Source organism: Pantoea sp. GM_Pan_3 (assembly GCF_026541045.1).
Taxonomy (GTDB): domain Bacteria; phylum Pseudomonadota; class Gammaproteobacteria; order Enterobacterales; family Enterobacteriaceae; genus Pantoea; species Pantoea anthophila.
This window is the reverse complement of sequence record NZ_JALNVA010000001.1, coordinates 679,647-737,317: the sequence shown is the minus strand read 5'-3', so window position 1 is coordinate 737,317 and position 57,671 is coordinate 679,647. Positions and strand designations below refer to the sequence as shown.

53 protein-coding genes and 2 tRNA genes (2 of these 55 cut by a window edge) are annotated in these 57,671 nt (G+C 55.1%); 23 read left to right on the top strand and 32 right to left on the bottom strand.

Features of this window, described 5'->3' with window-relative positions; all coding sequences use genetic code 11:
* The 7 genes from oppF to OXR04_RS03485 form a co-directional block, all read right to left on the bottom strand.
* Nucleotides 1-496 carry the start of a murein tripeptide/oligopeptide ABC transporter ATP binding protein OppF gene (gene oppF / locus OXR04_RS03515; protein ID WP_009089913.1) on the bottom strand. The gene continues 506 nt to the left of window position 1, outside the view, so the window shows 496 of its 1,002 coding nt (coding positions 1-496); its start codon is at nt 494-496; its stop codon lies off the left edge, out of view.
* Entirely contained in the window at nt 493-1,506 is a 1,014-nt protein-coding gene (locus tag OXR04_RS03510) for an ABC transporter ATP-binding protein (protein WP_009089912.1), read from the bottom strand. The genes oppF and OXR04_RS03510 overlap by 4 nt, the downstream gene beginning before the upstream one ends.
* 11 nt (nt 1,507-1,517) lie before the next feature.
* On the bottom strand, nt 1,518-2,426 hold the full coding sequence (gene oppC / locus OXR04_RS03505; RefSeq protein WP_046101922.1) for an oligopeptide ABC transporter permease OppC: 909 nt from the start codon (nt 2,424-2,426) through the stop codon (nt 1,518-1,520).
* 14 nt (nt 2,427-2,440) lie between these two features.
* A complete protein-coding gene (gene oppB, locus OXR04_RS03500; protein WP_009089910.1) occupies nt 2,441-3,361 on the bottom strand; it encodes an oligopeptide ABC transporter permease OppB in 921 nt (306 codons plus the stop codon).
* A 93-nt stretch (nt 3,362-3,454) separates the two neighbouring features.
* Nucleotides 3,455-5,095, bottom strand: a complete 1,641-nt coding sequence (oppA, locus tag OXR04_RS03495; RefSeq protein WP_154928224.1) for an oligopeptide ABC transporter substrate-binding protein OppA — start codon at nt 5,093-5,095, stop codon at nt 3,455-3,457.
* A 151-nt stretch (nt 5,096-5,246) separates the two neighbouring features.
* Nucleotides 5,247-6,869, bottom strand: a complete 1,623-nt coding sequence (locus OXR04_RS03490; protein WP_267369273.1) for an ABC transporter substrate-binding protein — start codon at nt 6,867-6,869, stop codon at nt 5,247-5,249.
* Between the two features lie 582 nt (nt 6,870-7,451).
* A complete protein-coding gene (locus tag OXR04_RS03485) occupies nt 7,452-8,099 on the bottom strand; it encodes a YchE family NAAT transporter (RefSeq protein WP_009089907.1) in 648 nt (215 codons plus the stop codon).
* A gap of 459 nt (nt 8,100-8,558) precedes the next feature.
* Here OXR04_RS03485 and adhE point away from each other — a divergent pair, with 459 nt between their 5' ends.
* Nucleotides 8,559-11,246, top strand: a complete 2,688-nt coding sequence (gene adhE / locus OXR04_RS03480; RefSeq protein WP_009089906.1) for a bifunctional acetaldehyde-CoA/alcohol dehydrogenase — start codon at nt 8,559-8,561, stop codon at nt 11,244-11,246.
* 67 nt (nt 11,247-11,313) lie between these two features.
* Here the strand turns inward: adhE and tdk are convergent, their stop codons facing one another.
* Complete coding sequence (gene tdk, locus OXR04_RS03475) at nt 11,314-11,934, bottom strand: thymidine kinase (protein WP_009089905.1); 621 nt, start codon at nt 11,932-11,934, stop codon at nt 11,314-11,316.
* Nucleotides 11,935-12,343: 409 nt separating this feature from the next.
* On the opposite strand from tdk, the gene hns reads away from it, so the two are divergent.
* Nucleotides 12,344-12,751, top strand: a complete 408-nt coding sequence (gene hns, locus OXR04_RS03470) for a histone-like nucleoid-structuring protein H-NS (RefSeq protein WP_058958169.1) — start codon at nt 12,344-12,346, stop codon at nt 12,749-12,751.
* A gap of 75 nt (nt 12,752-12,826) precedes the next feature.
* Here the strand turns inward: hns and OXR04_RS03465 are convergent, their stop codons facing one another.
* The 5 genes from OXR04_RS03465 to rssA form a co-directional block, all read right to left on the bottom strand.
* Complete coding sequence (locus OXR04_RS03465; protein WP_009089903.1) at nt 12,827-13,834, bottom strand: NAD-dependent epimerase; 1,008 nt, start codon at nt 13,832-13,834, stop codon at nt 12,827-12,829.
* Between the two features lie 14 nt (nt 13,835-13,848).
* Nucleotides 13,849-15,189 carry a UDP-glucose/GDP-mannose dehydrogenase family protein gene (locus OXR04_RS03460; protein ID WP_046101926.1) on the bottom strand — a complete coding sequence of 447 codons (1,341 nt, stop codon included), beginning with the start codon at nt 15,187-15,189 and terminating at the stop codon, nt 13,849-13,851.
* A gap of 22 nt (nt 15,190-15,211) precedes the next feature.
* Complete coding sequence (galU, locus tag OXR04_RS03455; RefSeq protein ID WP_009089901.1) at nt 15,212-16,120, bottom strand: UTP--glucose-1-phosphate uridylyltransferase GalU; 909 nt, start codon at nt 16,118-16,120, stop codon at nt 15,212-15,214.
* 193 nt (nt 16,121-16,313) lie between these two features.
* Complete coding sequence (gene rssB / locus OXR04_RS03450) at nt 16,314-17,330, bottom strand: two-component system response regulator RssB (RefSeq protein ID WP_009089900.1); 1,017 nt, start codon at nt 17,328-17,330, stop codon at nt 16,314-16,316.
* Nucleotides 17,331-17,428: 98 nt separating this feature from the next.
* Complete coding sequence (gene rssA, locus OXR04_RS03445; RefSeq protein WP_009089899.1) at nt 17,429-18,334, bottom strand: patatin-like phospholipase RssA; 906 nt, start codon at nt 18,332-18,334, stop codon at nt 17,429-17,431.
* Between the two features lie 96 nt (nt 18,335-18,430).
* Between rssA and OXR04_RS03440 the strand changes: the two genes are divergently transcribed.
* From OXR04_RS03440 to OXR04_RS03425, 4 genes are all read left to right on the top strand, one after another.
* On the top strand, nt 18,431-18,886 hold the full coding sequence (locus OXR04_RS03440) for a YchJ family protein (protein WP_072052716.1): 456 nt from the start codon (nt 18,431-18,433) through the stop codon (nt 18,884-18,886).
* A 56-nt stretch (nt 18,887-18,942) separates the two neighbouring features.
* Entirely contained in the window at nt 18,943-19,791 is an 849-nt protein-coding gene (gene purU / locus OXR04_RS03435) for a formyltetrahydrofolate deformylase (RefSeq protein WP_009089897.1), read from the top strand.
* Between the two features lie 144 nt (nt 19,792-19,935).
* Nucleotides 19,936-20,020 (top strand) — tRNA-Tyr (locus OXR04_RS03430).
* Between the two features lie 37 nt (nt 20,021-20,057).
* A tRNA-Tyr gene (locus OXR04_RS03425) sits at nt 20,058-20,142 on the top strand.
* Nucleotides 20,143-20,177: 35 nt separating this feature from the next.
* On the opposite strand, the gene OXR04_RS03420 is transcribed toward OXR04_RS03425, so the two are convergent.
* On the bottom strand, nt 20,178-20,411 hold the full coding sequence (locus OXR04_RS03420) for a hypothetical protein (protein WP_267369272.1): 234 nt from the start codon (nt 20,409-20,411) through the stop codon (nt 20,178-20,180).
* 32 nt (nt 20,412-20,443) lie between these two features.
* Here OXR04_RS03420 and xthA point away from each other — a divergent pair, with 32 nt between their 5' ends.
* The gene (gene xthA, locus OXR04_RS03415; RefSeq protein WP_265139208.1) at nt 20,444-21,250 is read left to right on the top strand and encodes an exodeoxyribonuclease III; all 807 of its coding nucleotides are present in this window, start codon (nt 20,444-20,446) and stop codon (nt 21,248-21,250) included.
* 33 nt (nt 21,251-21,283) lie between these two features.
* On the opposite strand, the gene OXR04_RS03410 is transcribed toward xthA, so the two are convergent.
* From OXR04_RS03410 to OXR04_RS03400, 3 genes are all read right to left on the bottom strand, one after another.
* Nucleotides 21,284-21,592, bottom strand: a complete 309-nt coding sequence (locus OXR04_RS03410; protein WP_267369271.1) for a YnjH family protein — start codon at nt 21,590-21,592, stop codon at nt 21,284-21,286.
* A complete protein-coding gene (locus tag OXR04_RS03405) occupies nt 21,589-23,505 on the bottom strand; it encodes a DNA topoisomerase III (protein WP_009089894.1) in 1,917 nt (638 codons plus the stop codon). Before OXR04_RS03405 ends, OXR04_RS03410 begins: the two co-directional genes overlap by 4 nt.
* Before the next feature lie 189 nt (nt 23,506-23,694).
* The gene (locus tag OXR04_RS03400; protein WP_009089893.1) at nt 23,695-24,246 is read right to left on the bottom strand and encodes an NAD(P)H nitroreductase; all 552 of its coding nucleotides are present in this window, start codon (nt 24,244-24,246) and stop codon (nt 23,695-23,697) included.
* A 173-nt stretch (nt 24,247-24,419) separates the two neighbouring features.
* Here OXR04_RS03400 and sppA point away from each other — a divergent pair, with 173 nt between their 5' ends.
* The 3 genes from sppA (at nt 24,420) to pncA (ending at nt 28,007) form a co-directional block, all read left to right on the top strand.
* On the top strand, nt 24,420-26,282 hold the full coding sequence (gene sppA / locus OXR04_RS03395; RefSeq protein WP_009089892.1) for a signal peptide peptidase SppA: 1,863 nt from the start codon (nt 24,420-24,422) through the stop codon (nt 26,280-26,282).
* Between the two features lie 85 nt (nt 26,283-26,367).
* The gene (gene ansA / locus OXR04_RS03390; protein ID WP_009089890.1) at nt 26,368-27,381 is read left to right on the top strand and encodes an asparaginase; all 1,014 of its coding nucleotides are present in this window, start codon (nt 26,368-26,370) and stop codon (nt 27,379-27,381) included.
* Between the two features lie 17 nt (nt 27,382-27,398).
* A complete protein-coding gene (pncA, locus tag OXR04_RS03385) occupies nt 27,399-28,007 on the top strand; it encodes a bifunctional nicotinamidase/pyrazinamidase (protein ID WP_046101931.1) in 609 nt (202 codons plus the stop codon).
* Nucleotides 28,008-28,036: 29 nt separating this feature from the next.
* On the opposite strand, the gene OXR04_RS03380 is transcribed toward pncA, so the two are convergent.
* Nucleotides 28,037-28,318 carry a DUF1315 family protein gene (locus OXR04_RS03380; protein ID WP_267369270.1) on the bottom strand — a complete coding sequence of 94 codons (282 nt, stop codon included), beginning with the start codon at nt 28,316-28,318 and terminating at the stop codon, nt 28,037-28,039.
* A 5-nt stretch (nt 28,319-28,323) separates the two neighbouring features.
* On the bottom strand, nt 28,324-28,734 hold the full coding sequence (gene msrB, locus OXR04_RS03375) for a peptide-methionine (R)-S-oxide reductase MsrB (RefSeq protein WP_046101932.1): 411 nt from the start codon (nt 28,732-28,734) through the stop codon (nt 28,324-28,326).
* 341 nt (nt 28,735-29,075) lie between these two features.
* Here msrB and gapA point away from each other — a divergent pair, with 341 nt between their 5' ends.
* Entirely contained in the window at nt 29,076-30,074 is a 999-nt protein-coding gene (gene gapA, locus OXR04_RS03370) for a glyceraldehyde-3-phosphate dehydrogenase (RefSeq protein ID WP_046101933.1), read from the top strand.
* A 74-nt stretch (nt 30,075-30,148) separates the two neighbouring features.
* Nucleotides 30,149-31,048, top strand: a complete 900-nt coding sequence (locus OXR04_RS03365; RefSeq protein WP_046101934.1) for a D-hexose-6-phosphate mutarotase — start codon at nt 30,149-30,151, stop codon at nt 31,046-31,048.
* On the opposite strand, the gene OXR04_RS03360 is transcribed toward OXR04_RS03365, so the two are convergent.
* Both OXR04_RS03360 and OXR04_RS03355 read right to left on the bottom strand, forming a co-directional pair.
* Complete coding sequence (locus OXR04_RS03360) at nt 31,045-31,896, bottom strand: aldo/keto reductase (RefSeq protein ID WP_267369269.1); 852 nt, start codon at nt 31,894-31,896, stop codon at nt 31,045-31,047. The genes OXR04_RS03365 and OXR04_RS03360 overlap by 4 nt on opposite strands.
* Before the next feature lie 72 nt (nt 31,897-31,968).
* Nucleotides 31,969-32,718, bottom strand: a complete 750-nt coding sequence (locus OXR04_RS03355) for a MipA/OmpV family protein (protein WP_009089879.1) — start codon at nt 32,716-32,718, stop codon at nt 31,969-31,971.
* Nucleotides 32,719-33,138: 420 nt separating this feature from the next.
* Between OXR04_RS03355 and yeaG the strand changes: the two genes are divergently transcribed.
* From yeaG to OXR04_RS03325, 6 genes are all read left to right on the top strand, one after another.
* Complete coding sequence (gene yeaG, locus OXR04_RS03350; protein WP_009089877.1) at nt 33,139-35,073, top strand: protein kinase YeaG; 1,935 nt, start codon at nt 33,139-33,141, stop codon at nt 35,071-35,073.
* 88 nt (nt 35,074-35,161) lie between these two features.
* Complete coding sequence (locus OXR04_RS03345; RefSeq protein WP_111207572.1) at nt 35,162-36,439, top strand: YeaH/YhbH family protein; 1,278 nt, start codon at nt 35,162-35,164, stop codon at nt 36,437-36,439.
* A gap of 278 nt (nt 36,440-36,717) precedes the next feature.
* On the top strand, nt 36,718-38,445 hold the full coding sequence (locus OXR04_RS03340) for a potassium/proton antiporter (RefSeq protein ID WP_009089874.1): 1,728 nt from the start codon (nt 36,718-36,720) through the stop codon (nt 38,443-38,445).
* 78 nt (nt 38,446-38,523) lie between these two features.
* Nucleotides 38,524-38,757, top strand: a complete 234-nt coding sequence (locus OXR04_RS03335) for a DUF1480 family protein (RefSeq protein ID WP_009089872.1) — start codon at nt 38,524-38,526, stop codon at nt 38,755-38,757.
* 376 nt (nt 38,758-39,133) lie between these two features.
* Nucleotides 39,134-40,600 carry an undecaprenyl-phosphate galactose phosphotransferase WbaP gene (gene wbaP / locus OXR04_RS03330; RefSeq protein WP_033736229.1) on the top strand — a complete coding sequence of 489 codons (1,467 nt, stop codon included), beginning with the start codon at nt 39,134-39,136 and terminating at the stop codon, nt 40,598-40,600.
* 127 nt (nt 40,601-40,727) lie between these two features.
* A complete protein-coding gene (locus tag OXR04_RS03325; protein WP_267369268.1) occupies nt 40,728-41,921 on the top strand; it encodes a multidrug effflux MFS transporter in 1,194 nt (397 codons plus the stop codon).
* Here OXR04_RS03325 and dadX read toward each other — a convergent pair.
* Entirely contained in the window at nt 41,914-42,984 is a 1,071-nt protein-coding gene (gene dadX / locus OXR04_RS03320) for a catabolic alanine racemase DadX (protein ID WP_267369267.1), read from the bottom strand. The two genes, OXR04_RS03325 and dadX, sit on opposite strands and share 8 nt — an antisense overlap.
* Before the next feature lie 19 nt (nt 42,985-43,003).
* Nucleotides 43,004-44,305, bottom strand: a complete 1,302-nt coding sequence (locus OXR04_RS03315; protein ID WP_009089864.1) for a D-amino acid dehydrogenase — start codon at nt 44,303-44,305, stop codon at nt 43,004-43,006.
* Between the two features lie 504 nt (nt 44,306-44,809).
* Here OXR04_RS03315 and OXR04_RS03310 point away from each other — a divergent pair.
* Nucleotides 44,810-46,345 carry a SpoVR family protein gene (locus tag OXR04_RS03310; protein ID WP_009089862.1) on the top strand — a complete coding sequence of 512 codons (1,536 nt, stop codon included), beginning with the start codon at nt 44,810-44,812 and terminating at the stop codon, nt 46,343-46,345.
* A gap of 35 nt (nt 46,346-46,380) precedes the next feature.
* Here OXR04_RS03310 and fadR read toward each other — a convergent pair whose 3' ends face one another.
* Nucleotides 46,381-47,100, bottom strand: a complete 720-nt coding sequence (gene fadR, locus OXR04_RS03305; RefSeq protein WP_009089861.1) for a fatty acid metabolism transcriptional regulator FadR — start codon at nt 47,098-47,100, stop codon at nt 46,381-46,383.
* A 330-nt stretch (nt 47,101-47,430) separates the two neighbouring features.
* Between fadR and dsbB the strand changes: the two genes are divergently transcribed.
* On the top strand, nt 47,431-47,961 hold the full coding sequence (dsbB, locus tag OXR04_RS03300) for a disulfide bond formation protein DsbB (RefSeq protein WP_267369266.1): 531 nt from the start codon (nt 47,431-47,433) through the stop codon (nt 47,959-47,961).
* Nucleotides 47,962-48,018: 57 nt separating this feature from the next.
* On the opposite strand, the gene OXR04_RS03295 is transcribed toward dsbB, so the two are convergent.
* The 3 genes from OXR04_RS03295 to OXR04_RS03285 form a co-directional block, all read right to left on the bottom strand.
* On the bottom strand, nt 48,019-48,465 hold the full coding sequence (locus OXR04_RS03295; protein ID WP_009089856.1) for a YcgN family cysteine cluster protein: 447 nt from the start codon (nt 48,463-48,465) through the stop codon (nt 48,019-48,021).
* A gap of 64 nt (nt 48,466-48,529) precedes the next feature.
* Nucleotides 48,530-49,189 carry a fumarylacetoacetate hydrolase family protein gene (locus OXR04_RS03290; protein ID WP_058957294.1) on the bottom strand — a complete coding sequence of 220 codons (660 nt, stop codon included), beginning with the start codon at nt 49,187-49,189 and terminating at the stop codon, nt 48,530-48,532.
* Nucleotides 49,190-49,505: 316 nt separating this feature from the next.
* Nucleotides 49,506-49,781 (bottom strand): YcgL domain-containing protein, encoded by a 276-nt coding sequence (locus OXR04_RS03285; RefSeq protein WP_009089851.1) that lies wholly within the window; start codon nt 49,779-49,781, stop codon nt 49,506-49,508.
* 155 nt (nt 49,782-49,936) lie between these two features.
* Between OXR04_RS03285 and minC the strand changes: the two genes are divergently transcribed.
* Genes minC through minE form a run of 3 tightly spaced genes read left to right on the top strand, consistent with a single transcriptional unit; the run spans nt 49,937 to nt 51,769 of the window.
* Complete coding sequence (minC, locus tag OXR04_RS03280; RefSeq protein ID WP_046101941.1) at nt 49,937-50,650, top strand: septum site-determining protein MinC; 714 nt, start codon at nt 49,937-49,939, stop codon at nt 50,648-50,650.
* Nucleotides 50,651-50,683: 33 nt separating this feature from the next.
* Complete coding sequence (gene minD, locus OXR04_RS03275) at nt 50,684-51,496, top strand: septum site-determining protein MinD (protein ID WP_046101942.1); 813 nt, start codon at nt 50,684-50,686, stop codon at nt 51,494-51,496.
* Nucleotides 51,497-51,499: 3 nt separating this feature from the next.
* Nucleotides 51,500-51,769: a cell division topological specificity factor MinE gene (minE, locus tag OXR04_RS03270; protein WP_009089844.1), complete on the top strand. Its 270-nt coding sequence runs from the start codon at nt 51,500-51,502 to the stop codon at nt 51,767-51,769.
* A 53-nt stretch (nt 51,770-51,822) separates the two neighbouring features.
* On the opposite strand, the gene rnd is transcribed toward minE, so the two are convergent.
* The 5 genes from rnd to OXR04_RS03245 form a co-directional block, all read right to left on the bottom strand.
* On the bottom strand, nt 51,823-52,944 hold the full coding sequence (rnd, locus tag OXR04_RS03265) for a ribonuclease D (protein WP_267369265.1): 1,122 nt from the start codon (nt 52,942-52,944) through the stop codon (nt 51,823-51,825).
* Between the two features lie 98 nt (nt 52,945-53,042).
* The gene (gene fadD / locus OXR04_RS03260; protein WP_140028620.1) at nt 53,043-54,719 is read right to left on the bottom strand and encodes a long-chain-fatty-acid--CoA ligase FadD; all 1,677 of its coding nucleotides are present in this window, start codon (nt 54,717-54,719) and stop codon (nt 53,043-53,045) included.
* A gap of 205 nt (nt 54,720-54,924) precedes the next feature.
* Complete coding sequence (locus OXR04_RS03255) at nt 54,925-55,521, bottom strand: Slp family lipoprotein (RefSeq protein WP_033736224.1); 597 nt, start codon at nt 55,519-55,521, stop codon at nt 54,925-54,927.
* Between the two features lie 60 nt (nt 55,522-55,581).
* On the bottom strand, nt 55,582-56,280 hold the full coding sequence (gene tsaB / locus OXR04_RS03250) for a tRNA (adenosine(37)-N6)-threonylcarbamoyltransferase complex dimerization subunit type 1 TsaB (protein ID WP_140028621.1): 699 nt from the start codon (nt 56,278-56,280) through the stop codon (nt 55,582-55,584).
* A 44-nt stretch (nt 56,281-56,324) separates the two neighbouring features.
* Nucleotides 56,325-57,671: the 3' portion of an ATP-dependent DNA helicase gene (locus OXR04_RS03245; RefSeq protein WP_267369264.1), read on the bottom strand. Its footprint extends 570 nt past the window's final position; the window shows 1,347 of its 1,917 coding nt (coding positions 571-1,917); its start codon lies off the right edge, out of view; it ends in the stop codon at nt 56,325-56,327.

Genomic DNA, 57,671 nt, shown 5'->3' with positions numbered 1-57,671 from the left:
CCGAAAACTCATGCGGATAGCGGTTAATCAGGTTCGGCAGCAGGCCCACCTTCATCATCATATTTTTGACGCGGTCTTTCACTTCCTGACGCGCCATCTTCGGATGATAGGTGCGCAGCGGCTCGGCGATGATATCGCCGATAGTCATACGCGGATTCAGAGAGGCCAGCGGGTCCTGGAAGATCATCTGAATGTCGCTGCGCGCCTTGCGCCACTCCTCTTCGCTCTGACCGAGCAGATCGCGGCCTAACCAGGCGACACGCCCTTCTGTGGCTTTGACCAGCCCGATAATGGCGCGTGCCAGCGTCGATTTGCCGCAGCCGGACTCGCCCACCACGCCCAGGGTCTCCCCTTCATAGAGACGCAGGCTGACCCCGTCCACCGCTTTCAGGGTCTTTGAAGGCTGCCAGAACCACTGCTTGCCATCTTTAATGTCGAAATGCACCTTCAGGTCGGCGATTTCCAGTAACACTTTCTTTTCAGCTACGGTGCTCATACTAACTCCTCCACCGGCTTAAAGCAGGCACGCAGACGGCCATCGCCAAACGGCTCCAGCGGCGGCGACTGGGTGCAGATATCCATCGCGTGCGGGCAGCGCGGCTGGAACGGACAGCCCTGCGGCAGACGCAGCAGATTGGGTGGATTCCCCGGAATGGTCGTGAGGCTCTCGCCCTCGGCATCCAGGCGTGGTACGGCATTGAGCAGGCCGATCGAATAAGGATGGGCGGGCTGGTAAAAGACATCGCGGGCGCGGCCATACTCCATGGTGCGTCCGGCGTACATCACCAGCACTTTGTCGCAGATCCCCGCCACCACGCCGAGATCGTGGGTGATCATGATGATGGCGGTGTTGAACTCGCGCTTCAGATCATTGAGCAGCGTCATGATCTGCGCCTGCACCGTCACATCCAGCGCCGTGGTCGGTTCATCGGCAATCAGCAGCTTTGGACGACAGAGCAGCGCCATGGCGATCATCACGCGCTGGCGCATCCCACCGGAGAACTCATGCGGATACATTTTCATTCGCTTGCGCGCTTCCGGCATCTTCACCGCATCCAGCATTCTCACCGACTCTTCGAAAGCCTGTGCGCTGCTCATCCCCTTGTGCAGTTTCAGCACTTCCATCAGCTGCTCGCCGACCCGCATATAGGGATTGAGCGAGGTCATCGGGTCCTGGAAGATCATCGCGATCTGCTCAGCGCGCAGCCGGTTAAGCTGGCTTTCCGGCAGATTCAGGATCTCTTTGCCGTTGAACAGCGCAGAACCGCCAATGCGCCCGTTTTTCGCCAGCAGCCCCATCAGGGCAAAGGCGGTCTGTGACTTGCCCGAGCCAGACTCACCGACAATGCCCAGCGTCTCACCTGCGCGCAGCGAGAAGTTCAGATTGTTCACCGCGGTGACATCACCATCGTGCGTGCCAAAGGTGACGCGTAAATCTTTGACCGTAAGTAGCTGTTCGCTTCCCGCGCGGGCCGCCATCGCTGGCTGAAATTCATGAATAGTCATCGGGAAACTCCTTAACGATCTTTCGGGTCGAGGGCATCACGCAGGCCATCGCCGATAAAGTTGAAACAGAACAGCGTGACCACCAGGAAGCCCGCCGGGAACAGCAACAGCCACGGCGACACTTCCATGGAGTTGGCTCCATCGCTCAGCAGTGCGCCCCAGCTGCTCAGAGGTTCCTGCGTGCCCAGACCCAGGAAGCTCAGGAAGGATTCAAACAGGATCATACTGGGCACCAGCAGTGAGGCATAAACCACCACCACCCCCAGCACGTTGGGCACGATATGGCGCACCACAATTTTCCAGGTCGATACCCCACCTACATGAGCGGCTTCGATAAACTCTTTGCGCTTCAGGCTCAGCGTCTGGCCGCGCACAATACGCGCCATATCCAGCCACGAAACCATGCCGATGGCGGCAAAGATCAGCAGGATGTTACGACCAAAGAAGGTCACCAGCAGGATCACGAAGAACATGAACGGGAAGGAGTTGAGGATTTCCAGAACACGCATCATGGCCGAGTCGGTTTTGCCGCCCAGGTAACCGGCAATGGAGCCATACAGGGTACCGACCACCACGGCGATCAGGGCAGAAGCGACGCCGACCATCAGGGAGATCCGGCCGCCAATGGCCACACGCACCAGCAGGTCACGCCCCGACGAGTCGGTGCCGAACCAGTGGCCGGAGGTGGTATCCGGCGGTGAAGACATCATCGCCCAGTCGGTATCGTCGTAGGTGAACTGCGCCACCATCGGCGCGATAATCACAAACAGTGTAATGACCAGCAGCACCAGCAGGCTGATCAGGGCTGCCCGGTTATGGATAAAACGACGACGCGCGTCCTGCCAGAGACTGCGCCCTTCTACTTCCAGCTTCTCACTGAACGCATCAAGAGCTTCGCTGTTTTTCTTACTTAACATCATGGCGAACTCCGCAATCAGTAACGAATTTTGGGATCGATAACGGCATAGAGCACGTCAACAATCGCGTTAAACAGGATAGTCAGCAGACCGACCAGAATCGTCAGGCTCATCACCAGCGAGTAGTCGCGGTTCAGTGCACCATTTACAAACAGCTGACCGATGCCCGGCAGACCGTAGATCGATTCGATCACCATCGAACCGGTGATGATGCCGACAAAGGCGGGTCCCATATAGGAGATGACCGGCAGCAGAGCCGGTTTCAGCGCATGACGCAGCACAATGCGGCGCAGCGGTAAGCCTTTAGCGCGAGCCGTGCGGATAAAGTTGGAGTGCATCACTTCAATCATCGATCCACGGGTGATACGGGCAATGCTCGCAATGTAAGCCAGTGAGAGTGCCACCATCGGCAGCAGCATGTAGTTCCACTGCCCGCCATTCCAGCCCCCGCCCGGCAGCCATTTCAGGCTGATCGCGAACAGCAGGACCAGCAGCGGCGCGACCACAAAGCTGGGTATCACCACGCCGGTCATTGCCACCCCCATTACCGCGAAGTCCCACAGTGTGTTCTGTTTCAGCGCGGCGATGACCCCGGCCGTGACGCCGAGCACGATCGCCAGCAGGAACGCGGCCAGACCCAGTTTTGCCGAGACCGGGAACGCGTGCGCGACCAGATAGTTAACCGAATAATCTTTGTATTTAAAGGATGGGCCGAAATCGCCGTGGGCCAGCTGGACCAGGTAATCGACATATTGCTTACCGATAGGATCGTTGAGGTGATATTTCGCCTCAATGTTGGCCATCACTTCCGGTGCCAGGGTGCGCTCGCCGGTAAAGGGGCTGCCGGGTGCCAGTCGCATCATAAAGAAGGAGATGGTAATCAGGACGAACAGCGTCGGAATCGCTTCAAGCAAGCGACGCAGGATGAATTTTAACATTGCCGTACCTACCAGGCTGTTGCTTCACAACATATAAAAAATAGTAAAAAGGCGGCGCGAGAAGCGCCGCCACTGCTGATAGCCTGAACGCTATTAGTGTTTAATGATGTAGAAGTCTTTAGACAGCGTTTTATCCAGCGGATCTTTACCGGTGTAACCACCAACGTAAGGTTTCACCAGACGCGTATTCACGTAGTAGTAAACCGGTACGATGGTGCTGTCTTTATCCAGGATCTGCTCGGCCTGCTGATAGTCCGCTGCACGGCCTTTGGCATCCGGCGCTTTGATCGCGTCACGCACCACTTTGTCAAACGCATCGCTCTTATAGTGCGAGGTGTTACTGCTGCTGTTAGAGAGCATGATGTTCAGGAAGGACGTCGGTTCATTGTAGTCCGCACACCAGGCCGCACGCGCCACATCGAAGTTACCCTGATGACGGGTGTCCAGGAAGGTTTTCCACTCCTGGTTTTCCAGCTTGATATTCACACCGATATTTTTCTTCCAGATCGACGAGGCTGCAATCGCGAGCTTCTTATGCAGATCGGAGGTGTTGTAGAGCAGGTTGAAAGTCAGCGGTTTATCCGCCGTGTAGCCCGCTTCAGCCAGCAGTTTTTTCGCTTCGGCGTTACGTTTATCCTGTGACCACTTGAACCAGTCTGGCGGCAGGATTTCCATACCGTCGGTGGCTGGCGGTGTGAAGCTGTAGGCCGGCTTCTGACCCTGGGCCAGCACTTTATTCACCATGATGTCACGGTCCAGACCCAGCTTCAGGGCGGCACGAACGCGCGGATCGGTAAATGGCGCTTTCTGGTTATTGATTTCGTAGTAGTAGGTGCAGAGATAAGGATCGACATGCAGCTCTTTGCCGTTTTCGCGCTGCAGCTTTTTGAACAGCTCGATCGGCAGGTTGTTATAGGTCATGTCGCTGCCGTTCTCGGAGAAGTAACGGTTGACGTCACTGACTTCAGAGCTGATTGGCAGGTAGGTAACCTTGTTCAGCACGGTGTGCTCGTTGTCCCAGTAGTTCGGGTTACGCACCAGCGTGATGCGTTCGTTGATAACGTGTGCGTCGAGCTTAAAGGCACCGTTGCCGACCCAGTTTTGCGGCTGAGTCCACTGTTCGCCGAACTTCTCAATCGCCGGTTTATAAACCGGTGACATCACGGAGTTGATCAGCAGCTTATCAAAATAGGGAACCGGCTCACTCAGGGTCACTTCCAGCGTGTGGTCATCAATCGCTTTCACGCCCAGATCGGTAACGGGCTTTTTACCTGCGATGATGTCATCAACGTTCAGGATATGACCATACTGAGGATAGCTGGCGTAGGGTGAAGCCGTTTTCGGGTCAACCAGACGCTGCCAGCTGTAGACGAAGTCCTGTGCGGTTACCGGCTCGCCGTTAGACCATTTGGCATTTTTACGCAGGTGGAAAGTCCACACCTTGAAATCTTTATTTTCGTAGCTTTCCGCCACGGCCGGAATCGGTTTGCCGTTGCTGTCATTGACCAGCAGACCCTCATAGAGATCGCGCGCCACGTTATCTTCCGGCACGCCCTCGATTTTGTGCGGGTCGAGCGACTGCACTTCATCGCCATTGCCGCGAACGAGTTCCTGTTTGGCTGCCAGCTCAACGCCTGCAGGCACGGTCGCCGCGAAAGCCGCATTCCCTGCCAGGGCACTTATTGCGGCGAAGACGCCCGCTGCTATCAGGCTTTTTTTCGTGATGTTGTTCATTATTACACTCCAGTTTTATTATCGTCACCGCAGCGCTGTTCTGCCGCGGCGTCCCCCGTTTCCGGGCTCCCTTAACCCGGGAGAGTGACCCCAAAAAATTGGTCTGTTTGCTGATGCGCTTCCCGTCTGTCTCACCAGGATGGCGAGCAGATCAGTGTTTTTTAATAAAATAGTACTTCAGGTCTGTCATATCCTGCGGGTCTTTGCCCGTGAAACCGCCAACCCAGGGCTTCACCAGGCGCACACTGACGCGGTAGTAAACTGGCACAATGGGTGAGTCTTTGTCGAGTTGTGTTTCAGCCTGCTGATAGAGCTCCGCGCGCTGCGCCTCACTGCCCGCCGTCAGGCTCTTCGCCATCAGCTCGTCAAAGGCCGCACTGCTGTAAAAGGCGGTATTGATCGAGGCATTGCTGATCAGCATGTTGAGAAAGGTTGAAGGCTCATTGTAATCGGCGCACCAGGTGGCTCGCACCACGTCATACTGGGCCTGATGGCGGGTCTCCAGCATCGTCTTCCACTCCTGATTCTGCAGGGTGACTTTTGCGCCGAGATTTTTCTGCCACATTGAAGCGGCCGCAATCGCCTGCCGTTTATTCTGATCGGAAGTGTTATAGAGCAGCGTAAAGGTCAGCGGATTGGCGGCGTTGAATCCCGCCTCTGCCAGCAGCTTTTTCGCCGCCTCATTGCGTTGCGCCTGCGTCCAGGTAAACCAGGCTGGCGGTGTCAGCTTAATACCAGCGGTAAAGGGCGGCGTCAGGCTGTAAGCCGGAATCTGTCCCTGCCCCATAATTTTTCTGGCAATCACCTCACGGTCGAGGGTCATCTTTAGGGCGGCGCGCACCCGTGGATCGGTGAACGGCGCCTTTTTGTTATTGATTTCATAATAAAACGTGCAGAGCAGCGGACTGATCTTCACCTCATCGCCGAGATCCCTGCGCAGCTTGCCAAACATCTCCGGCGGCAGGGCGCTGTTGGTGATGTCCGTTCCGCCACTGCGGTAGCGGTTGATATCGCTGTTTTCAGAGGCGATGGGCAGGAAGGTCCCCTGCTCAATCACCGTATGGGCATTGTCCCAGTAGTGAGGATTGCGCTTCAGAACAATTTTTTCATTCACTACCCAGTCGCTTAAGGTATAAGCACCGTTACCGATATAGTGACCCGGCCGGGTCCAGGCATCGCCCCACTCTTTGATAGCAGGTGCATAAACCGGCTTCAGCGCCGTGTGCGCCAGCATGGCTACCAGATAAGGCACCGGTTCAGTCAGCGTAATCTGCAGCCGGTGGTCATCCAGCGCTTTCACGCCCAGCTGATCGGGTGACGCTTTACCAGCCAGAATCGCATCGATCCCGGCAACATGGGCGGCCTGCAGATAGCTGGAGTAAGGGGATGCGGTGGCAGGGTCCACCAGCCGACGCCAGCTGTAGACAAAATCTGCGGCGGTCACCGGCTCACCATTACTCCACTTAGCATCATCCCGCAGGTTAAAGATCCAGACGGTGGGCTGCGGATTCTCCCAGCTCAGGGCAACGCCGGGGACGACCTGACCGAAATTATCGGTGTTAACCAGACCGTCCAGCAGGTTGTGAATAATATTGGATTCCGGCACACCTTCGGTTTTATGGGGATCCAGCGAAGAGACTTCACTGCCATTATTAATCACAATCTGTTGCTGCGCGGCCAGCGTCGTTCCGGGGGGAACCGTGGCGGCATAAGCCGGCGGAAACGCTATTAACAGTGCGGCGAGAGTCAGCCGCTGTTGCTGCACATTCATCATCCCAGTCATCCGAAACGCCAACCTTTTTTAAGTATCCCGACAGGCTTAAGCAAAAAGCGTTCTCACTTTGCACTTTCGGAGAAAAAAATTCACGCTGGGCCAGAAATTATCAGAAGCCATCAGAGGGCGCCAAAGTAAAATAGCTAAAATGTTAACTAATTCTCTTTTATCATGAGTTGTCACGCAGCGGAAGTGTTAATTTTCGACCTGAAAATATCATATCGATATGAAAAATAGGCGTTTTAGTCGGAAACCCTGTGCAGACGTGCTTTGCATCATGAATACGCACGGTTTTTGGCACTTATCTTCCAAAGTCGGTATCTGGCGTGAGAAACATCCAGCCTTATTGCTCTCAGGCGGGTGTTTATGAGGGAGGGAAGAATCAAGACAGAAGAATATGGTGTGAAAATCGTGACATTATTTCGCTGACAGAAGTCTGTGAACCGGCCAGCAGTAATGAAATTTATAATCGGCTGAATCTTTTAAGCGTGACGAATAATTGCATTGTAATGGTGCAATAAAACCGTCGATTGCACCATTACGGATCAGGTTTACGCTTCGCTGCCTGAAATAAGTGAGGTGTTAATTGAGCAGTCCGGGAAATATAGACTTCAGGCCGGTAACAACAAACTCAATACCCAGGGCCATCAGTAACAGTCCCATGATACGGGTAATCACGTTAATACCAGTCTGTCCCAGTATCCGCACCATCAAAGGCGCGGCCCGAAACAGCAGCCAGCAACATAAGGCAAAAATGGCAATCGCCAGCGTAAAGCCCAGCAGGTTAAGCCAGCTGTGATAGCGGGTGCTCCAGACAATCGTCGAACTGATGGCACCCGGACCGGCCATCAGGGGAAGCGCCAGAGGCACTACGCCAACGCTTTCGCGAATGGCCGTTTCTGACTTCTCCTGTTTGTTCTGCTTATCCTCGCCCAGCTTGCCACTAATCATCGACATCGCAATGGTCACGACGAGAATCCCGCCCGCAATGCGGAACGAGTCAATCGAGATGCCAAACACCCGCAGAATCGCATCGCCGAGGAACAGCGAGGTCCAGAGGATAATGGCCACCGCCAGATTGGCGGTTAAATTCGTTTTATTGCGTTCAGCTGCCGCCTGATAGCGGGTCATACTGATGAACACCGGAATAATGCCGACCGGATTAACCAGCGCGAACAGCCCGACAAAGAATTTTATATAGCCTGAAAGATCTAACAGTGCAGGGTTCACGACATGGCTCCGTAACGCAGGGGGGAAATCGCGCCTAATGTAAGTGAAAAGCGGTACAGACGCCAGATGAATACGCCGCTATTTATGCCACTTAAGGCGGAACCCATAGCGGATTCCCCCAGCGTTCTGAATGAGACTGGATTTTGTCGCTATGGCCAGCCGGCTTACATGGTGCAAACAGATTCGAAACAAGGTGGCGCAAAAAGCCCGGCTGAAAGGTGTCAGCTTGGGGTTAAATTGATCTGCATCAAAATTACCCTACCCCAAACCAGGTAATCTTTTCGTAACGGAAGTATTAGCAGTCTCAATGAAAATCTGACGGACTGCCTGACAAGACTCTTTTATTAAACAGTTGAAAATCCATGCATTTCGGGCCGATAGGACGCGTTATGACAGCGTGACTATACTCAGGGCGCAGGATTGTTTACTAAAAAAGTTTAACTTCCTCAGGAGAACACCATGGCCGTTACGAATGTCGCTGAACTCAATGCACTGGTTGAACGTGTAAAAAAAGCCCAGCGTGAATATGCCAATTTTTCTCAACAGCAGGTCGACGCCATTTTCCGTGCCGCCGCCCTCGCCGCCGCAGACGCTCGTATTCCTCTCGCCAGAATGGCCGTTGCCGAATCCGGCATGGGCATTGTCGAAGACAAAGTCATTAAAAACCATTTTGCGTCAGAATATATCTACAACGCCTATAAAGATGAAAAGACCTGCGGTGTGTTAGCCACCGATGACACCTTCGGCACCATCACTATCGCCGAACCTATTGGTCTGATTTGCGGTATTGTGCCGACGACTAACCCCACCTCTACCGCCATCTTTAAAGCGTTAATCAGCCTGAAAACCCGCAACGGTATTATCTTCTCGCCACACCCCCGTGCCAAAGATGCCACCAACAAAGCGGCGGACATCGTGCTGCAGGCTGCCATTGCAGCCGGTGCGCCAAAAGATATTATCGGCTGGATCGATGCCCCCTCTGTTGAGCTGTCAAACCAGCTGATGCACCACCCTGACATTAATCTGATCCTCGCAACTGGCGGTCCAGGCATGGTGAAAGCGGCCTACAGCTCCGGTAAACCCGCCATCGGCGTCGGTGCCGGTAATACGCCAGTGGTGATTGATGAAACCGCCGACCTGAAGCGGGCCGTCGCCTCGATTCTGATGTCCAAAACCTTTGATAACGGGGTGATCTGCGCCTCGGAACAGTCGGTCATCGTGGTTGATGCAGTTTACGACGCAGTGCGTGAGCGTTTTGCCAGCCACGGCGGTTACCTGCTGCAGGGAGCGGAGCTGAGCGCGGTGCAGAATATCATTCTGAAAAACGGCGGTCTGAACGCCGCCATCGTCGGCCAGCCCGCGTTCAAAATTGCGGAGATGGCAGGCATCAGCGTGCCACCCAGCACCAAAATCCTGATTGGCGAAGTAAAACTGGTGGACGAATCTGAACCCTTTGCCCATGAAAAACTTTCGCCAACCCTGGCAATGTACCGGGCGAAAGATTTCAACGACGCGGTAGATAAAGCAGAAAAACTGGTCGCCATGGGCGGTATCGGCCACACCTCGTGCCTCTATACCGACCAGGATAACCAGACCGAACGTGTGCACTACTTTGGCGACAGGATGAAAACCGCGCGTATTTTGATCAATACGCCCGCTTCTCAGGGCGGTATCGGGGACCTCTACAACTTCAAACTGGCCCCCTCTCTGACGCTGGGTTGTGGTTCCTGGGGCGGCAACTCGATTTCAGAGAACGTCGGTCCGAAACACCTTATCAACACCAAAACTGTCGCCAAGCGAGCTGAGAATATGTTGTGGCATAAACTTCCTAAATCTATCTACTTCCGTCGCGGTTCCCTGCCCATTGCGCTGGAAGAGGTGGCAACGGACGGCGCGAAACGGGCCTTTATCGTGACTGACCGCTTCCTGTTCAATAACGGTTATGCCGATCAGGTCACCCGCGTTCTGAAATCACACGGTATTGAAACGGAAGTCTTCTTTGAAGTGGAAGCCGATCCGACGCTGAGCATTGTGCGTAAAGGTGCCGAGCAGATGAACAGCTTTAAACCGGACGTGATCATCGCGCTGGGTGGCGGCTCCCCGATGGACGCAGCGAAAATCATGTGGGTGATGTATGAACATCCGGAAACCCACTTTGAAGAGCTGGCACTGCGCTTCATGGATATCCGTAAACGTATCTACAAGTTCCCGAAAATGGGCGTCAAGGCGCGCATGGTGGCCATCACCACCACATCCGGCACCGGTTCAGAAGTGACACCGTTTGCCGTCGTCACCGATGATGCGACAGGCCAGAAATATCCTCTCGCTGACTATGCGCTGACCCCGGATATGGCGATTGTCGATGCTAACCTGGTGATGGAAATGCCCCGCTCACTCTGCGCCTTCGGCGGCCTGGATGCGGTTACCCATGCGCTGGAAGCCTATGTGTCTGTGCTGGCGAATGAATACTCAGACGGCCAGGCACTGCAGGCACTGAAACTGCTGAAAGAGAACCTGCCCGCCAGCTACGCGGAAGGTGCCAGAAATCCGGTGGCGCGCGAACGTGTTCACAATGCGGCCACTATCGCCGGTATCGCCTTTGCTAACGCCTTCCTTGGGGTCTGTCACTCCATGGCGCATAAGCTGGGTTCAGAGTTTCATATTCCGCACGGTCTGGCTAACGCCCTGTTAATCTCGAACGTCATCCGCTACAACGCAAATGACAACCCGACCAAGCAGACCGCGTTCAGCCAGTATGACCGCCCACAGGCGCGCCGTCGCTACGCGGAAGTTGCTGACCACCTGGGCCTGAGCGCCCCTGGCGACCGCACCGCGCAGAAAATTGAGAAGCTGCTGGCCTGGCTGGATGAGATCAAAACTGAGCTCGGCATTCCGACCTCTATCCGCGAAGCCGGCGTGCAGGAAGCGGACTTCCTGGCCAAAGTCGACAAGCTGGCCGATGATGCGTTTGATGACCAGTGTACCGGCGCAAACCCACGCTATCCGCTGATTGCCGAGCTGAAACAGATTATGCTCGACACCTACTACGGCCGTGAGTTTGTCGAACCTTTCTCAAGCGTTGCCGAAGCGGTCGCTGAACAGCCGGTAAAAGAAGTTAAAGCGGAGAAGAAAGCGAAGAAAGTCTGATAGTACCGTTCTGATAACCTGATGAAAAAACCCGCCGCGGCGGGTTTTTTACTGGCTGAAAAACGTGTCAGATGACGGGCGTATGTGCGCCGTGAATCGCCTGCAGCGAGCCCTGCTCTATGGCCTGTTTATAGTGCTTACGGCAGACCGAGATGTAGCGTTCATTCCCCCCGATGACTACCTGCTCACCTTCACTGAAGGGCTTCCCTTCGCTGTCCAGTCGCAGCACCATGCTGGCCTTGCGGCCACAGTGACAGATGGTTTTGAGTTCGACCAGCTTATCGGCCCACGCCAGCAGATACTGACTGCCAACAAAGAGTTCGCCGCGAAAATCGGTACGCAGGCCATAGCAGAGCACTGGAATATCAAGATCGTCGACCACATCAGAGAGCGCTTTGACCTGCTCACGGGTGAGAAACTGGCTCTCATCGACCAGCACGCAGTGAATAGGCTGTGCGGCATGTTCCGCCGCAATGTCGCTGAACAGCGCGGTATCGGCATTATAGAGCAAGGCTGGTGACGAGAGTCCGATACGGGAGCTTACCTGACCGGCACCAAAACGGTTGTCGATTTCGGCAGTGTAAACCAGCGAGCGCATACCCCGCTCCTGATAGTTATAGGAGGATTGTAACAGTGCGGTCGATTTCCCTGCGTTCATCGCAGAGTAATAGAAATAGAGTTGGGCCATAGGAGCGTATCTTCATCAGGACTGAACAGAATGGTGCGCATATTATCACAAAGCACAGCCCATGCGTTGCTGCTGAGAGAGGGAGAATGCCTGACAGATAGCCGGAATTTTCATCAGGAACCGTTTCCAGTGCCGATGGGCTCTATCGCAGAGTGAAATAGGTTTTTCTTATTTTAACCGCAATAAAAGAGATGACATTATTTACAGCAAGTTAAATACATTAAATTTATTTCATAACGACAGAGGGGAGATTATTTCTTCGGGGCATCGCTTTGATTTTTTATGATCAACATTATTTTTTAATTTTCATTTTATTCGCTGAAGAAATACGTTTGTGATTGAAGTTATTTAATGTCACCACTACTATTAGCGGGCAACACAACTTCTCCCTTATTCAGAGACCAGGACAATGAGCGAAGCACTAAAAGTTCTTAATAATATTCGTACGCTGCGCGCCCAGGCCAGAGAGTATTCCATTGAAACACTGGAAGAGATGCTGGAAAAACTGGACGTAGTGGTAAAAGAACGTCGCGAAGAAGAGTCGCATTTCCAGGCTGAAAATGAAGAGCGCGCGCGCAAGCTGAATCAGTATCGTGAAATGCTGCTGGCTGATGGTATTGACCCTTCTGAGCTGGTCAGCATGCTGACTGATACCCGCGCGACAGCAAAAAGCAAACGTTCGGTGCGTCCGGCTAAATATGGTTATACCGATGAAAAAGGTGAGTCAAAGACCTGGACCGGTCAGGGCCGCACGCCAGCCATAATTAAAAAAGCGCTGGAAGAAGAGGGTAAAAAGCTGGACGATTTTTTACTGTAACGGCGCGTTATTTTGCTGCCCGACGGGCAGCCTGAGGTGGAATAAAAAAAAGGAAGCGTACGCTTCCTTTTTTATTCAGACGCGATAGAAATCACGATACCAGTCAACGAAGCGCTTTACGCCCTCCTCCACACTGGTCTGGGGTTTAAAACCAATCGCCTTAAACAGAGCTTCGGTGTCGGCACTGGTTTCCAGCACATCACCGGGCTGCATCGGCATCAGATTTTTCTTCGCGGTCATCCCCAGTGCTTTTTCAATCGCCTCAATATAGCTCATCAGCGTTACCGGCTGACTGTTACCGATATTATAAACACGATACGGTGCTGAACTGGTTGCTGGCGATCCCGATTCAACCGTCCAGTGATCGTCCTGCTGCGGAATGACATCCTGCAGACGTACAATCGCTTCAGCAATGTCATCAATATAGGTAAAGTCGCGCTTCATCTGGCCCTGGTTATAGACATCAATCGCCTCACCGGCAATCATTGCGCGGGTGAATTTAAAGAGGGCCATATCCGGACGGCCCCACGGGCCATAGACGGTGAAGAAGCGTAATCCAGTGGTCGGCAGCTGATAAAGGTGCGAGTAAGTATGAGACATTAACTCGTTCGCTTTCTTCGTCGCTGCATATAAAGAGACAGGATGATCCACACTGTCGTCCGTTGAGAATGGCATCTTACGATTCAGGCCATAAACGGAACTCGACGACGCGTAGAGCAGATGTTCAATTTTATGATGACGGCAGCCTTCAAGAATATTGAGGTGACCTGTCAGATTGGAATCTGCATAAGCATGGGGATTTTCGATGGAGTAGCGGACGCCAGCCTGCGCGCCAAGATGAATAACGCGCTGAAAATTATACTGCCCGAACAGTGACGCTATCGCGTCACGGTCGGCCAGATCCCGCTCGATAAAAGTAAAGCCAGGTTCAGCATTAATTAAATCGAGACGGGCACGCTTGAGATTTACGTCGTAATAATCATTCAGGTTGTCGATACCGACAACCTGGTGACCGGCGGCCAGCAGACGCTGACTGACATGAAAACCAATAAAGCCTGCGGCGCCGGTGACCAGAAAGTTCATAAATCCCTCGTTAATTATGCAGTTTGAATAGACGCTCCGCGGCCGATTGCATAATAAACGAAACCGCGTTTGCTGATACGCTCTGGATCATACAGGTTACGACCATCAAAAATCACGGCTTCTTTCAGCGCATTTTTGATAACGTCGAAGTCTGGCGCACGGAAGTTCTGCCACTCCGTACAGATGACCAGACCGTCTGCGCCCTGCAGTGCCGCTTCTTTGGTTCCCATCAGCTTAAGATCGCTACGGTGACCATAGATACGCTGCGCTTCATCCATTGCTTCCGGGTCAAACGCCTGAACAGACGCGCCTGCTTCCCACAGCGTTTCCATCAGCACACGGCTGGAGGCTTCACGCATGTCGTCAGTGTTCGGCTTAAATGACAGGCCCCAGAGAGCAAACGTCTTACCCTTCAGATCGTCGCCAAAATGGCGTTTGATGAAGGTTGGCAGCTTGTTTTTCTGGTTGTCATTGACATCTTCCACAGCCTGCAACAGACGTGGCTGATAGCCAATAGACTCCGCTGTACGGATTAACGCCTGCACATCTTTCGGGAAGCAGGAGCCACCGTAGCCACAGCCAGGATAGATGAAGTGGTAGCCGATACGGGGATCGGAACCGATGCCCTGGCGTACTTTTTCAATATCCGCGCCTAAACGCTCAGCCAGGTTAGACATCTCATTCATGAAGCTGATTTTGGTCGCCAGCATGCAGTTTGCTGCATACTTGGTCAGCTCTGCGCTGCGGATATCCATCATGATCATGCGATCGTGGTTGCGGTTAAACGGCTCATAAAGCTCGCGTAACAGCTCGACCACGTCATCGTTGTCGGTACCGACAACGATGCGCTCAGGACGCATACAGTCATTCACTGCCGCACCTTCTTTCAGGAATTCCGGGTTCGACACCACATCAAAGGTGATGTTGGCGTCACGCGATTTCAGCGTTTCCGCCATCACCGCACGAACTTTGTCTGCTGTGCCAACCGGTACGGTTGATTTGTCGATAACCACTTTGTGATCGTTCATATGCTGCGCAATGGTGCGCGCTACGGCGGTCACATATTTCAGATCGGCAGAGCCGTCTTCATCCGGTGGTGTACCTACTGCAATAAACTGCATAACACCATGGTTTACGCCCTGTGCAGCATCAGTGCTGAACTTCAGACGACCCGCTTCGTAATTGGACATTACCAGCGGGGTTAAACCTGGTTCGAAAATAGGAATGATGCCTTTTTTCAGATTTTCGACTTTGTTTGCGTCGACATCAATGCAGAGAACGTCATGTCCGACTTCGGCTAACACCGCAGCCTGAACCAGACCGACATAGCCGATACCAAATACAGTGACTTTCATCGAGTTATCCTGTGTTTATAAATTACTTTTTGTTGCCAACTGCGCTATCGAGCCATTCAGAGAAATCTTTGCCCAATACCGGATGACGAACACCGTACTCAACGAAAGCCTGCATGTAGCCCAGTTTGTTACCACAGTCATGGCTTACGCCTTTCAGGTGATAAGCTTCAACGGTCTCTTTTTCCATCAGCATGGCGATAGAGTCGGTCAGCTGAACTTCGCCGCCCGCACCCGGAGGCGTCTTCGCCAGCAGAGGCCAGATGTCTGCAGACAGAACATAACGACCTACGACCGCCAGGTTAGATGGCGCTTCGGTCGCTTTTGGTTTCTCAACCACACCCACCATCGGTGCGCTGTCGCCTGGGTTCAGTTCTGCGCCCTGGCAATCGACAACACCGTAAGCGGTTACATCGGCAACCGGCTCAACCATAATCTGGCTGCGGCCTGACTCTTCATAACGGGTCAGCATCTCGGCCAGATTATCTTTGGTTGGGTTTGATTCATATTCGTCGATGATGACGTCTGGCAGGATAACGGCAAACGGCTCGTTACCGATCAGTGGGTGTGCACACATCACTGCGTGGCCCAGGCCTTTCGCGATACCCTGACGAACCTGCATGATGGTCACGTGTGGCGGGCAGATTGACTGGATTTCATCCAGCAGCTGACGCTTAACACGTTTTTCCAGCATAGATTCCAGTTCGAAGCTGGTATCAAAATGGTTTTCGATGGCATTTTTAGATGAATGCGTAACCAGCACAATCTCGTTGATGCCTGCAGCGATACACTCGTTAACGACATACTGGATTAACGGCTTATCAACCAGCGGTAACATCTCTTTTGGAATCGCTTTGGTGGCCGGGAGCATACGCGTACCCAAACCCGCGACCGGGATTACCGCTTTTTTTACTTTGGTATTATTGGCAGACATTAAGTTACCTCTCTCATAGGCCGTTCAAGTTAATACTTGATATGTCGGTTTAAAATCGAAAATGAGTATATCAGTTAGTATCGAACGGATTTATCCTGGAAGGCATCAATCCGTCGAAATTAAGACTATTACCCAACTGTAAAGCTAAGTTCTGGCCCTGTCCTCAGCGCCAGAATCTTTCCATTATTACAGTTTATTCTTCCGCTGACAGCATCAGCCGAATGCGACCACCCGCGCCCCAGACGTGGCACTGCCAGTTGTCTGCGCGCTGACTGATTTGATTGAGATGGGTGCTACCCATAGTGCCAAGGGGAACACCATTACTGAGCTGAATCTGATGGGTATCAACGTGAAGCGTGGCGTTTAATCCGGCCGAGACCAGGATCAGATTTTTCAGACCACGATGATAGTAGCCCACCAGCAGAGGGAACTGGCCGCTGAGGTTCGCCTGGCGCAGCAGCAGATTGACCTGTCTGAGCAGCCCATTAAGTTCTGGCAGACGCTGTTTTTGCCCGGAGAGCTGCTCCTGAAGCAGGCCGTTAAACAGCGCACGCAGCAGCAGAGCGGCCAGCACGCCATTATCACCCGCACGGGTGACGTCCAGACAGTAGAATGCCAGGTCCTTTTCAGAGAGCGCCGCAATGTCGAGCACCAGGCCCGGCTGTTCGGCCATCGTCAGCTGACGATAGTTAACCCGGCAGTTGGCGACGGTCTGCTGCACCGGCGGCTGAAGTTGTTTGAGCAGTTTGGCAGCCGCTTTCGGGTCGCGGACCAGGGCATCCCAGTCCTGAAACAGCTGCTCATCCTCCTCCACCTTTGAGGTGAACATGGAGGGATAGAGACATTCATAGACCGCTTCGCGGAAGCGTTCCAGATTTTTCAGTGGTTTAAGCAGCACATCCTGCACGCCAAGGCGCAGCACATGTGCGATGTCAGACATATTTTCTGTCGCTGAGATAATCAAAATCGGCACAACGTTACCACGGGTACGAATGTGCTCAACAAACTGAATGCCGCTCATACGGGGCATTTCGAGATCGCTGATGATCAGGTCGACAGTATGCTGTTGTAGTTGTGCAATTGCTTCCAGTCCATCTTCCGCTTTTAACGTTACAGCACCCATCGATAACAAAAATTGGTCCAGCAACGAACGGAAAACAGCCTCATCTTCGACAATGAGTATCTTTTTGCCGAGTAGTGGTTTTTCCATTCTTTCCCCCTGCCTGCCAGATAATTCAATAGTGGTTCATAAAACGCAGTTGCGCCTTCAGAATTGCGTAAAGTCACCGTTTTGAATGAACAACCTGATTATCTGCCACGGACCAGTGGTAACAGTTCATCCATTTTCTTTTCCACGGCGGCCCTGCCTGCCTCAATGGCCTCTTCAGCCCGATGAAAGTCCAGCGTTGAAATCTGCGGACAGACCGGCTGTATTAAAACATCGGGTGGATCGCCTGCCATACGGTTGCGCTTCAGGCGATTTTCCAGCACCTGGATAGAGGTTGACATAATCTCCATCGCACCCGGTGACTGAGACGCACGGCGCTGGGTGAAACTCACCAGTCGCTGACGCAGCTTTCCACCCCAACTCAATGCCGCTGCAGCGGCTTCTTCTTCACTATTTTTAGGCGTAACGGAAAACAGATCCTGCTGCATTAAATGCGCGTCATGCTGCAGGTCAACCGCAATCACAATGTCTGCACCCAGCGCGCGGGTCAGTGAGATCGGCACCGGATTGACGACGGCACCATCCACCAGCCAATACCCATTGTAGCCCACCGGCGGTAATAAACCTGGCATACTGCAGGAAGCGCGAACCGCCTGGTGCAGATCGCCCTCCGTCAGCCAGAGCTCCCGCCCCGTGCTGAGATTGGTGGCCACCACGCCGAAAGGTTTGCTGCACTGCTCTATCGCATCATTGGGGATCAGCTGACGCACATGGTTAAAGACCCGCTCACCGCGCAGCAGTCCGCCCCGTTGCCAGGAGACATCCATCAGCCGGATCACATCCCAGTAGCGAAACGCACTGACCCACTTTTCCATCAGCGGCAGCCGGTTATTCACATAGGCTGACCCGACTAGCGCGCCGACAGAGCAACCCGCCACGACGTCGATCCCGATACCCGCACGCTCCAGTGCGTTGATCACGCCAATGTGCGCCCATCCTTTCGCCGCGCCGGCCCCCAGCGCCAATCCTATTTTTACCTTTCTCATTTGTATCTGGTCCTGCCGTCAATACGTAGCGTCACAGCGTGGGGTCAGCTAACATAGCGCGCTTATGAAACCGACTCATCATTTTCGGGAGCTAATGTGTCAGAAACCTGCCCATGTTGTAGCGGACAGCAGTATAGCGTATGTTGCGAGCCCTTTCTGCAGGGTAACCAGATTCCTGTTACGGCTGAACAACTTATGCGCTCCCGCTATTGTGCCTATGTTAAGCACAATGCCGAATATCTGGTCGCGACCTGGCATCCTGACAAACGTCATCCGGAGATGTCAGGGCTTTTATCTGAAAGTTTTTCCGGTACCGATTGGCTTAGCCTGAATGTAACCCGTTGTAATCATGGAAGCCATGATAATGAAGCGTTCGTGACTTTTTTTGCGCGATACCGCGAGAAAACGAACATTCATGCCATTCATGAGTGTTCCCGCTTTCTTCGCGAGGATCAACGCTGGTACTATGTTGACGGTTCCGTGCCGCCCGTTGGGCGCAACGATCGTTGCCCGTGCGGCAGTGATAAGAAATACAAAAAATGTTGTGGTTGAGCTGAAGGCTGAGCCCGCAGTTTAACCCCTAATGCTTTGACAGGACTCTGATTGAGATGCAAGCGCAAACCATGCAAAGAAAAGTTTTACGAACCATTTGTCCCGATGCAAAAGGTCTGATCGCCAAAATCACCAATATTTGTTACAAGCACGAACTCAATATCGTGCAGAACAATGAGTTTGTTGATCATCGCACCGGGCGTTTTTTCATGCGTACCGAGCTGGAAGGCATCTTCAACGACAACACCCTGCTGGCCGATCTCGACAGCGCCCTGCCCCAGGGATCAGTGCGTGAACTGCACAGCGCCGGTCGCCGTCGCGTGGTGATTCTGGTCACCAAAGAGGCGCACTGCCTGGGTGACCTGTTAATGAAGAGCGCGTTTGGCGGTCTGGATATGGAGATTGCCGCGGTCATTGGTAACCATGACACGCTGCGTTCACTGGTTGAGCGGTTTGATATTCCTTTCGTTCTGGTGAGTCACGAGGGGCTGACGCGGGAAGAGCACGATAACCGCATGGTGGAAGAGATTGACCGCTATCAGCCCGATTATGTGGTGCTGGCGAAATATATGCGCGTCCTGACCCCTGCCTTTGTGCAGCGCTTCCCGAACCAGATTATTAACATTCACCACTCTTTCCTGCCTGCCTTTATCGGTGCCCGGCCCTATCATCAGGCCTACGAGCGTGGCGTGAAGATCATTGGTGCCACCGCGCACTATGTGAATGACAATCTCGATGAAGGCCCGATCATCATGCAGGATGTGATTAATGTCGATCACAGCTATACCGCTGACGAGATGATGCGTGCAGGTCGTGACGTCGAAAAAAACGTGCTGAGCAACGCCCTCTATAAAGTACTGGGGCAGCGCGTCTTTGTTTACGGCAACCGTACGATTATTCTTTAATCAGCCAGCGCGCTGAATTGACTGCGGATTCAGCGCTACGCGTAAAAAGTGGGCAAACAGTTCCTGTTTTGCCAGTGGGCGCTTTACACCCTTATCGCATTTGGTATGATGCGCCCCGCTTTGAGAGTGAAAGATTCAGGCCATGGTGGGATTCCCGAGCGGCCAAAGGGAGCAGACTGTAAATCTGCCGTCACAGACTTCGAAGGTTCGAATCCTTCTCCCACCACCATCTGAATCTGAATACGCCTCAAGCCAGCATTATCCCCGGTGGGATTCCCGAGCGGCCAAAGGGAGCAGACTGTAAATCTGCCGTCACAGACTTCGAAGGTTCGAATCCTTCTCCCACCACCATCCTGCATTCAGCACACTTTCCCCAAATCGATGCATCAGCTTCCTGTTCTGCGGGGAGAGGGATGAGAACCTTCCATCCCAAACCGATACATCAGCTTCCTGTTCTGCGGGGAGAGGGATGAGAACTTTCGATCCCAAATCGATACATCAGCTTCCTGTTCTGTGGGGAGAGGGATGAGAACCCCCTGCTGACAGAGCACCTCCACGTTTTTCAAACGTTCTGCCCCCTCTTCTGCCATGACTTTTTCAGTAAAAATCGCTACCATCACCGCCTCTCATTTTCTGAACCATGGTTGACCTCATGAAATTTGTTTCATTCAACATCAATGGGTTGCGCGCCCGACCTCATCAGCTTCAGGCGCTGGTTGAACAGCATCAGCCCGATGTCATTGGCTTACAGGAAACCAAAGTCCATGACGAAATGTTCCCGCTGGAAGAGGTCTCAAAGCTGGGTTATCACGTTTTCTATCACGGTCAGAAAGGCCACTACGGCGTGGCACTGCTCACCAGAATGCAGCCGGTTTCAGTGAGCCGGGGCTTTCCGGGAGAGGATGAAGAGGCACAGCGCCGGTTGATCATGGCGGAAATTCCCAGCCCGATCGGCGACATCACGGTCATTAACGGCTATTTCCCGCAGGGTGAAAGCCGCGACCATCCCACCAAGTTTCCGGCAAAAGAGAAGTTCTATCGCGACCTGCAGCGTCTGCTGACCGAAGATCTGCCTGCCGATAAACCGGTTCTGATCATGGGTGACATGAACATCAGCAGCACCGATCGGGATATTGGAATTGGCGAGGATAGCCGCAAGCGCTGGCTGCGAACCGGTAAATGCTCCTTCCTGCCGGAAGAGCGCGAGTGGATGGATCGGCTGCTGGGCTGGGGCCTGGTTGATACCTGGCGTGAACATAACCCGGAGGTCGCCGATCGCTTCTCCTGGTTTGATTACCGTTCAAAAGGTTTCGATGATAATCGCGGCCTGCGCATCGATCTGGTGCTGGCAAGCAGAAATCTGGCAGCACACTGCGTTGAGACCGGCATTGATTATGAGATCCGTGGCATGGAGAAGCCCTCTGATCACGCTCCCATCTGGTCGCTCTTTCGCTTTTAACTGATGGTCGCGTGGCAGAGCGCCACGCGACACTTATTTCACTATCTTCCAGATCAGGTTGTTGGTGCCGATGGAGTGCTCATCCCGGGCGCACTGCAGCAGCACCCCTTCCGACTTCACCACCGCGCCTTCACTGTAGTTACGGTTTTCAAAAATACAGCAGCGCAGGCAGTCTGGCTGACGTCGCTCTGCCTGCGTCCAGGCTTCCGGCGGCATATCCACTACCACATCGGTGTTCACACCGTTATTACCGGGTGGCATCGACTGATAGCGACCGTTGGCCTGTACTGCGCTGGTTGCCAGCGACAGGGCCAGCACCATCAATACTGAGTAATGCCTCATTCCGTCTCCTTCACTTTACGTCTGGTTTTGCGCACCGGACGCTTCTGTCCGGTGGAGGGTAATCCCCGAAAGGCATGTGCCGCAGGCTGCTGTCGCGCCTGGTGGATCAGACCGGTTAAGGTCTGGACCAGGGGTTGCATAAACTCCTCATAACGACAGGCCTTTTCGCTGATACGGGTCAGTGTCGACTCCCACTGCGCCGTCATATCCGGGCGGGCAGCCAGATCGGGCAACGAGTGAATCAGGGCACGTCCGGCCTCGGTCGCGTTGATATATCGCCCTTTCTTCACCAGGAAACCACGACGAAACAGCAGTTCAATAATGCCAGCCCGCGTCGCTTCCGTTCCTAAACCATCGGTCGCACGCAGCACTTTCTTTAATTCTTTATCCTGAACGAACCGGGCAATGCCGGTCATCGCAGAGAGAAGCGTGGCATCGGTGAACGGACGCGGCGGCTGGGTTTGCTTCGCCAGCACCTCGCCGCGCTCGCACAACAGCGTATCCCCTTTCGCCACCACCGGCAGCGGCATGCCGTCATTCTCCTCGTCACGCTCTTTGCTGCCCAGCAGTGCACGCCAGCCCGCCTCTGCCAGGAAACGCGCTTTCGCAACAAATTTTCCCCCGGCAATTTCGAGGTCAATGACGCACTTACGGAACACCGCATCCGGGCAGAACTGCATCAGATACTGGCGCGCCACCAGCTCATAAATATGCTGCTCGTTTTCCGTAAGCTTTACCGCACCGGCGCGGGCCGTCGGAATAATGGCGTGGTGGGCGTCCACCTTTTTATCATCCCAGCAGCGATTGCGCCGATCCGCATCGAAATCAGCGGGCGGGGTCAGCTGTGACTGATGCGCCTGAATCGCCTTAAGTACTGCATGACGCCCGGCAAAATGTTCTTCGGGCAGATAGCGGCTGTCCGAACGGGGATAGGTAATCAGCTTGTGGGTTTCATACAGCCGCTGACAGGTATCCAGTACCGTCTGCGCACTCAGCCCGTAACGTTTTGCCGCCTCAATCTGCAGGCTGGAGAGTGAGAATGGCAGTGGTGCCCCCTCATTTTCCCGTTTATCGCTGTAGGCCGTGACCGTCGCTGGCTGACCGGTAATCCGGGCTACCACATGATCTGCCAGGGCGCGTCTGAGCAGACGGCCCTCTTCATCCTGCCACGGCTCACAGGCTTCGCTGGGGATCCAGCTGGCCACAAACCGGGTGCCATCAGGCGTGACGATGTGGGCTTTAACTTCGAAATACTCTTTCGGCAGGAAGTTTTCAATCTCTTCATCGCGCCGCACCACCAGCCCGAGCACCGGGGTCTGCACCCGGCCAACCGACAGCACGCCATCATAGCCTGCATTTCGCCCCAGCAGTGTCCAGGCGCGGGTCATGTTAATGCCATAGAGCCAGTCTGCCCGGGCGCGAGCCAGCGCCGAAACACACAGCGGAATAAATTCGCGATTCTCACGCAGACGGTTGACCGCCCGATCCACCGCCTGCGGGTTAAGATCGTTGATCAGGCAGCGCTGCACTTTGCTGCGTTTTTCCGCGGGCAGTTTCAGATAGTCGAGCACTTCATCGACCAGCAGCTGACCTTCGCGATCCGGGTCACCGGCATGCACCACTTCTGTCGCCTGTGCCAGCAGTCCTTCGACCACCTTCAGCTGTTTCGCGACCGACGGGCGCGGTTGCAGCTGCCATTTTTCGGGAATAATCGGCAGGTCCGCCAGCGACCAGCGTGCATAGCGGCTGTCATAAGTGTCGGGCTGCGCCTGCTCCAGCAGGTGCCCTACGCACCAGGTGACAATCTGATCGTTGCCGCAGGCAATAAATCCATCACCCCGTCGATGCGGTTTCGGCAGTACATCGGCAATCGCACGTCCCAGGCTCGGTTTTTCCGCAATAAACAAACGCATTGAATCAGCTATTCCTTAACATCAGGGAAACGGAGAGTAACCGGCTCGGCTGTCGGTGTAAATTCAGGGCTATGTTAGCCTGGCAGGCCTGCTGGCGTAAGCATGACGCACAGTGTTAGCGATCGTTCGCACAGGAACCGTGCAAAGAGCAGGGCCGAGAACGCCCTGCTTCCAGCTGAAAAAAGAGGATCAGAAATAACGCACGAAAGGCGTGGTGTCAGGCGGGAGAACCGTGGTGCTTGATTTCAGTTGTGGCGTGCCAAGATAGAGGAAGCCGACAATGGCATCCTGCTCCCGGCAGCCAAATGCCTGCCGCACCTGCTCGTCATCGGTCCAGGGACCGCTGCGCCAGATGCCGTTGTAACCCTGCGCGACGGCGGCCATCTGCATTGCCATGACTGCACAGCTGGCTGAGGCAATCTGCTCCCAGCGCGGCACTTTATGATGCTCCTCGCAGTGGGCCACCACCGTGATGATCATCGGGGCGCGAAACGGTGACTGACTTGCTTTGTTAATCGCCTTTTCATCCAGCTGTTTTTCCCGTGCCGCCCGCTCCAGCAGCTGGCTCATCCGGTCGCGCCCCTCCTTTTCCACAATGACGAAGCGCCAGGGTTGCAGGGTGCCATGATCCGGGGCGCGCATGCCCGCCCGCAGGATATTTTCAAGGATCTCACCCGCCGGGGCAGGTTCACTCAGGCGTGAGGCCGAACGACGATTTACCAGTAATTCAAGGGCGTCCATGTTTCTCTCCCGATCTCTGTATTGTTGCCTTCATCCTGGCACAGCCAGATTTTTTGTAACAGTGCGCGGTGATTTCCTGCTGACTTTTAACACGGCGCTCTTTAGGATGAGTTCGTCGGGGAAGCCGGGGCCGCGCGGCGGCCACTTCCTGCTACATATTTATGGAGAGTCTGATGCGCACATTGTGGCGAATAATCGCAGGTCTGTTCCGCTGGAGCTGGCGGGTATTAAATTTTATCAGGGAATTCATTCTGAATATTTTCCTGATTTTGTTGATTGTGGTGGGTGTAGGGATCTGGCTGCAGGTCAGTGGCTCAGGCAGCAGTTCAGCCCCCATTCAGCAGGGCGCACTGAAAGTCGATCTCAGCGGCGTGCTGGTCGATAAACCCTCAGTGAGCAACCGTCTCAGCAAAATTGGCCGTCAGTTACTGGGCGCCAGCAGCGACCGTTTGCAGGAAAACTCACTGTTTGATGTGGTCGATGCCATTCGCCAGGCGAAAGATGACAGCAACATCAAAGGGATGGTGCTCGATTTACGTGAGTTTGCGGGCGGCGATCAGCCGTCACTGCAATATGTGGGTAAAGCGCTGCGGGAATTTCGTGACAGCGGCAAGCCGATTTATGCCCTGGGCGACAGCTACAGCCAGGCGCAGTACTATCTTGCCAGCTATGCCACCAGAATCTATCTCTCACCGCAGGGCACCGTGGATCTGCACGGTTTCGCCACCAACGGGCTTTATTACAAAACCCTGCTGGAGAAGCTGAAAGTGACCTCGCACGTTTTCCGCGTCGGCACCTACAAATCGGCGGTCGAACCTTTCCTGCGTGATGATATGTCCCCTGCCGCCCGTGACGCAGACAGCCGCTGGATTGGTCAGCTGTGGCAGAACTACCTGAACACCGTGTCGGCGAATCGTCAGATTACGCCGGAACAGCTGTTCCCGGGTGCGGCGGCGATTATTGCCGGGTTGAATGCAGTCAAAGGTGACACCGCGCAATATGCGCTGGATAACAAGCTGGTCGATGTTCTGGACTCGCGCGCGGCGGCCGATCAGGAGCTGGTAAAAACCTTTGGTCTGGATAAGCAGACTAACGATTACCGCAGCGTCAGCATCTATGACTACAGCGTGAAGTCCGCCTCAGCACAGCAGGATGGCAACATCGCCGTGGTGCTGGCCAGCGGTGCCATCATGGATGGTGAAGAGACGCCGGGCAACGTCGGTGGCGACACCACGGCGGCGCAGATCCGTGATGCGCGTCTCGATCCCAAAATCAAAGCGATTATTCTGCGGGTGAACAGCCCGGGTGGCAGCGTCACCGCCTCTGAAGCGATTCGCGAAGAGCTGGCGGCGGCGCAGGCAGCGGGCAAACCGATTGTGGTTTCGATGGGCGGTATGGCCGCATCCGGCGGCTACTGGATCTCAACGCCTGCCAGTTATATCGTGGCGAACCCCAGCACGCTCACCGGCTCGATTGGCATCTTCGGGGTCATCAATACCCTGGAAAACAGCCTGGATAGCATCGGGGTTCACACCGATGGTGTCGCAACCTCGCCGCTGGCGGATATTTCCACCACCAAGGCGCTGCCTGCTGAAGTGCAGCAGCTGATGCAGCTGACCATCGAAAATGGCTACCGCAACTTCGTTGGCCTGGTGGCGAAGTCCCGCCATAAAACGCCGGAACAGATCGATGCGATAGCCCAGGGACACGTCTGGACCGGCAGCGATGCGAAAGCCAATGGTCTGGTGGATGCGCTGGGTGACTTTGACGATGCGGTGAAGAAGGCGGGTGAGCTGGCCAAAGTCAGCAAGCCGCAGCTGAGCTGGTATCAGGATGAGCCGGGCTTCCTGGATCTGATCCTGGGTCAGATGAATGCCTCAGTGCAGGCCGTGCTGCCTGCCACGCTTAAGGCCTGGCTGCCCGCCCCCATGCTGGATGTGATGAGTGCGATGAAAGCCCAGCCGGGTCTGCTGGACCATCTCAACGATCCGCAGAACCGTTACGCATTCTGCCTCAACTGCGGCGAAGTGCGATAAACCTCGCAGCCCGGCCGCTGGTCGGGCTGCTTTTCCCCGCTATTCCCCTTATACTGCGCGTTTTACGGCAAGTCTGAGTGTTTTCATGCAAAAGAAAAATATCTATGTAGCCTACACGGGCGGGACAATCGGTATGCAGCGTTCGGCGCAGGGCTATATTCCGGTTTCCGGCCACCTGCAACAACAGCTGGCAGACATGCCGGAGTTCCACCGCCCTGAAATGCCTGATTTCACGATTCACGAATATCAGCCGCTGATCGACTCCTCTGACATGACGCCGGAGGACTGGCAGTCTATCGCTGAAGATATCCGCCAGAACTACGATCGCTATGACGGCTTTGTGATCCTGCATGGCACAGACACCATGGCCTTCACCGCCTCCGCGCTCTCATTTATGCTGGAAAATCTGGCCAAGCCGGTTATCGTCACCGGCTCCCAGATTCCGTTAGCGGAATTACGCTCGGACGGTCAGCAGAATCTGCTGAACTCCCTTTATGTGGCGGCCAACTATCCGATTAGCGAAGTGTCGCTGTTTTTCAACAACACGCTCTATCGCGGTAACCGGACCACCAAGGCGCATGCCGATGGCTTTAACGCCTTTGCCTCGCCTAACCTTCCGGCGCTGCTGGAAGCGGGTATTCATATCCGCCGCCTTAATACGCCGCCGGCCCCTGCCGGTCAGGGTGAGCTGAAAGTGCACACCATTACCCCGCAGCCGATTGGCGTGGTCACTATCTATCCGGGTATCTCTGCGGATGTGGTGCGTAACTTCCTGCGTCAGCCGGTAAAAGCGCTGATCCTCCGCTCCTATGGCGTAGGTAATGCGCCACAGAACAAAGAGTTTCTGGCTGAACTGCAACAGGCCAGCGAACGTGGCATCGTCGTGGTGAACCTCACCCAGTGTATTTCAGGCAAGGTCAATATGGGCGGCTACGCCACCGGCAATGCGCTGGAACACGCGGGCGTGATCAGCGGATCGGATCTGACCGTGGAAGCGGCACTGACCAAACTACACTTTTTACTCAGCCAGGATCTCTCTGCCGATCAAATCCGCGCCCGGATGCAGCAGAATCTGCGCGGCGAACTGACCGAAGACTGACTACGGAGCGAATCAGAATGAAGCGGGCACTCATCATTATTGATATACAGAACGATTTTTGCCCCGGCGGCCCGATGGCAGTCCATGAGGGAGACCAGACGGTCGACGTGGCAAATCGCTATGCGCGAGCCTTTCGCGAGAACGGGGAATGCGTGCTGGCCCTGCAGGACTGGCATCCGGCCGACCATGGGAGTTTCGCCTCGGTCTCCGGTGAGCCGGTCTATACCCTGGGTGAGCTGAACGGTCTGGCACAGATCTGGTGGCCCGATCACGGCATTCAGGGCTCGGCCGGCGCAGACTTCCACCCCGGCCTGGATCGTTCGCTGTTCGATGCAACCTTCCACAAGGGTCAGGACCAGGATGTCGACAGTTACAGCGCCTTTTTTGACAATGGTCATCGCCGTAAAACCGAGCTGGACAGCTGGCTGCGCGAGCGTGGCATCACTCATCTGGTGATGCTGGGGCTGGCGACCGACTACTGCGTTAAATACAGCGTTCTGGATGCACTGGAGCTGGGCTATCACGTTGAGGTGGTCAAAGAGGGCTGCCGCGGCGTGAATCTGAATCCTGAAGACAGCGACATCGCCTTTGCGCAGATGACCGCGCAGGGCGCGGTTCTGATTTAAAACAGAGCTGGCAGGACGCCAGCTTTTTTTTAGTGCAGATGAATACGGGTCACGTCCGATTCAATGCCGAACTCTTCCTTCAGCTCTTTTTTTGACTTCATCACCATCTCCCCCCCTTTGCCGATGGTCATGTGCTGCGGCGTATCGTTGTGTCTCGCCTGCCACATCATGACCAGCTGCAGGCAGTTGTCACGCTGCTCCTGGGTCAGGGCCACGCCGTCCGGCCACTTACCGATCTCCACCGCCGTTGCCAGACGCTGATAGACTTCCGGCGTCATTGACGCCAGCATGGCTTCCAGTTGTTCCTTCATCGCCCTTACCCTCTGGTCTGTTCGCCCTGCTCATCGGTGAAATTCAGCGAGGCGGAGTTTACACAATAGCGTTCGCCGGTGGGCTGCGGACCATCCGGGAAAACATGCCCGAGGTGCGCATCACAGCTGCCGCAGCGGATCTCCACACGCTGCATACCGTGAGAGTTGTCTTCGATATAGCGAATCGCCTCATCACTGACCGGCTGATAGAAGCTGGGCCAGCCACAGCCTGAGTCATATTTGGTTTCTGACAGAAAAAGGGGCGCTTCACACACCAGACAGTGATAGATGCCCTCCTGTTTGTTGTGCAACAGGGCGCCGCTGTAAGGCGGTTCCGTTCCGCGATGCTGAGTAACGTAGCGCTGCATTTCAGTCAGCTGCGCAATTTTTGCTTCGGGTGCGGTCTCTTTAGCCATTTTAGGATTCCGGGCAGTGCCATTCTGAAAATTTCGTCTATTATTCTAACAAATGATCAACATAACCCGGGTCTTTTTTTGTGCTCACCCTTTCACTCTGCCCATCGCAAAGCGGATTTGTGACTTCGATCACCTTTTATCCGGAGCATCCCTATATATTCGGCGATTGATTCAATGAAGCGCGATATCATTGGCGGCGCGCAAGCGGTTGCGCACCGAATAATTCCTCTCAGGCGAATTGATTTGTCGCAACAATTGACACGATTCCGCTTGACGCCTGGTAAGGTTTTTGTAATTTTACAGGCAACCTTTTATTCACTAACAAATAGCTGGTGGAATATATGACTATCAAAGTAGGTATCAACGGTTTCGGCCGTATCGGTCGCATCGTTTTCCGTGCTGCACAGAAGCGTTCTGACATCGAAATCGTTGCTATCAACGACCTGCTGGACGCGGATTACATGGCGTACATGCTGAAGTATGACTCTACTCACGGTCGTTTCGACGGCACCGTAGAGGTTCAGGATGGCGCACTGATCGTAAACGGTAAAAAAATCCGTGTTACTGCTGAGCGTGACCCGGCTAACCTGAAGTGGGATGAAGCAGGCGTTGACGTTGTTGCAGAAGCAACCGGTATCTTCCTGACCGACGAAACCGCACGCAAACACATCACCGCAGGTGCTAAGAAAGTCGTTCTGACCGGTCCATCTAAAGATGACACCCCAATGTTTGTTCGTGGTGCAAACTTCGACAAATATGAAGGCCAGGATATCGTTTCTAACGCATCCTGCACCACTAACTGCCTGGCACCGCTGGCAAAAGTCATCAACGACAAGTTTGGTATCGTTGAAGGCCTGATGACCACCGTTCACGCGACCACTGCTACGCAGAAAACCGTTGATGGCCCGTCTCACAAAGACTGGCGCGGCGGCCGCGGCGCATCTCAGAACATCATCCCTTCATCAACCGGCGCAGCGAAAGCCGTTGGTAAAGTTCTGCCAGAGCTGAACGGCAAACTGACCGGTATGGCGTTCCGCGTTCCAACCCCTAACGTTTCCGTTGTTGACCTGACCGTGCGTCTGGAAAAAGCGGCATCTTACAAAGAAATCTGTGCTGCAATTAAAGCTGCTGCAGAAGGCGAGATGAAAGACGTTCTGGGCTACGTTGAAGATGACGTGGTTTCTACCGACTTCAACGGCGAAGTCCTGACTTCCGTGTTTGACGCTAAAGCGGGTATCGCGCTGAACGACAACTTTGTGAAACTGGTTTCCTGGTATGACAACGAAACTGGCTACTCAAACAAAGTTCTCGACCTGATTGCACTGGTTTCTGCTAAATAAGGCAGCCAGACATCATTGAGAATAAGGGCGACTTCGGTCGCCCTTTTTTTGATCCGCACAGGAAGGAATCGAACATGCAAGACAAACTGTTTTCTCTGCCGGTAGTCACGCAGATCTCCCCTTACCTCTCGCAGCGCCAGGTGGGTGAATTACCGACCATTGTCGTCAGCCATCCTAAAGTCCGGGCGGCGATTACGCTGCAGGGCGCACACCTGATCGCCTGGCAACCCAGCGGTGAAAAGCCGGTGCTCTGGCTGAGTGATAAGAGCCTCTTCTCACCGGGTAAAGCCATTCGCGGCGGCGTGCCGATCTGCTGGCCCTGGTTTGGCCCCGCTGGTGAACCGGCACACGGTTTTGCCCGGGTTCAGCCGTGGAAGCTGACCGCGCATGACGAAAATGACGAGGGGGTGATGCTGACGCTGGTGCTGGAGAGCAATCCCCAGACGCTGAAACTCTGGCCACATGAGTTCACCCTGATTGCCCGCTTCCGTCTGGGTGAGCATTGCGAGATTGAGCTGGAAGCCTATGGTGATTATGAGGCCACGGCGGCGCTGCACAGCTACTTCAGCGTGAGCGATATCAGCGGTGTAGAGGTCTCCGGTCTCGGCAACAGCTATATCGATAAAGTGAACAACGGCGAGACCGGCAGCAGCGACGGCAGACAGCGTTATCCAGGCCGCATCGACCGCATCTTCACCGCGCCGGAAGATTGCTCGGTGATTCATGACACAGCGGGTCAGCGTCAGGTCGAGGTTTATCATCACCATCATAGTGACGTTGTCACCTGGAACCCCGGCGTAGAACTCTCCTGTAGCATGGCCGATATGGCGAATGAGGGTTATAAAACGATGGTCTGCGTGGAAACCGCGCGCATCAGTAAACCGCTGCGCAGTGCGGGCGAGAAACCGGCACGGCTGGCCACGACGTTCCGTCTGAAAAAGAAAGCCGCCGCCAGCGACAAGGCTATCGGCTAAACGATATCCAGCGGTAATTTATGCTGCGGTGCAGGCCAGGCGCGATCGATAAGCTGAAGCTCTTCGTCGGTCAGCACCACCTCCAGCGCCGCAGCATTCTCCTGCACGTGGGCCACAGAGCTGGCTTTAGGGATAGCGATCACGCCAGGCTGACGAATCACCCACGCCAGCAGAAGCTGCGCCACGCTGATGCCCTTCTGCTGTGCAATCTGAGTCAGCAGAGGATCGGTAAAGAGCGTATCCCGCAGCCGACCCGCCTGCGCCAGGGGACAGTAGCCCATCACCGGCACGCCCCGCTGCTGACAGGCTGGCAACAGATCAAACTCAATACCGCGTGACGCCAGATGGTAGAGAACCTGATTGGTCGCACAGTGCTCCCCATTGGGTTCGTCCCACAGTTCGGCCATGTCATCTGTATCGAAGTTTGACACCCCCCAGAAACGAATCTTGCCCTGCTGCTGCAGCGTTTCCATCGCGCGCAGTGTCTCTTCCAGTGGAATATTTCCGCGCCAGTGCAGCAGGTAGAGGTCGAGGTAATCGGTCTGTAACCGGCGCAGACTGCGCTCGCAGGCTTCAATCGCATCTGAGTGACCTGCATTCCAGGGATAGACTTTGGAGACCAGCAGGGCCTGATTGCGGCGACCGCGCAGCGCCTCACCGACGACCTCTTCTGCGCTGCCATCCGCATACATTTCGGCCGTATCGATCAGCCGTAACCCGCAGTCGAGTCCGGCCTGCAGGGCAGCGACTTCACGGGCACGCTGCGACGGATTTTCACCCATAAACCAGCTGCCCTGACCGATAACCGGCAGCGACGCATGGCCGGCAAACGTGATTCTGTTGCGCATTCTCTTCCCTTACCCCATTACGGGGCCCTGTAAAAGAACAGAGGGCGGTAAACGCCCTCTTTTAGTGCATACTCAGAAGCTGTAGCTGACGCCGGTCCAGACCGTCGCCTGCCCGCTTTTATCAATCATCGGGCTGTCTTTGATTTCGCTGTCAAAGCGGGTGTAACGCCCTACTACTCCGACGTTCCACTGCGTGTCAATCTGATAGCTGGCGCTCAGCTCAACATAAGGTGACCAGCTGTCATCCGGATTATAACGACTGATGCCGGTCCGGGCGCTCTCATGACCGGAGACACCGTAGTAATAACGGTTCTGATTGGCACTGTTCCACATGGCACCGATGCCTGGCGTCAGGCTGAAGTCGCCCATCTGGAAGCGATAGAGATAGGTCAGGTCCCAGATGACGCCGTTGCTGTTGTTCAGCACATCACCCAGCAACGCGGTGCGAACAATCCCCCAGTCTGCCGTGTGACGGTAAGTGGCACCGCCCATCAGCGTCATGCGGCGCTTATCCAGTCCTTTCATGTCGCCCAGATCGTTGTCGCTGGGTTTGTACTCCTGCGGTGACCCCAGCAGGGTCAGCGACAGCTGATTCTGTGGATCTTTCCACAGGTAGTAACCGCCCTGCAGGCTGCGGAACCAGAAGTTTTCACCCTCGTAGTTGATCACCGGAACCGGCAGATACCGGTCCTGTCCGCCGCGATACGGTGACTCTGCGTAGATGACCGATGCACCCAGAGAAAGCGGATCGGCACTCGCCTGCCCGGTAAGTAAATAACAGGGCAGAAGGGCAACAAGCGTCTTAAATTTGAATTGGTTCACAATTTATTCATTCCATAAATATAACAATCAAACCCTAAGTCTAACGGTTTTTTACCGCTGGATTAACTTATATCAAAATCCTTTAAGTCAGTTACCGATGCAGGTGGCATTAAAGGTTAAAAGTACGTTAAGTTAATGCTTCAGTCAGTTGAACCCATCTCACAACAAATCAAAATTGCCGTTGATCTTCCCCGCATTCACGCAAACCCACGGAGGAAATTTCTTAGAAGCCATCTACAGTTAGAAGTAACAGCAAAGAGTTTGGACGAGCAGAGTAACCACAAACGTTGTGTATCCCGATAAAAAAGATCAGGTTGGCATAAGGGTTGCTGTACTCAACAGAGAATATCTTCCGGGAGCTGCTACAAGCCTCTAATTACGCTCCTTACCTGTGCTAAAAACGAAAGGACGGGCATCGCTATGAATATATTCGATCACTATCGTCAGCGTTATGAAGCTGCCAAGGACGAAGAGTTCACACTGCAGGAATTTCTTGCCATCTGTAAGCAGGATCGCAGTGCATACGCCAACGCTGCAGAACGACTGTTAATGGCTATCGGAGAGCCGGTAATGGTCGACACTGCTCAGGAGCCACGCCTTTCCAGAATATTCTCCAATCGTGTGATGGGACGCTATCCGGCGTTTGAGGAGTTCTACGGTATGGAGGAGGCAATTGAACAGATTGTCTCCTACCTGAAACATGCCGCCCAGGGACTGGAAGAGAAGAAACAGATTCTCTATCTGCTCGGCCCGGTCGGTGGCGGTAAATCGTCACTGGCGGAACGACTCAAATCGCTGATGCAGCGGGTGCCCATCTATGTGCTGAGCGCCGACGGCGAACGCAGTCCGGTGAACGATCACCCCCTCTGCCTGTTTAACCCGCAGGAAGATGCGCACATTCTTGAGAAAGAGTATGGCGTTCCGCGTCGTTACCTGGGCACCATCATGTCGCCGTGGGCGGCTAAACGGCTGCACGATTTCGGTGGCGATATCTCCCGCTTTAAGGTGGTAAAAGTCTGGCCATCCATCCTGGAACAGCTGGCCATCGCGAAAACCGAACCGGGTGATGAGAACAACCAGGATATTTCCGCGCTGGTGGGTAAAGTGGACATCCGTAAACTGGAGAACCACGCGCAGAACGATCCGGATGCTTATGGTTACTCCGGTGCCCTCTGCCGCGCCAACCAGGGGATTATGGAGTTCGTGGAGATGTTTAAAGCGCCGATCAAGGTGCTGCATCCGTTACTGACCGCCACCCAGGAGGGGAACTACAACGGCACCGAGGGAATTTCGGCGCTGCCCTTCAACGGCATCATCCTGGCGCACTCCAACGAATCCGAATGGGTCACCTTCCGCAACAACAAAAACAACGAGGCGTTCCTTGACCGTGTCTACATCGTTAAGGTGCCTTACTGCCTGCGCGTCTCTGAAGAGATCAAGATTTATGACAAGCTGCTGAACCACAGTGAGCTGGCCACCTCGCCCTGTGCGCCCGGAACGCTGGAAACGCTGGCCCGCTTCTCCATCCTGTCGCGTCTGAAAGATCCGGAGAACTCCAGCATCTACTCCAAAATGCGGGTCTACGATGGTGAAAGCCTGAAAGATACCGACCCGAAAGCGAAGTCGTGGCAGGAGTATCACGATTACGCCGGTGTGGATGAGGGAATGAACGGCCTGTCGACCCGCTTTGCCTTTAAGATTCTGTCGCGGGTGTTTAACTTTGACCACACAGAAGTGGCGGCTAACCCGGTCCATCTCTTCTATGTGCTGGAGCAGCAGATTGAACGTGAGCAGTTCCCGCAGGAGCAGGCTGAGAAGTATCTTGAGCACCTCAAAGGCTACCTGATTCCTAAGTATGCTGAGTTCATCGGCAAGGAGATTCAGACCGCCTATCTGGAATCCTACTCTGAATATGGTCAGAACATCTTTGACCGCTACGTTACTTACGCCGACTTCTGGATTCAGGATCAGGAGTACCGCGATCCCGATACCGGACAGCTGTTCGATCGTGAATCGCTCAACGCGGAGCTGGAGAAGATTGAGAAGCCCGCCGGGATCAGTAACCCGAAAGATTTCCGTAACGAGATCGTGAACTTCGTGCTGCGTGCCAGGGCACACAATAACGGTCGTAATCCGAACTGGACCAGTTACGAGAAATTACGCACCGTCATCGAGAAAAAGATGTTCTCGAACACGGAAGAGTTACTGCCGGTCATCTCGTTCAACACCAAGACCTCTACCGATGAGCAGAAAAAGCATGATGATTTTGTCGATCGCATGATGGAAAAAGGCTATACCCGCAAACAGGTTCGCCTGCTCTGTGAGTGGTATCTGCGAGTGCGCAAGTCGTCCTGATAAGAGTCTGTAAGCATGCCGGGTTGTCAGACCGGCACCACAGGTCGGGTTCGCCCGGCCTGCTTACAATGCAGTTTGGGGGAATACCATGGCCTATTTCATCGATCGCCGGCTGAACGGCAAAAACAAGAGCGCGGTCAACCGCCAGCGCTTCTTGCGCCGTTACAAGTCACAAATCAAGCAGTCGATCTCCGAGGCCATCAATAAACGCTCGGTGACCGACGTCAGCAGCGGTGAGTCTGTCTCAATCCCGATTGACGACATCAATGAGCCGATCTTCCATCAGGGACGGGGCGGAAATCGCCATCGGGTCCATCCGGGTAACGACCATTTTGTGCAGAATGACCGCATCGAACGGCCTCAGGGTGGCGGCGGTGGTGGCGGCAGTGGTCAGGGCAATGCCAGTCAGGATGGTGAAGGTCAGGATGAGTTTGTCTTTCAGATCTCGAAAGATGAGTATCTCGACCTGCTGTTTGAAGATCTCGCCCTGCCTAACCTGCGCCGCAACCAGCATCGTCAGCTGAACGAATATAAGACCCACCGGGCGGGTTTTACCTCTAACGGCGTACCCGCCAATATCAGCGTGGTGCGCTCGCTGCAGAACTCGCTGGCGCGGCGTACGGCGATGACGGCGGGCAAGCGCCGGATGCTGCACGAACTGGAAGAGACGCTTCTGCAGGTGGAGAACACCGAACCGGCACAGTTGCTGGAGGAGGAGCGGCTGCGCAAAGAGATTGCCGAATTGCGGGCCCGCATTGAGCGGGTGCCCTTTATCGACACCTTCGACCTGCGCTACAAAAACTTTGAGAAACGCCCGGAGCCTTCCAGCCAGGCGGTGATGTTCTGTCTGATGGATGTCTCCGGCTCCATGGATCAGGCGACCAAGGATATGGCGAAACGCTTCTATATCCTGCTCTACCTGTTCCTGAGCCGCACCTACAAGAACGTCGATGTGGTTTACATCCGTCACCACACCCAGGCGAAAGAGGTGGATGAGCAGGAGTTCTTCTACTCGCAGGAGACGGGCGGAACCATTGTCTCCAGTGCGCTGAAACTGATGGATGAGGTGGTCAAGGATCGCTATGACCCGGCGCAGTGGAACATCTATGCGGCGCAGGCGTCCGATGGCGATAACTGGGCCGACGATTCGCCCCTCTGTCATGAGATTCTGGCGAAGCATATTCTGCCGGTGGTGCGCTATTACAGTTATATCGAAATCACCCGCCGTGCCCATCAGACGCTGTGGCGCGAATATGAGCATCTGCAGGCGATGTTCGACAACTTTGCGATTGAGCACATCCGTGAACCGGAAGATATCTACCCGGTATTTCGTTCACTGTTTCACAAACAGGCCACGGAAGCCTGATTCGCAGACATTGCAGAGTGACGCTCTTTTTTACACGAAGCCGGTTAACCACCGGCTTTTTTTATCAGCTGAATAACCTGTTAAAACAACCTGTTTTCTTCCCCTTGCCTGCCAACCCCCTCATTCTTCACATTAATCTGATTCCGTATACGTTTAAGCAATTCGTATAATGTGCATTTTCACAATGACAACTCCTTGATAAACCATTATCTTTCAGAGATAGCATGGATATTTATCACCGCTTGGGCATCGCACTGTCATATCTCAGGAGACCGGGTTTGAACCACACTATCGTCTACAGTCTGTTTATCATCGGTTCCGTGCTGGTCGCATCGAGCATTCTGCTCAGCTCTTTCTCATCCAGGCTGGGCATTCCTATTCTGGTCATCTTCCTTGCGCTGGGTATGCTGACCGGGGTCGATGGTATCGGAGGCATCGCCTTTGATAACTATCCGGCGGCCTACCTGATTTCCAACCTGGCGCTGGCAATCATCCTGCTGGATGGTGGCATGCGCACCAAAGCCAGTTCGTTTAAGGTCGCGCTGGGGCCCGCGCTGTCGCTGGCCACCATCGGCGTCATGATCACCGCCGGCTTAACCGGTGTGGTTGCCGCCTGGTTGTTTAAGCTGGATATGATGCAGGGATTCCTGATTGGCGCGATTATCGGCTCCACGGATGCCGCCGCGGTCTTCTCTCTGCTGGGTGATAAGGGCCTGAACGAGCGCGTCAGCTCGACACTGGAAATCGAGTCCGGCAGCAACGACCCGATGGCGGTGTTTCTGACCATCACCCTGATTGAGATGATCGAACAGGGCCGCAGCGGACTTGACTGGATGTTTCTGGTGCACCTGGTGCAGCAGTTCGGCCTGGGGATCGTGCTGGGCCTGGGTGGCGGCTGGGCGCTGCAGCAGCTGATTAACCGCATCAGCCTGGCGGGTGGCCTCTATCCGCTACTGGCGCTGAGTGGCGGCATTCTGGTGTTCGCGCTGACCACCGTGCTGGAGGGCAGCGGCATCCTGGCGGTCTATCTGTGCGGCTTTTTACTCGGCAACAGCCCGATTCGCAACCGCCACGGTATTCTGCAGACCTTTGATGGTATGGCGTGGCTGAGCCAGATTGGCATGTTCATTGTGCTGGGGCTGCTGGTCACCCCTTCCGACTTGTGGCACATCGCCGTGCCGGCGATGATCCTCTCACTGTGGCTGATTCTGGTGGCGCGCCCCCTGTCGGTGTTTGTTGGCCTGCTGCCGTTCCGCAGTTTTACCACCCGTGAACGCTTCTTTATCAGCTGGGTCGGGTTACGCGGAGCGGTGCCGATTATCCTGGCGGTGTTCCCGATGATGGCCGGATTAGAAAACGCCTCACTCTATTTCAACATCGCCTTCTTTGTGGTGTTGGTCTCGCTGATGTTGCAGGGAACCTCGCTGGGCTTTGCGGCAAAAAAAGCGAAGGTGGTGGTGCCGCCGACGGCCTCCCCCATCAGCCGTATCGGTCTTGATATCCATCCGGAGAATCCGTGGGAGCAGTTTGTTTATCAGCTCAGCGCCGACAAGTGGTGTATCGGGGCTGCGCTGCGCGATCTGAAGATGCCGCGCGAGACCCGCATCGCCGCCCTGTTTCGTGACAATGTGCTGATGCATCCCAACGGCGGGACACGCCTCAGAGAGAACGATGTGATCTGCGTGATTGGCCGTGAGCGCGACCTGCCAGCCCTGGGCAAAATGTTCAGTCAGTCGCCGCCGGTTTCGCTCGACCAGCGGTTCTTTGGTGACTTTATTCTGGATGCAGAAGCACGCCTGCGCGACGTCGCGCAGATCTACGGACTGGAACTGGATGAGAGCACCAACGATCAGCAGTCGCTGGGACAACTGATGCTGGGCATGCTGGGTGGCGCGCCGGTGGTGGGGGATCAGGTTGAATGGAATGAGCTGACCTGGACCGTGGCGGAAAAAGAGGATAATCGTATCGTGAAAATTGGTGTCCGGCCGGCAGAAGAGAAGGAATAATCCTAATCATTCAGCCACGTTATTTTCTGTTGATACGCTAAGCTTACAGCTCTGTGCCAGAAAAAACGGGAGAAATGAATGGGACACGTGGTTAAAATTGGTCGTTATGAGATTGTTGATGCCGATCTTGACGGTGAGCATCCTGACACCGTCAGCATTCCCTGTCACACCAATCCCGGCTTAATTACCCAACTCGACGGCTGGGATCGCGATACCAGCGTACCGGCGTGGATTGATGGAAAACCGGTGGATCTGCAGATTGGTCATTATGATAAAGAGCAGGACCGCTGGATTTTAAAAAGACCCGCCTGATGCCTTATCACTACCGCCAGTCGCGAGATTTGGCGGTAATTCCTAAAAAGCGTCTTAAACAGTTTAGTTATAACTGCACCCCTGCTTATTTTATCCTTATATTACAAGGCGTTAGCCGTTTAAAACTTTAATCACTTTTGTTGTTTTCAGATTTTTTCCGTATTAACGCCGTCAAATATCTCCTGCATACTCATTCTCAATGCTGCAACATTTCGTGAGTACCATCACGCTTTAATCTTCATCTTTTTTGCAGCTGTACTGGCTTTACTGACTGCAACAGACTGAAAATTATTTTTTAATTTTTCGGTGGCTCACTCCTGAGCGCGTCCCTGATTCTGGTCAGGCCATCTTTTACTTAAGAAAGAGAGCAGGTTTTATGGCAAGTACATTGATAATGAATAGCCCGAGCCGCTCATGGAGCGGCACGCGTAAAAATATCATCGTGAAATTCGCCCTGAGCTTTTCCGATCTGATTGCACTCAACCTCGCATTATTTTTATCCGCCGCAACCATTCAGGGTATTTGGGGCGAGCTGGATACGTTTATTCCCCCGCATCAGATCGAATACCGTTTTGTGGCGCAGTTTATTATGTCCGTGATGTGCACCGGCTGGTTCTGGGTTCGTCTGCGTCACTACACCTATCGCAAACCCTTCTGGTTCGAGCTGAAGGAGATTGTGAAAACGCTGTTTGTTTTCTCACTGCTCGACCTCGCGCTGATCGCGTTTTCGAAATGGGACTTCTCCCGCATGGTGTGGGTTTTCAGCTGGACATATGCCCTGCTGCTGCTGCCGCTGATGCGAACGCTGGTCAAACGCGCCATTAACCGGGCGGGCCAGTGGCAGAAAGAGACCATCATCATCGGCTCCGGCCGCAACGCTACCGAAGCTTATGCTGCCCTGCAGAGTGAGGAGATCCTGGGCTACAACGTGCAGGCCTTTATCTCTGTCGACGATGAGCCCTCTCAGCAGAGCGTCAATGGCGTGCCAGTGATCACCTGGAAAGACATTAACTGGCAGACCATTGACCGCGACAACGTGCAGTTTATTGTGGCCATGGAGTATGAGCAGCAGCCGATGCGTGACCGCTGGCTGAAATTCCTGTCGAAGATGAACTGCCGATCGGTTTCCGTGATCCCGACGCTGCGCGGCGTGCCGCTCTATGGCACCGACATGTCCTTTATCTTCAGTCATGAAGTGATGATCCTGCGTGTCAGCAACAACCTGGCGAAGCACTCTTCGCGCTTCCTGAAGCGGACCTTTGATATTGTCGTCGCCTCCATGCTGCTGCTGTTCCTCGGCCCGATCTTCGCCCTGCTCTGCTTTATGGTGAAGCGCGATGGCGGCAATGCGATTTATGGGCATGAGCGTGTGGGTCAGGATGGCAAAAAATTCAAATGTCTGAAATTCCGTTCCATGGTGACCAACTCTAAAGAGGTGCTGGAGAAGCTGCTGGCGACCAGTGAAGAAGCCCGAATGGAGTGGGACAAAGATTTCAAACTGAAGAATGACCCGCGCATTACCCGTATCGGTGGCTTCCTGCGTAAAACCAGCCTCGACGAGTTACCGCAGCTGTGGAACGTGATCCGCGGTGAGATGAGCCTGGTCGGCCCGCGCCCGGTGATTGAGGCGGAGCTGGAGCGTTACGCCGGCGATGTGGATTACTACCTGATGGCCAAGCCCGGCATGACCGGCCTGTGGCAGGTCAGCGGACGCAACGATATCGACTACGATACCCGCGTCTACTTTGACTCCTGGTATGTGAAAAACTGGGCACTCTGGACCGATATTGCCATTCTGTTCAAAACCGCAGGCGTCGTGTTACGTCGCGACGGCGCTTACTGAGTTAAAGCCGCGATGCCTGTAAAAAGCAGGCATCGCACTTTCCGCACAGCTTACGCTTTCTTTTTCCCCTCTGAATCATTACCCTCTTCGGCTCGTTTTTTAACAGAACGTTTACCCTCTGGTTGTTATGCAAAAATTTACTTTATTGTTATTGAGCCTGGTGCTGCTGGCACCCTTAGGCATTGACCTCTATTTGCCCACGCTGCCGCAGATTGCTGAAGGGCTGAATACCCCGGTCAGTCTGGTACAGACCACCATTCCTCTCTTTCTGCTGGTGATGGGGCTGGGACAGCTGGTGACCGGGCCGCTGGTGGACAATTATGGCCGTAAGCCCATCGCTCTGCTGGGGCTGGCGCTCTACATCGCCGGCAGCGTGATTGCCGCCACCGCCACCTCCTTCCCGCTGTTCGTGATTGCCCGTCTGGTGCAGGGCTGCGGCGTCTGCTGCAGCGCGGTCGTCGCCTTCAGCGGCGTGCGTGACCGCCTCAGTGGCGATGCCGCTGCCCGCGCTTACGGCTTTCTGAATGGCGCACTGAACATTGTCCCGGCGCTGGCCCCGCTGCTGGGCGGCCTGCTGGCCAGCGCCTTCGGCTGGCGCGCGCCCTTCTGGTTCCTCTGCGCCTATGGTGTGGTGATTACGCTGCTGGTGCTGATCGGCCTGCCCGAGACGCGTCCGGCAGATACCCTGCGGGTAAAAGGCTTACCGGTGAAGCAGTACGCCGCCATCCTGCGTCAGCCACGCTTTCTGGCGTTTGCGTTCGCCAATGCCGGTGCACTGGGCATGGTGCTGACCTACGTATCGCTGGCACCTCAGGTGCTGATGACCGAAGGCGGGCTGACACCGATCCAGTTCTCCTTTGCTTTTGGCGCAAATGGTTTCTGGATCATGTTTGTCAGCATGTTCGTCAATAAAGCGATTCGTAAAGCGGGCCGGCCTTTCTGCCTGGCGATGGGATTCTTCACCATGCTGCTGGGCGCGGTGCTGCTGGTTGCCGGGATGCAGATCTTCCCGGCGGCGATGCAGACGCACTGGGCGCTCTACATGTTTCCGGTGGCGGTTTCTGTTGCCGGTCTGGCCTTCACCGTCGGCCCGGCCACCAGCTATGCGCTGGAGCCTTACCAGCAGCAGGCCGGTGTGGCGTCGGCGTTACAGGGATTTATTCAGATGGCGGGCGGTGCCGCAGGCAGCCTGGTTGTTGTCACACTGCCGGTGGCGGAGAAGCTGTCACTGAGTCTGATGATGCTGCTGGGTGCAGCGCTGGCCTTTATCGCCTGGCGCTGCAGCAGAAAAATGCGCGGCAGTCTGACCGCACTTAGCTGAGAGTGACCGGAACGCGGGGTGCCAGCGCACACATCAGCTCGTACCCTACCGTTCCGGCTGCTTTCGCCACCTGATCGATTTTCACCTGCTCGCCCCACAGCTCCACCGCTGAGCCGATTCCCGCCTGGGGACAGGGGGTCAGATCCACCGTGATCATATCCATCGACACCGCGCCGACGACCTGGGTCATCACGCCGTCAACGCAGACAGGGGTGCCGGTCGGGGCATGCCGTGGATAGCCGTCGGCATAACCACAGGCGACCACGCCAATCCGCTGCGCGGCGCTGGCATGATAGCGGTAGCCGTAGCCGACCCCGTCGCCCGCCTGCAGCTGCTGCACGGCGATAATCTCACTGCTTAACGTCATCGCCGGTTTCAGGCCGCTGCCCGCGATATCCTGCCAGTCGCCGCTGGGTGACGCACCATAGAGCACAATACCCGGGCGAACCCAGTCGAAATGCGCTTCGGGATGCCACAGCGTACAGGCGGAGTTGGAGAGCGACCGCGGACAGTTGAGTCCTTCTGCCGCCTGCTCAATGCGCTGCATGGGCGCAATCAGTCCCTCGGGGTTTTCGGCGTCGGCAAAATGCGCCATCAGCGTCATCTCGCCCGTGTTGCTCAGCGCACGCAGGCTCTGCCAGGCGCTGCTGACCTGTTCCGGCCGAAAACCGAGCCGGTTCATCCCGCTGTTGACCTTAAGATAGATATCCACCGGCGCTGAGAGTCTGGCGTTCGCCAGCGCTTTGATCTGCCAGTTACTGTGAACGCTGGTGGTCAGGCGATAGCGGTCGATCAGCTGCAAATCTTCCGGCCTGAAAAAGCCTTCCAGCAGCAGAATCGGTTTGTTCCAGCCGCGCTCGCGCAGCAGGATCGCCTCTTCCATATTGAGCAGCGCGAAGCCATCGGTGTCAGACAGCGGCTCGCGTACCCGATCAATACCGTGGCCGTAAGCATTGGCTTTAACCACTGACCAGACGCGGGATGCGGGGGCGGCCTGGCGCACGATAGCCAGGTTATGACGTAACGCCTCCGGGTTGATGGTCGCGACAATCGGACGTGACATCCTCTCTCTCCCTGAATACTTAACGAGTTGCGCTGGCGTTACGCAGCGGCGATGAGGTCGCCGCGAAACCAGGTAAGTAGCGGAATACCGCTAAGTCATCCGCCGCAATCGCCGGCGTTTTACCGGAGATCAGATCGGCCAGTAACTGTCCTGAACCACACGCCATCGTCCAGCCCAGCGTTCCGTGACCGGTGTTGAGCCAGAGATTAGAGATGGGGGTGGCGCCGACAATTGGCGTACCGTCTGGCGTCATCGGACGTAAACCGGTCCAGAAACTCGCCTGTGCAAGATGACCGCCCTCAGGATAGAGATCACTGACTACCATCTCCAGCGTTTCCCGCCGCGCTTCGGTCAGTTTGGTGTTAAAACCAACAATCTCTGCCATCCCGCCAACGCGGATACGATCGTCAAACCGGGTCACCGCCACTTTGTAGGTTTCATCGAGGATGGTGGAAACCGGTGCGGCGTCGGGATTCTTGATCGGAATGGTGAGTGAATAACCCTTGAGCGGGTAAACCGGGATGCTCAGAACGTTCTTCAGCAGCGCCGTGGAGTAAGAGCCAAAGGCCACCACATAGCTGTCTGCTTTGATGATCTCATCACCGCACTTCACGCCATAAATGCGATTTCCGTCGCGCAGCAGATGATCGACCGGGGTGTTGAAGCGGAATACCACGCCCGCCTCTTCAGCCATTTTGGCCAGCCGCTGGGTAAAGAGCTGACAGTCGCCGGTTTCATCGTTGGGGAGACGTAATCCGCCGGTGAGTTTATGCCGGGTTGCCGCCAGTGCAGGTTCCACGCGTGACAGCTCATCGGCCTGCAGCAGTTCATAAGGCACCCCCGCGTCACGCAGCACCGCAATATCCTTGCTGGCGCTGTCGAACTGTTGCTGGGTGCGGAACAGCTGCAGCGTTCCGCCCTGCCGGCCTTCATAGGCGATGCCGGTTTCACTCCGCAGCGCTTTCAGGCAGTCCCGGCTGTATTCGGCAATCCGCACCATGCGGCTTTTATTCTGCTGATAGTGGTTGATGTCGCAGTTGCGCAGCATGTGCCACATCCACTCCAGCTGAAAGCTGCTGCCATCCAGCCGGATAGCCAGGGGCGCGTGGCGCTGGAACATCCACTTCACCGCTTTCAACGGCACGCCGGGCGCGGCCCAGGGGGCGGCATAACCTGGCGAGATCTGACCGGCATTGCCCGCGCTGGTCTCCATCGCCGCGGCAGGCTGACGATCGATGACGGTGACCTGATGTCCGGCTCGCGCCAGATACCAGGCACTGGCTACGCCGACAACCCCACTTCCAAGAATCACTACGTGCATAGTTTCCCCATCCAACGTCTAAAAGCATAATTCACTGTTCAGAAGATGATAGTCAGCGGATCACCGCAGCGGACACCACCCCGAAATCACAGCATCCATTTCACATCTTTTTCACTTTTCAGGTAACTAAAATCTTGCTGCACGATGAATTTCAGCGCTTTATGCGCCTTATTACTTAAACGCAGAAATAAATGACAACAAAGGCAGTTAAATCTGCGCATGGCAGGAGAATCATTCAACCTCATACATTCCACTTATAAACAGGATTTTATCCCGCCATCGGGCACATGGTTCGAATTAAAAACGGTTAAATTCCCTGTTGCCTCACACTTAATGATTTTGTGCCAAAGATTTCATTTGAGTTCGCATTTCGGATAGGCGACAGTGGGCTATCATTGTTGTGTTCGCTCAGTTTTTTTCGGGTTCCCTTTTTCAGGATGAAGCCTTAAATAACCAGAACGGGTTGTCTTTCGGGTCAGCCGGTTTGCCACAAAGAGGTGCGCTATGACGACAATCTTTGACGAAGCCATCAGAGACAGCAAACGACTCAATGACGGACCAGACTGGACATTCGAACTGCTTGATGTCTACTTAGCGGAGATCGACCGCGTCGCGAAGCTCTACCGTCTGGATACCTACCCGCACCAAATCGAAGTGATTACCTCTGAACAGATGATGGATGCCTATTCCAGCGTCGGCATGCCAATCAACTATTCACACTGGTCATTCGGCAAAAAGTTTATCGAAACCGAGCAGCGCTATAAGCATGGTCAGCAGGGCCTGGCCTATGAAATTGTCATCAACTCCAATCCCTGCATCGCCTACCTGATGGAAGAGAACACCATGACCATGCAGGCGCTGGTGATGGCACATGCCTGCTATGGTCATAACTCTTTCTTCAAAAATAACTACCTGTTCCGCAGCTGGACGGATGCCGGATCGATTGTCGATTACCTGCTGTTTGCCAAAAATTACATCAGTGACTGCGAAGAGCGCTATGGCGTTGAAGAGGTGGAGCGGCTGCTCGACTCCTGCCACGCCTTAATGAATTATGGCGTGGATCGCTATAAACGCCCGCAGAAGATCTCCCTGCAGGAGGAGAAAGCCCGTCAGAAAAGCCGGGAGGAGTATCTGCAGAGTCAGGTAAACACGCTCTGGCGCACGCTGCCGCGGCGTGAAAAAGAGGCGGTCACGTTCGAAGCCGCACGCTACCCTTCTGAGCCGCAGGAGAACCTGCTCTATTTCATGGAGAAGAATGCGCCGCTGCTGGAGCCGTGGCAGCGTGAGATCCTGCGCATTGTGCGCAAGGTGAGCCAGTATTTCTATCCGCAGAAGCAGACTCAGGTGATGAATGAGGGCTGGGCAACCTTCTGGCACTACACCATCCTTAATCACCTCTATGACGAAGGCAAAGTGTCGGAACGCTTCATGATGGAGTTTCTGCACAGCCATACCAATGTGGTCTATCAGCCGCCCTACAACAGCCAGTGGTATAACGGCATTAACCCCTATGCTCTGGGCTTCGCGATGATGCAGGATATCAAGCGTATCTGTCAGTCCCCTACCGAAGAGGATCGCTACTGGTTCCCGGATATTGCGGGTTCTGACTGGCTGGATACGCTCCATTTTGCGATGCGTGAGTTTAAGGATGAGAGCTTCATCAGCCAGTTCCTGTCGCCGAAGGTGATGCGTGACTTCCGGCTGTTTACCGTGCTGGATGATGACCGCAACAACTATCTCGAAATCGCCGCCATTCACGATGAGGCCGGCTATCGGGCGATTCGCCAGCAGCTCTCCGCCCAGTACAACCTGAGTAATCTCGAACCCAATATTCAGGTTTATAATGTCGATCTGCGCGGTGACCGTTCGCTGACCCTGCGTTATGTGCCGCAGAGCCGCACGCCGCTGGACAAGAGCCGCCGCGAAGTGCTGAAGCACGTGCATCGGCTGTGGGGATTTGATGTGATTCTGGAGCAACAGAATGAGGATGGCAGCGTTGAGCTGCTGGACCGCAACCCGCCGCGAAATACCTCACTCTGACCGCATAAAAAACCGGACGCGATGTCCGGTTTTTTTTATCGTTTATTGCCGAGATCGTCAGGCAGATTCTTCTGCATGCTGTGCCAGATTTCACCGCTGCGGCGACCGTAGTTGCGCACCACCTCCACAATCTCATCCTGTCCCGGCGATGTGTCACACAGCGCCAGCAGCGTCAGATAAAAATCACGCGCCACCTGACGGGCTTCGGGATTTGAGAAGTAGTGACGCCCCACGCGGGTGTAGAGCCCTTTCAGGCCGTTAAGGATCAGACCATAAATCGGGTTGCCGGAAGCAAACGCCAGACCGCGGAAGACGCGGTAGTCGAGTTCGGTATAGGCATCCGCCTGGTCGGCCGTCGCATCGACCGTCTCCAGCACCTCACGCGCCTTGTCAGGATGATGACGCAGTGCTCGGCTGATAAAGATGGAAGAGATATTGCTGCGCACTGACAGCAGGTTGTCGATCAGCACCGGCACGCTGTCGTGGTCGAGACGCGCCAGGGTTTCGAGGATATTCAGACCAGAGGTCTCCCAGAAATCGTTCACCCGGGTCGGTTTACCGTGCTGAATCGTCAGCCAGCCATCACGCGCCAGGCGCTGCAGCACTTCACGCAGGGTCGTACGTGTCACCCCGATCAATTCAGAAAGCTCACGCTCAGCAGGAAGAATCGACCCCGGGGGAAAGCGGCTGTTCCAGATGCTTTCAATAATGTACTCTTCAGCAAATCCCGCTGGACTCTGCGCCTTTATAACCATAGCAATGTGTTCTCGTTGCTTTTCTAATCGTGATGGGCACTCATCATACCAGACGCCCTATAGCGGATATAGCCTGCGCCACCATTAAAACCGGGCGCAGCGCATATTTCAGGTTGCCTCTCCCGTGCTCCTGGGGGCTAACGGAGTAAAGCTGATTGCGCAGCAAAATGCCAGACGCCCCATAATCGCAAAACACGCGGCTTATTTTCACATAACCTGTTCTGGATCAGTCTGAGGTCATGTCCGGATACGATTTTTCCCTGGCCCGGGCTGGTTTGCCCCCGCTTTTGGTTTACACTGCGTGGCATTAACGTTTACAGGGAATGCAATATGTTGCGATATCTGAATCACTGTTCCCGGGGCCGCGGAGCCTGGTTATTACTGGCACTGACTGCACTGGCGCTGGAGCTCACGGCATTATGGTTTCAGCATGTGATGGGCCTGAAGCCCTGCGTCATGTGTATCTACGAGCGCAACGCGCTGTTTGGTGTGATGGGCGCGGGTCTGGTCGGCGCGATTGCGCCAAAATCGCCGTTGCGTCTGGCGGCGCTGGCGTTATGGATCTATGGTGCCTGGGAAGGTCTGCGTCTCTCCTGGGAACACACCATGATTCAGCTGCACCCTAACCCCTTTACCACCTGTGATTTTGCCGCTCGCTTCCCCAGCGGTCTGCCGCTGGATAAATGGCTGCCGTCGGTGTTTCTCGCCAGCGGTGACTGCGCCGAGCGCAGCTGGACCTTTCTGACGCTCAGTATGCCGCAATGGATGATTGGGGTATTTGCCGCTTATCTGCTGGTGGCGGTGCTGGTGCTGATTGCCCAGCCTTTTAAAGCAAAACGGCGCGACCTGTTTGGTCGCTGAACAGAAAAAAGGCTGCCCGTGGCAGCCTTTTTTTCATCCTGTCCGGGACAGCGGCACTCAGCCGTTGCGATCGGGCCGATCGATGATGTGATCTTCCCAGTCCCGCACTTCACTCTCGCGAACCGCAATGTAGCGCACCGAAATACGCTGTGCGTGCATCTGCGCTTTCGAACCGGCGCGCAGCGGATGCCAGGCCGGTAAGCCCTTGCCCTCGCCCAGCAACCGGTAGGCGCAGGTGCGCGGCAGCCAGTTGAAGGTGGTCAGGTTTTCACGGGTCAGCTTGATGCAATCCTCTTCTAACTCGAAGCGGCGCTCATAGTTGCGGCACTGGCAGGTTTTGATATTGAGCTGGTTGCAGGCGACGTTAGTGAAATAGATCTCATCCGTGTCGGCGTCCTGCAACTTGTTCAGGCAGCACTGGCCGCATCCATCACATAAGGATTCCCATTCCTCATCGCTCATTTGTGCCAGGCGTTTATGTTGCCAGAAAGGGGTGTCAGTCATGATGATTGTCCGCAGTGTGCCTAAACCGCACCTTATAAAGCCTATGCGGTGGTGATGCAAGTCTTTAGAGCACGCGCGTGCTGATCCCATGCCCCGCCAGAGAGACTTCGAGCTGGTCGCCTGCGCGCATCGGACCCACCCCTTCCGGCGTACCGGTCAGAATCACATCGCCGGCGCGCAGCGTGAAGTAGCGACTCATGTGGGCAATCAGCGGCAGAATTTTATGAATCATATCTGCCGTGCTGCCCTGCTGACGCACTTCACCATTCACCAGCAGCTTAAGCTCCACGTTCTGCGGATCGTCGCTGAACTCCGCGACCGGGATAAAACCGGAGATGGGGCAGGCATTGTCGAAGCCTTTCGATTTTTCCCACGGCTGGCCCGCTTTTTTCAGCCCGGCCTGCAGGTCACGCAGCGTCAGATCCAGCGCCACACCATAGCCTGCAATGGCCTTCGCCACATGCTCTTCGGTTGCCTGTTTCAGGGTTGCGCCAATCAGCACGGCCAGTTCAACTTCATGATGCACTTCGCCAAATGCATCCGGGATAGAGAGCGGCTGACGCAGATCACAGAGCGCCGTTTCCGGCTTGATGAAGATCACCGGTTCTGTTGGGGTGGCGCTCCCCATCTCTTTGATGTGTTTTGCGTAGTTACTGCCGACGCAAACCACTTTGCTGACCGGAAAATCTAACAGAGCGCCTTGCCAGTTACGATGCTGATACATGCTCATCCCCTGTTCAGGTTAGGTGTGATGCCAGCACTGCTGGCGGGTTGATGTTTGCTTTTGCGCTGGTCGAACTGCCAGCCTCATGGCGAGATAATAAGATCCTTTTAACGGTCAGGGGTGCGGAATTTGTCAAAAAGCGTAAACAGCACCGCCGAAGTGCTGAATAATCGTACAAATAAGGACAAAAAACCGGGCAGGAAATTTAATGAGAGTGAAAACAGATAAGCTGCGCCGTTAATTCTGCGCAGCCTCAGAGCAATATTATCCTGACAAAATCGCGACGGCAGGATTTATATTTACAGAAGAATCCGAGTTAAACTTTTTTATCGGCCTCTAAATGAATTTTCAGCAGACTTTCGATCGGCGGTGGAATCTGCAAATAATAGCCCTGCTCGCTCAATCCCTGCTTAACTTTATTGATATCCGCATTTGCCAGCCTGTCGCGCCCCGCCAGCTTTAGCACCATCGCCAGCTGCGGCTTGCCAAACCCTTTCAGCAATTCCTCCGGCACGCGGGAGAAATCGTCCTTTTTTTCAACATAGAGATAAGTCTGGTCACGTAACGGGCTTCTGTAGATCACACAAAACATATTTTTTACTCGAATTAACCGGGGTTGAGGCTTGTCTGAATATAGCTGTAACTATAACATGCTTGCAGAACTTCGAATATTCACCGTTAGCGCTTCAGTGACGATTTTATCATCGCCTGGCTGACGGTAGTGAAAACAGGACTGAGTCGGGACAGATGTCGCAAACGCCAATCGAATTCAAAGGTAGCAGTTTCACCCTGTCTGTCGTCCATTTGCATCACCATGACCCGGCGGTGATTCGCAAGGCACTTCAGGACAAGATTGACCAGGCTCCGGACTTCCTGAAAAACGCCCCGGTGGTGCTTAACGTTGCCACCCTGAGTGCCGATGTTAACTGGAAGCAGTTGCAGCAGGCGATTCTTGCCACCGGCTTACGCATTGTTGGCGTAAGCGGCTGCAAGGATGAGGCGCTGAAACGCATGATCGCCCGTGCCGGTTTGCCGGTGCTGGCAGAAGGTAAAGAGGCCAGGCCGCAGGCGCAAGCCCCTGCCCCCGCCGCTGTGCCTGAACCGCAGCCGGTGGCCGCGGAAGCGGTGGCCGCGAAAACCCGCATCGTGAACACCCCGGTGCGCTCAGGCCAGCAGATTTATGCACGTGATGCCGATTTGATCATCACCAGCAGCGTCAGCGCCGGTGCCGAACTGGTTGCTGATGGCAATATTCACATTTACGGCATGATGCGCGGTCGCGCCCTGGCGGGTGCCAGCGGTGACCGCAACTGCCAGATATTCTGTACTAACCTGGCCGCAGAGCTGGTTTCGATTGCCGGGGAGTACTGGATCATGGATCAGATCCCGCAAGAATTTTTTGGTAAAGCTGCGCGCCTGTGCCTGCAGGATGGCGCGCTGACTATCCAGACACTTAATTAGGCCCCTTTTCTTTTGTTAAGGAAATCAACATTTATGGCACGCATTATTGTAGTTACATCCGGTAAAGGGGGCGTTGGTAAGACCACGTCAAGCGCGGCCATCGCCACCGGTTTAGCGCAGAAAGGCAAGAAAACGGTCGTGATCGACTTCGATATCGGTCTGCGTAATCTGGATTTGATCATGGGCTGTGAGCGCCGTGTGGTCTACGATTTCGTCAATGTCATTCAGGGCGATGCCACCCTGAACCAGGCGCTGATCCGCGACAAACGCACCGAGCAGCTCTACATTCTGCCTGCGTCACAGACCCGCGACAAAGATGCGCTGACCCGTGAAGGCGTTGAAAAAGTCCTGAACGATCTGGCCGCGATGGAGTTCGATTTTATCGTCTGCGACTCACCGGCAGGGATTGAAACCGGCGCCCTGATGGCGCTCTACTTTGCCGATGAAGCCATCATCACCACCAACCCGGAAGTCTCTTCAGTCCGTGACTCCGACCGTATTCTCGGCATCATCTCCTCTAAATCCCGTCGCGCAGAAAACAGTCAGGAGCCGGTAAAAGAGCACCTGCTGCTGACCCGCTACAACCCGGGTCGCGTCAGCCGTGGCGATATGCTGAGCATGGAAGATGTGCTGGAAATCCTGCGCATTCCTCTGGTCGGCGTCATTCCGGAAGATCAGTCGGTATTACGTGCCTCCAACCAGGGCGAACCGGTGATCCTGGACGGTGAATCTGATGCTGGCAAAGCCTATGCCGATACCGTTGAACGGTTGCTCGGTGAAGTACGCCCCTTCCGCTTTATTGAAGAAGAGAAGAAGGGTTTCCTGAAACGCCTGTTCGGGGGATAAACCATGGCATTACTTGATTTCTTTTTATCCCGGAAGAAGAACACTGCCAACATAGCCAAGGAAAGGCTGCAGATTATCGTGGCAGAACGGAGAAGGGGCGACAGTGAGCCCCACTATCTTCCGCAACTTAAGCGCGACATTCTGGAAGTGATTTGCAAATATGTGAAGATCGATCCAGAGATGGTCACGGTACAGCTCGATCAGAAAGGTGATGATATCTCGATTCTGGAGCTGAACGTGACGCTTCCGGAAACGGAAGACGCGACTAAATGATTCTGACCGCCGCCTGAATTTCCCCTGCGCAGTGGCAGGGGAAATTTATCCGGTCAGCAACCCGCCAGGATCTCATCGATGCCGGGTTTCAGCAGTTCGCCCCGCCATCCGGTCAGTAACTCCGGTGGACGCCCCTGCGGCTTAATGCCCCAGTGCTGACTCAGCACCTGATTAATCTGACGGCGTGACGCCAGCAACTCCTGACTGAAGCCACTCTGCTCACTGACCTGCTGCACCAGCGCCTTCATCGCTTTGAAGACCGATTTGTAATTCGGATGGTCGATCAGATTTCCCAGCGGAGCCGGTAATTCCCTCTCCTCCAGTGCCGCCGCTTCCGCCACCAGCGCGACCAGCGTTTTGCCGTGAAAACGAATTTCGTGTCCTGACAGCCCCAGATGATCGAGTTCACCCAGCGAGCCCGGCATAAAGCGCGCCACCTTCCACAGGTTTTCTTCACGCACCACAAAGTTAACCGCCATATCCTTTTCACGCGCCAGCGTCAGACGCCAGGCCGCCAGGCGCTGCAGCGCCGCCAGCTGACGCGGACGCAGTTGCCAGGCGTTGGTGATATCACGCCAGGCCTCTTCCGGGGCCAGACTGTCCAGACGGCGCTGACAGAGGTTATCGCACTCGCTGAGTGCGGCGGCCATGTTGCCCGCCTCTTCCGTATTGACCATCAGCTGACGGGCAATCGGCAGCAGGTAGTGAACGTCGGCTGCTGCATAGACACACTGGCGCTCCGTCAGGGGGCGGGCTAACCAGTCGGTGCGTGATTCGCTTTTATCGAGTTCAACCTGAGTGAAGTGCGCCACCATCGCGGCGAAGCCCCAGGAGAGCGGCTGGCCGGAGAAGGCCGCCAGAATCTGGGTGTCGATCATCGGAGTCGGCAGCACGCCAAAACGGTGCAGGAACACCTCCAGATCTTCGCCGCCCGCATGCAGGAATTTGGTTACGGCGGTGTCGGTCAGCAGCGCCACAAAGGGTGACCAGTCGCGGATGTTGAGCGGGTCTATCAGCACCAGTTGTTCGTCGTCAAACAGCTGGATCAGGCCAAGCTGAGGGTAATACGTGCGGGTACGCACAAACTCGGTATCCAGTGCCACCGCCGCGTGCTGGCGCGCTTTCTGGCACACGTCTGCCAGTTGATCATCCTGGTCGATAAGGGAATAGTTCACGTCTGATTTCCACCGCAGCAGACTCCGCGCGGCGCTCCATGTTAAAAACAATAAAAACGCCGGACATGCCGGCGTTCAACCTCAATTCTTATCCGGATTCAGCGGGTGCCGGATTTCACCTCATCGCGCAGCTCACGCCGCAGGATCTTGCCAACGTTGGTCTTGGGGAGCTCATCACGAAACTCAATGATTTTGGGCACCTTGTAGCCGGTCAGCTGACGGCGACAGTGATCGAGCACCTCCTCCTTCGTCAGCGACGCCTCTTTTTTCACGATGCAGACTTTGACCGCCTCACCGGAGAGATCGCTGGGAACCCCGATGGCCGCGGCTTCACGCACTTTCGGGTGCTGCATCAGCACATCTTCGATTTCATTCGGATAGACATTAAAGCCTGACACCAGAATCATATCTTTTTTACGGTCGACGATGCGAATAAAGCCTTCCTGATCAACGGTAACAATATCACCGCTATGGAGCCAGCCATTTTTCAGGACTTCCGCGGTCGCTTCCGGATGCTGCCAGTAACCCAGCATCACCTGCGGGCCGCTGATGCAGAGCTCGCCCGGCTCGCCCGGTGCCACTTCATTTCCCGCTTCATCCAGGATCAGCACATCGGTCGAGGGCACCGGCAGGCCGATGCTGCCGGTATGACAGCTGATGTCGTAGGGATTGACCGAAACCAGCGGCGAACACTCAGTCAGGCCGTAGCCCTCCAGCAGATAGTGCCCGGTCAGCTTTTCCCAGCGTTCAGCCACGACTTTCTGCACCGCCATCCCGCCGCCTGCGGAAAGCCGCAGCGTAGAGAAATCGAGTTTCGTAAACTGCTCATCGTTCAGCAGCGCATTAAAGAGCGTGTTGACCCCGGTGATGGCGGTAAACGGAAACCTGCTCAGCTCTTTAACGAAGCCAGGAATATCGCGCGGATTGGTGATCAGCAGGTTCTGACCGCCCAGCTCAAGGAAAAGCAGCCCGTTCACCGTTAATGCAAAGATGTGATAGAGCGGCAGCGCGGTGACGACGCACTCTTTGCCGTCACGCAGCAGTTTGCCGTAGGTCGCTTTCGTCTGCTCGAGATTCGCCTGCATGTTGCGATGCGTCAGCATCGCCCCTTTGGCCACCCCGGTGGTGCCGCCGGTATATTGCAGGAAGGCGAGATCGTCATTCGACACGGTCGGACGGCGATAATTGAGCGTCGCCCCCACGTCCAGAACCTGACGGAATGAGATAGCGCCCGGCAGATGGTATTTCGGCACCAGCTTTTTGACATACTTGACGACGAAATTCACCAGCGTCGCCTTAATGGGGGCGAGCTGGTCACCCATCCGGGTCAGGATGACATGACGGACCGCGGTTTCCCCCACCACCTTTTCCAGCGTGTGCGCGAAGTTGGAGACGATAACGATGGCGCTGGCGCCGCTGTCGTTAAGCTGATGCTTCAGCTCTCGCGGCGTGTAGAGCGGATTGACATTGACCACCACCATTCCCGCGCGCAGCACGCCAAACAGAGCCACCGGATACTGGAGCAGGTTAGGCATCATTAACGCCACCCGGTCACCCGCTTTCAGGCCCAGTTCATGCTGGAGATAGGCGGCAAAGGCGCGGCTCTTCTCCTCCAGCTGGCGATAACTCATTTTCTGACCCATGTTCAGGAACGCGGGTTGATCGGCGTAGCGTTTTGCGGCCTGCTCAAACAGATCCACCAGAGAGGTATAACGATCTGCACTTATTTCGGCAGGCACATCTGCCGGGTAGCGTTTCAGCCAAACCTTATTCAAGGATCCACCCCGATAATTATGTTGTATTTCCATCGCCGCCTCAGCTAATCTGGTTTGTTAACAATATTTTAACTGATTGTACCAGTTTGCCTGTTTCGGCATGTTGAGGTTGCGAAGTCCATCACTAAATTTCGTGCTGTGAAAACAGACAAATAAAAAGCCCGGCAGCGAGCACCGCGACCGGGCTGAATAGCAGGTCTTAATGTTACTCGGTCAGTATGGTCTGCACCTCGGTCGGGCCACTGTTAACCATGCCCCAGTAGGGATTGGGTCCCCAGTATCCCCCGCGATGGCGGGTCGGACCGTACCAGATCCAGGGGTCCATGGGCTGTGGCGGTGCGGTCACCTGCTGTGCGAGACGCCAGCGCTGATAACCGCGTACATCGATGACGGCAAATTTGTAATCTGCCTCGCCAATTTTGCCCTGCTCCGTGCCTTTCAGCGTGCCCAGCACCGTGACGTACTGATTTCTGACATCCACCGGATCAACAAAACCGTGGATGTCAGCATAGATCCGGCCGACTGACGCCGCGCCCAGACGCGGTCTGGCGCTCTCATCCAGCGGCTGTGCCGCAATCTCCAGACGGGTTTTGCCGTTCAGGTTGGTGACGTTCACCACCTTACCGCCAAAGCGCGACTCCTGGCCGACATAGATAGCAGGGTCATTCATCACCCGCAGCAGATCCTGCTGAGGCTGAGGGGAACTGCCCTGCAGCGTGTCAGGAATAGAGACACAACCCGTTAACACCAGCACACAGGTCAGCAGCAGACCTGAAAGCCCTTTACCACACATTGACGACATAGACGCTCTCCCGTTAGGTAAAGTCTTAGACTGGACGCATAACAATAAGTTGCGTGCGACTTAGCGGCCAGGTAACTTTTTCCAGGCAACTTCATTGCGCAGGTAGGTCGGCTCCGCCGTTTCCGGCAGCAGGGTATCCCCGTCCGCCAGCGCCAGCGTCGCCAGCGGCAGCATATCCTGTGCGGCAGGCAGGGTCACCTCACTGGCGGTCAGCGTCAGTGCGTGCCCCTGCTGCAATGCCGGGAAGGCTTCCCAGCCAGTGCCGGCGGTCATCCACTCACCGGTAAGCGCCTGCATTCTGGCCACCGCCGCCTCGGGCGTCAGCACGCTTTCGCTGGCTTCACCCTGCCAGCGCCCCTGCTCATCCCGCTGATACTCTGCCCAGTAGACTTCACCCATTCGCGCATCAATGGCGGTCAGTACGCGGCGGGCACCGTGCAGACGCCACGCCCCTTCTGCCATTGTCGCCAGCGTCGAGACTGCGATCATCGGCAGGGCTGCGCCCAGTGCCAGGCCCTGCGCAATACCAATACCGATACGGACGCCGGTAAAGCTGCCGGGGCCGCGCCCAAAGGCCAGCGCGTCCAGATCGGTCAGTTCCAGCTGACCGGCGAGCAGGAGCTCTTCAACCAGCGGCAAAATACGCTGGGTGTGATCGCGCGGAGCGATTTCGAATCGGGCATCGATCTGTTGCTGATTCAGCAAGGCGGCTGAACAGGCTTCTGTCGCCGTATCCAGCGCTAAAATTCGGGCTGACATGACTACCTCAGAAGAAAGAAAACGGCGCGCATCTTAGCACAGAATTATGCGTCTGGTTCGGGTTGCTGGCGGATAAAGGCGATGGCGCGACGGATGTCCCGGGTGCGCGGCGTTGGCGGCAGACTGTTCAGGAACAGCGCACCGTAAGGGCGTGACACCAGCCGTTGATCGCAAATCACCAGCACGCCGCGATCGTCGGTATCACGGATTAACCGTCCCACGCCCTGCTTCAGGGTGATCACCGCATCCGGCAACTGCACATCCGCAAAGGGATCGCCGCCGCGAATCCGGCAATCTTCCATCCGGGCTTTCAGCAGCGGATCTTCCGGTGAGGTGAAAGGCAGCTTGTCGATGATCACCAGCGACAGGGCATCCCCGCGCACATCCACCCCTTCCCAGAAACTGCTGGTCGCGACCAGCAGCGCATTCCCCTTCTCAATAAACTGCTGCAGCAACTGGCCTTTGCTGGTTTCACCCTGCACCAGCACCGGCAGCGTCATCGAGGCGCGAAATTCGGCCGCCAGCTCACGCATCATCAGGTGTGAAGTACAGAGGAAGAAGCAGCGACCTTTGTTGGCATCAATCAGCGGCTTCATCATCGCGGCCAGCTGGCGGGCGCCCCCCGGACGGTTAGGCTCCGGCAGATTGCGCGGCACGCAGAGCAGCGCCTGCTTCGCAAAGTCGAACGGGCTGTTGAGGATCAGGCTTTTTGCCGCATTGACACCCAGCCGTTCCGAGAAGTGCGCCATCTTCTCATCTACTGCCAGGGTGGCTGAGGTAAAGATCCACGCGGCTTTACGGTTATCCATCACTTCACGAAAACGCTCCGCGACGGAGAGCGGCGTCAGCGCCAGGATAAAGTGACGTGAGGTACATTCATACCAGTAGCTGTAGCCCGGCTCGCTGATGGCCCGCAGCCGTTTCAGCCGGGTACGATAGAGCGCGGCGCGCTCAAAAGCGGCATCCAGCAGGGCTGAACGTCCCAGAGAGAGCTTGATGACGTCGTAACAGAGTTCGAGTGCATCATCCAGCAGCGTAAACATCCGCAGAATGGCGTTGTCACTCAGCAGCTCACGCAGATTCCCGCGATAGCCGGGATCGCCCAGTGACAGGCGAAAGTCCTGCGCGCACTGCGCCAGACGGTCAGCGGATTTCTGCAGCTGCTGGGCATCGCGCACCTCGGTGCGGTAGGCGATGATGATATCTTTGGCGAGGTCGAGCAACTGACGGCTGGAGAGCTGCTGGCCAAAATACTGGCTGGCGATGTCGGGCAGCTGATGGGCTTCGTCGAAGATCATCACATCCGCTTCAGGGATCAGTTCCCCAAAACCGCCCTCTTTGACCACCAGGTCGGCGAGAAAAAGATGGTGGTTCACCACCACCACATCCGC

What these genes read in the sequence shown, in the direction of transcription:
- OXR04_RS03465 (WP_009089903.1), bottom strand. Translation starts at nt 13,834, where the DNA reads ATGAACTTTCTGGTCACCGGCGCCGCAGGCTTTATTGGTTTTCATGTC.
- gapA (WP_046101933.1), top strand. Translation starts at nt 29,076, where the DNA reads ATGACTATCAAAGTAGGTATCAACGGTTTCGGCCGTATCGGTCGCATC.
- rssA (WP_009089899.1), bottom strand. Translation starts at nt 18,334, where the DNA reads ATGAGAAAGGTAAAAATAGGATTGGCGCTGGGGGCCGGCGCGGCGAAA.
- OXR04_RS03325 (WP_267369268.1), top strand. Translation starts at nt 40,728, where the DNA reads ATGCAAAAATTTACTTTATTGTTATTGAGCCTGGTGCTGCTGGCACCC.
- OXR04_RS03400 (WP_009089893.1), bottom strand. Translation starts at nt 24,246, where the DNA reads ATGGACGCCCTTGAATTACTGGTAAATCGTCGTTCGGCCTCACGCCTG.
- xthA (WP_265139208.1), top strand. Translation starts at nt 20,444, where the DNA reads ATGAAATTTGTTTCATTCAACATCAATGGGTTGCGCGCCCGACCTCAT.
- OXR04_RS03405 (WP_009089894.1), bottom strand. Translation starts at nt 23,505, where the DNA reads ATGCGTTTGTTTATTGCGGAAAAACCGAGCCTGGGACGTGCGATTGCC.
- rssB (WP_009089900.1), bottom strand. Translation starts at nt 17,330, where the DNA reads ATGGAAAAACCACTACTCGGCAAAAAGATACTCATTGTCGAAGATGAG.
- dadX (WP_267369267.1), bottom strand. Translation starts at nt 42,984, where the DNA reads ATGTCACGTCCGATTGTCGCGACCATCAACCCGGAGGCGTTACGTCAT.
- OXR04_RS03345 (WP_111207572.1), top strand. Translation starts at nt 35,162, where the DNA reads ATGGCCTATTTCATCGATCGCCGGCTGAACGGCAAAAACAAGAGCGCG.
- oppA (WP_154928224.1), bottom strand. Translation starts at nt 5,095, where the DNA reads ATGAACAACATCACGAAAAAAAGCCTGATAGCAGCGGGCGTCTTCGCC.
- fadR (WP_009089861.1), bottom strand. Translation starts at nt 47,100, where the DNA reads ATGGTTATAAAGGCGCAGAGTCCAGCGGGATTTGCTGAAGAGTACATT.
- OXR04_RS03380 (WP_267369270.1), bottom strand. Translation starts at nt 28,318, where the DNA reads ATGAAGGAACAACTGGAAGCCATGCTGGCGTCAATGACGCCGGAAGTC.
- minD (WP_046101942.1), top strand. Translation starts at nt 50,684, where the DNA reads ATGGCACGCATTATTGTAGTTACATCCGGTAAAGGGGGCGTTGGTAAG.
- OXR04_RS03255 (WP_033736224.1), bottom strand. Translation starts at nt 55,521, where the DNA reads ATGTCGTCAATGTGTGGTAAAGGGCTTTCAGGTCTGCTGCTGACCTGT.
- tsaB (WP_140028621.1), bottom strand. Translation starts at nt 56,280, where the DNA reads ATGTCAGCCCGAATTTTAGCGCTGGATACGGCGACAGAAGCCTGTTCA.
- OXR04_RS03490 (WP_267369273.1), bottom strand. Translation starts at nt 6,869, where the DNA reads ATGATGAATGTGCAGCAACAGCGGCTGACTCTCGCCGCACTGTTAATA.
- minE (WP_009089844.1), top strand. Translation starts at nt 51,500, where the DNA reads ATGGCATTACTTGATTTCTTTTTATCCCGGAAGAAGAACACTGCCAAC.
- OXR04_RS03335 (WP_009089872.1), top strand. Translation starts at nt 38,524, where the DNA reads ATGGGACACGTGGTTAAAATTGGTCGTTATGAGATTGTTGATGCCGAT.
- tdk (WP_009089905.1), bottom strand. Translation starts at nt 11,934, where the DNA reads ATGGCCCAACTCTATTTCTATTACTCTGCGATGAACGCAGGGAAATCG.
- OXR04_RS03410 (WP_267369271.1), bottom strand. Translation starts at nt 21,592, where the DNA reads ATGAGGCATTACTCAGTATTGATGGTGCTGGCCCTGTCGCTGGCAACC.
- sppA (WP_009089892.1), top strand. Translation starts at nt 24,420, where the DNA reads ATGCGCACATTGTGGCGAATAATCGCAGGTCTGTTCCGCTGGAGCTGG.
- galU (WP_009089901.1), bottom strand. Translation starts at nt 16,120, where the DNA reads ATGTCTGCCAATAATACCAAAGTAAAAAAAGCGGTAATCCCGGTCGCG.
- msrB (WP_046101932.1), bottom strand. Translation starts at nt 28,734, where the DNA reads ATGGCTAAAGAGACCGCACCCGAAGCAAAAATTGCGCAGCTGACTGAA.
- OXR04_RS03295 (WP_009089856.1), bottom strand. Translation starts at nt 48,465, where the DNA reads ATGACTGACACCCCTTTCTGGCAACATAAACGCCTGGCACAAATGAGC.
- purU (WP_009089897.1), top strand. Translation starts at nt 18,943, where the DNA reads ATGCAAGCGCAAACCATGCAAAGAAAAGTTTTACGAACCATTTGTCCC.
- OXR04_RS03360 (WP_267369269.1), bottom strand. Translation starts at nt 31,896, where the DNA reads ATGCGCAACAGAATCACGTTTGCCGGCCATGCGTCGCTGCCGGTTATC.
- minC (WP_046101941.1), top strand. Translation starts at nt 49,937, where the DNA reads ATGTCGCAAACGCCAATCGAATTCAAAGGTAGCAGTTTCACCCTGTCT.
- OXR04_RS03315 (WP_009089864.1), bottom strand. Translation starts at nt 44,305, where the DNA reads ATGCACGTAGTGATTCTTGGAAGTGGGGTTGTCGGCGTAGCCAGTGCC.
- oppC (WP_046101922.1), bottom strand. Translation starts at nt 2,426, where the DNA reads ATGATGTTAAGTAAGAAAAACAGCGAAGCTCTTGATGCGTTCAGTGAG.
- hns (WP_058958169.1), top strand. Translation starts at nt 12,344, where the DNA reads ATGAGCGAAGCACTAAAAGTTCTTAATAATATTCGTACGCTGCGCGCC.
- OXR04_RS03310 (WP_009089862.1), top strand. Translation starts at nt 44,810, where the DNA reads ATGACGACAATCTTTGACGAAGCCATCAGAGACAGCAAACGACTCAAT.
- pncA (WP_046101931.1), top strand. Translation starts at nt 27,399, where the DNA reads ATGAAGCGGGCACTCATCATTATTGATATACAGAACGATTTTTGCCCC.
- OXR04_RS03365 (WP_046101934.1), top strand. Translation starts at nt 30,149, where the DNA reads ATGCAAGACAAACTGTTTTCTCTGCCGGTAGTCACGCAGATCTCCCCT.
- oppB (WP_009089910.1), bottom strand. Translation starts at nt 3,361, where the DNA reads ATGTTAAAATTCATCCTGCGTCGCTTGCTTGAAGCGATTCCGACGCTG.
- OXR04_RS03510 (WP_009089912.1), bottom strand. Translation starts at nt 1,506, where the DNA reads ATGACTATTCATGAATTTCAGCCAGCGATGGCGGCCCGCGCGGGAAGC.
- yeaG (WP_009089877.1), top strand. Translation starts at nt 33,139, where the DNA reads ATGAATATATTCGATCACTATCGTCAGCGTTATGAAGCTGCCAAGGAC.
- ansA (WP_009089890.1), top strand. Translation starts at nt 26,368, where the DNA reads ATGCAAAAGAAAAATATCTATGTAGCCTACACGGGCGGGACAATCGGT.
- OXR04_RS03460 (WP_046101926.1), bottom strand. Translation starts at nt 15,189, where the DNA reads ATGAAAGTCACTGTATTTGGTATCGGCTATGTCGGTCTGGTTCAGGCT.
- dsbB (WP_267369266.1), top strand. Translation starts at nt 47,431, where the DNA reads ATGTTGCGATATCTGAATCACTGTTCCCGGGGCCGCGGAGCCTGGTTA.
- adhE (WP_009089906.1), top strand. Translation starts at nt 8,559, where the DNA reads ATGGCCGTTACGAATGTCGCTGAACTCAATGCACTGGTTGAACGTGTA.
- OXR04_RS03290 (WP_058957294.1), bottom strand. Translation starts at nt 49,189, where the DNA reads ATGTATCAGCATCGTAACTGGCAAGGCGCTCTGTTAGATTTTCCGGTC.
- wbaP (WP_033736229.1), top strand. Translation starts at nt 39,134, where the DNA reads ATGGCAAGTACATTGATAATGAATAGCCCGAGCCGCTCATGGAGCGGC.
- OXR04_RS03285 (WP_009089851.1), bottom strand. Translation starts at nt 49,781, where the DNA reads ATGTTTTGTGTGATCTACAGAAGCCCGTTACGTGACCAGACTTATCTC.